Genomic DNA, 54708 nt, shown 5'->3' with positions numbered 1-54708 from the left:
GCTTTCTGTCGTCGCGATCGTCAACCGTTCCAAAGGTTGGTACGAGCGCGGCACCGGCGAGGCGCGTGCAAGCGAAGGCGAAACCGCGGGTTGATCAGGCGCGGCGCCCGCTCAGCACCGCGAAGCGCCAGGACGTGAAGCTGCAATCGACATCGCTCAGTCCCGCATCGCGCATCCAGACGAGTTGCGCCTCGACCGTGGCGCAGCGGTCGAAGGCCATGCGCTCTGCCGCCCGCGCGATCTCTGCCTCAGGCACGCCGAGCGCACGGATGTCCTCGTGCCAGAAGCGGACATAGCGCGCTTCCGCCGCGGCTGTCGGTCCCAGAACCTGCTCGGCATTGACAAACAGGCCGCCCGGCCGCAGGGCGGCGGCGATGCGGGCGAAGAGATCCTGCTTGGCGCGATCTTCCAGATGGTGGATGGCCAGCGCCGAGACGATGAGATCCCACGGGCCGCCGAGGTCGGCGCCCGCCATATCCGCCATGCCATAGGTGATGGATGGATTACCTTGAAAACGCTCCCTCGCCTGATCGAGCATGCCGATGGAGGCGTCGATCAGGTGGATTTCGGCTTTCGGGAAGCGCTCGAGGATCATGGCGGAGAACAGCCCGGTGCCGGCGCCGAGATCGAGCATGCGAAAAGCGTGCGCGCTCATCCATTCCTCGATGAGGCGAAGGCCGGCCCCGTAGAACGCGTTGAAGCAGGGGATGAGGCGGCGGCGCATCGCGTCGTAGCCTTGCGCATATTGGGTTAAAACCGTAGCGGAGGGGGCGGATGTCTTCATGAGGCAAGCATCATCTGTCGTCTTGCACCTTGAGCGCTGCGGCGCGCACGTCGCTCGGTGTCGTTCCGTAGCGGCGCCTGAAGGTGCGGTTGAAGTAAGACAGATCGTTGAATCCGGCCTCGAATGCAAGTGCTGTAATGCTTTGGCCGGAGCGGCGCGGATCGTTCAGCATGCGATGGGCGCGGGCAAGGCGCTGCGACAGCATATAGTCGGAGAGCGATGTGCCCTCGCTCTCGAACAGTTTACGCACATAGCGCGGCGACAGCCCATGGCGGGTCGCGATCTCATCGGCGCTGAGCTGTGGAGCGTTCGCCACGATGTCGGCCTTGATGGCGCGCAGCCGCGCCACGCGAACGCCCCGACCTCTGGCGATCTCACCCGCATCACGCGTCGCGCCCATGGCGAGCGCCATGAGATCGAAGATATGTGTCGCCGCCAGGCTGTTGAGTTCGGGAGGCTCATCGGTATTGAGATCCTGCACCGCCCTCACATAGTCGATCAGCAGCCGCATGGCGCCGCCACCGGTCGGTAAGGGGCGCATGAACGCGGCGTCCGCGTTGCCGACCAGCGGCGTCAGGCGACGCATCGAGAAGCTCATATTGACGAAGCGCAGGCCACCTGGCCGGATCTGGCTGATGCCCACCTCGCCGCCCCTCATCAGCAGTGCCTGACACCCGTCGACCGTTTCTTCCGAACCGCGATGTTTCATGACACTGCCGCCCGCGAGTGCCACCAGCAGGATAGCGTCGTCAGTGTCGATCAGGGAGGCTGACCGATGGGCGCGCAATTGCGACGTTTCACCGATGGCGATGCCGATGCCGGGCAGGCCGCGCAGTGTCATGTCGACATTGATTGGCGCCTGCGGGTCGACATCGATTTTGAGCACCGTCCTGCCATAGACCTCGCGCATGATCTCGATACGGTCTTTCTCCGGAAGCGCATCGGTCCGCAAGCGCAGCGCGGCGGACGGACTAGGTATGCTCATGCATTCTCCCTGCGTGCCGACGCGATCATCGCGTCACGCCGTGGGAGTCTCGATACAGGGCCATTAGGGCCAATTTATGGGCCGCCTTGTCCAAGCCGCTCAGCGAAGTCGTCCCTAGTTTCCGGCGCTCTTCAGATGCGCAACCGAATCCCAAGGACGAGCATATGTTTCATCCCCATTTCTGGAAGATGCTGAAAGAAGTGGCCGCAGCCGGCTGCAATGCGCGTGTATTCATGCTGACCTTTATGGTTGGCCGGAACAGGAGCGCCAGCGAGGCGGACGCTGCGAAGCCAGCACTGCGGGCTGAGGAGGACAGGTGAAGCAACCGCACCGCATCTCGCCGATGCCGCATCTGCGCCGCGAATAAGCCTCATCGCGCGACGCACTTGTCGGCGGACGGTGGCTTGCACCCAATCATTATATATTATATAGAAGTGTATATTGTTATTGGAGATATTTGATGCCACCTGTGAAAATCACCGAACAGCTATCTATCGGCGGACAGCCGGATGAGTCGGCGTTCGCCGCTTTCAGGGCAGACGGCTATGCCGGGGTGATCAATCTGCGCCCCGATGGGGAAGAGCCCGGCCAGCCCGGCAACGAGGCCGAGAGCCGCGCCGCAAAGGCAGCCGGCCTCGACTACGATTTCATTCCCGTGACGGGGCCGACGATCACCGAGGCCGATATCCGCGCCTTCCAGGAGGCCGTGGCCGACACAAAAGGCCCCGTCTTTGCCCATTGCCGGAGCGGGACGCGCGCGCTGACGCTGCATGTGCTCGGCGAAGTGCTGGACGGCCGCATGAAACGCGACAATGTCGTGGCGCTCGGCCGCGCGCATGGCTTCGATCTCGCCGGCGCGGCCGTGTGGCTGGACCGGCAGGCCACCCGCACGCCGATCGTGACGGGGTTCTTCGAGGCGCGGACATCGAGCATCCAATATGTCGTCACCGATCCGGCGACGAAGCGCTGCGCCATCATCGATCCGGTGCTCGACTTCGACGAGCGATCGGGCGCTACCGGGACCATGAGCGCCGACGCCGTTCTGGCCCATGTCGAAAAGGAGGGGCTCACCGTCGAATGGATTCTCGACACCCATCCGCATGCGGACCATTTCTCCGCCGCTCACTATCTGAAGGAGAAGACGGGAGCGCCGACGGCGATCGGCTCACATGTCATCGACATGCAGAGATTATGGCGCGACCTCTATAACCTTCCGGCTCTGGCGACCGACGGCTCGCAGTGGGACCGGCTGTTCGCCGAAGGCGACAGCTTCAAACTGGGCTCGCTCGCGGGCCGCGTGATGTTCTCGCCCGGCCATACGATGGCCTCCATCACCTATCTCCTCGGCGATGCGGCCTTCGTCCACGACACGCTGTTCATGCCCGATTCCGGAACCGCCCGGGCGGACTTTCCAGGCGGCAGCGCAACGGCGCTGTGGCATTCGATCCAGGCGATCCTGGCGCTTCCCGAGGACGCGCGGCTCTTCACCGGCCACGACTATCAGCCGGGCGGTCGCCATCCACGCTGGGAAAGCACGGTGGCCGAGCAGAAGCGGCGCAATTCGCATATCGTGGACATGGACGAGCAGGGCTTTGTCGCCATGCGCGAGGCGCGCGATCGCACCTTGCCGATGCCGCGCCTCATCCTGCACGCGCTGCAGGTGAACATGCGCGGCGGCCGCTTGCCGGAGCCGGAGGCGAATGGCCGGCGCTATCTCAAATTCCCTCTCGACGCGCTCACGGGGGCGGCATGGTGAGGCCGTCATCGGTCGAGAAGCATCCGCGCCTGGCGCGCGCCGATATGGAACGGCGCGCGGAGGAAGTGGCGGGCCTCCTCAAGACGCTGTCGCATCCGGTGCGGCTGATGCTGGTCTGCACGCTCGTCGAAGGTGAATATTCCGTCGGCGAGTTGGAAGAGCAGATCGGGGTCGGCCAGCCGACCCTGTCGCAACAGCTGGGCGTCCTGCGCGATGCCGAGATCGTCGGGACGCGGCGCGATGCCAAACAGATATTCTATCGGCTGGCCGATGCGAAGGCGGCGGAGCTGATCGCGTCTCTCTATGCGATCTTCTGCGCCGGGGAGGGGCGGCGATGAGCGCGTACTGGCCTTCGCTCGTCGGCGGCATGCTGCTCGGGCTCGCCGCCATGCTGCTGCTCCTCGTCAATGGCCGCGTCGCCGGTATCAGCGGCATCGTCGGCCGGCTGCTGCAGCGAGAAGGGCCGGCGCACAACGCGGCCTTCGTGATCGGCCTCATTCTCGGGCCATGGGCCTATGGCGCGATGTTCGGCGCGTTTCCCGCGGTCACGATAGTGGCCGGATGGCCCGTCATCATCGTTGCCGGCCTCCTTGTCGGCTTTGGCACCCGCATGGGGTCGGGCTGCACGTCGGGGCACGGTATCGTCGGGCTGGCCCGTCTTTCGCCGCGCTCCATCGCTGCGACGGCGAGTTTCCTCATCGCTGGGGTACTGGCGGCCACGCTTTTGGGAGCTTTCCGATGAACCGCCTTGTCCTTCTTCGTCTGCTTGTGACGCTGGCGAGCGGCCTAATCTTCGGCTTCGGCCTGTCGCTTTCCGGCATGATCGATCCCGCCCGCGTGCTGGGCTTCCTCGATATCGCCAGCGGGAATTGGGATCCGAGCCTGGCTTTCGTGCTCGGCGGCGCCGTCGCCGTGGCGCTGCCCGGCATGATGCTGCAGCGCCGGCTCGCCCGGCCGCTCCTCGAAGAGCGTTTTCACCTTGCCGAAAAGACGCGGATCGATCGACGCCTTGTGCTCGGTTCGGCGATCTTCGGGGGAGGCTGGGGGCTGGCCGGTTTCTGTCCAGGCCCGGCCGTCACCGGCCTTGGCATGGGTATTGCGCCGATCGCGCTCTTCGTCGTGGCAATGGCCGCCGGAATGATTGCGTATGACCGGCTTCTTGGGCGAGGGCCTGAGGGCGGGATCAGCGCAACCGGACTTGAGCGTGGGTCAGGCGCTTGAGATCCTCGCGATAACGCGCCAACCGCTCTGGCTACCACTTCAACGCCAATCAAGGCGCATCCGGCATGGAAAGGTCCGCCGGGATGAGCCGGCGGACGAGGTGTGGGAGGATAAAATCAGATGCATGTAACCAACACCGTCGCCCCCGAGAAGTTCCGCATCGTGCGCGTGTGCGTTTCCACCGGCTTCGCGGGGGCAGGGAACCTTTATCCCGGCTGATCGTTTAACCGAACGTTTCATGAGGCTCGATTAATGTTTGGACGCACCAAATGCTGAAATGGGCAGTAATATTCTTCCTGATTTCGATCGTCGCGGGGGCCTTGGGCTTTTCGGGCGTCGCCAGAGGCGCGGCCGGCATTGGGAAAGTACTTTTCGTGCTGTTCCTCATCCTGGCTGTCATCGTCCTTGCTCTGATCTTCGCGGGTGTCGCCGTCGTGACCTGAACGTGGTTTGCGCCGTCATCATCGTCCTGTTTTCGACGAGGCTAAGCTCTGATCGAAACCCTGTCGCCAATGAACTCCCCATCCTCCACCGAGCGATTGCAAAAGGCGTTGAGTGACGCCGCTCCAGCCGCTTGGGATTTTGATACGGCGTCGAACATGCTCTTCATGACGGATGCCGCGCGTGCGATCTATGGATTTGATCGGCAGCAGAGTGTCGCGGTCGGCGACTTCATGGCGGCGATAATTCCGGATGATCGCGACAAGGTCATCGAGGGCACGTCTCGATTCCTCACCGGTCAGAATATCCGCTATCGCATACATCACTCTGGCAGGGGCGTGAGATGGATCAAGGCGCGGGTCAATGCGCATGCCGATCCGGACAATGCAGCTAGGATCGCCGGCTATACGGGCACGATCGAGGATGTGACCGACGAAATGGATGCGGCCCATGCCTTGATTGAAAGCGAAGAGCGCCTGCGCTTTGCCGTCGAGGCAGGGAAGATGGCGATCTGGGAAATCGACCTCGAAACCGGCGTGGTGACGATCACGCCGGAACTGAACGCGATGTTCGGCTTCCCGCGCGACTACAAGCCGTCGCTCGCCGAGCTTCGATCCCGCTATGCGCCGGGCGAGCTCGAAAAAGTTGGCCGCCTGGGCGCCAGCTGGGAGGTGGTCAAAGACCTGGTCGCGAGCGGACAAATGGCCCCTCGATCCATCGGGGAGATGCCCAAGGATGACGACCGCACGCAGGTGAGCGCCGAGTTGTCGATCATCGTGCCGCCGAACAGGACCAAGCATCTTCTGTACCGGGCCCAATATATCTATTCCCTGCACGGGCGACCGAAGATCACGGGCTTTCTGGTCGACATAACGGACAAGCGCTATGCCGAGGATCAGCTGGGCGTCGTCGCGCGCGAGTTACGCCACCGCGTGAAGAACTCCTTCACCGTGATGCAAGCTCTGGCCCGGCAGATCTTCAACCAGGACATCGACAAGCGCACGGCTCTGGAGAGCTATCTTGGACGCCTGCAGGCCCTCTCGCTCGCCAACGACATCGTTCTCGATACCGAAGTTGATGCGGCGAATATTCAGGAGATAACGGAACGTCTCACCGCGCCTTATCGCGAGGTGCGGCAGGATCTCGATTGTCCTGAACGGGCCGCCGACCGGGATCTCTGGCCCCGGTGTCACCGGCTTGAGCATGGTCCTCCACGAGTTGTGCACCAATGCGCTCAAATACGGCGCCTTGTCTCGGGCGGAGGGACAAGTTTTCCTGAACTGGGCGGAAACCGGCAATGGCGGGATCAATCTTGAATGGCTGGAACAGGGCGGACCTGAAATAGGTGACTCCATTCGCGAAGGATTTGGCACAAGGCTCTTGACCCGTATGGTGCGCGATACACTTTCGGGCTCAATCGACTTGCAGTACCGGCCCGGCGGGCTGTGCTGCCTGATCTCCACTGGCGCGCTGAACCGGCCTTGATCCGCGCCGGTCTATCCCTGTTCGTGCTTATCACCGGAATACCGATCGGCGGCCACCGTCCAGAACTCATGCTGGAGTATTGTCGCGAGCGGGGTGGGAATTCGCGGTGGCCGCCCGGTTGGGCTTAATCCGCCGCTCACGCATGGCCGTACGCCACTCGCTCTCAGCAGCTGCAATGGGACTGGCTGTCAATGAATTTTGATGCAAACGCGAAGCTCTGGGAATAGCGGAGGTGCAACCTGTCCCAGCGTTATGGAGTAGCGTTTAGGCGATAGTTGCGGCAACCCGCTAGTGAGTTTAAAGTTCCACGCAAGATTCGTGCCTAAGCGACATTGACACTCATGCCTGATCCCGATATGCGGGTTTGAGCCTCAGATATTCGCTTGAGGGGGGATTCCAATATGCACATAAGTCGCTCAATAGCGACAGTGCGCGAAAATGCCTTCGGCGACGTCCGTGTCGCGACGAAGTTGGCGATAGGTGCGATCGAGCTTGTCGATTTTCGCGGACTCATTTCCCAACACTGGTTGTGTCGAATAGCGGAGTTCAATCCTGGCGACGTCGTCGATAGGCAGGTCGAACTTTTGCATTATCATCTCGCTGCATGGCGGAGCGCTCAATCAGGCCCATATAGCAATTGTCAGCGCCAAATTCACGATGCGTGTCCGGCGCCGCGGGCCAGCCCTTCAATGAACCATAAAACGACGAAACCACCCAGGACGAAAGTGAATTGACGGTATGATGTTGAGCAAATTCATTGAGCCGTTTGGCTACCGACTCACGAAAGCGCAAAAAAAGGGCAACGGCGCAAGCGTCCTTGTCGTCACGATGCCGAAATCCGGCTCATTGTTTCTCGCTAAGACCTTGAAGAGAACGCTAGATCTGAAGCGGATACACGTTTCGCCAGGCTACTTTCCGATCGACCACGCCGACATCAGGTCGATGGCTCAGCTTTCAATGGGCGGTTTCGTGGCGCAATCCCATCTGAGTGCCTGTGAAATTAATCTCAACATTCTCTCTCACTACTGCGACAAATGGATCTTACATTTGAGAGACCCCCGCGCCGCGCTTCTGAGCTGGACACATCACAAGGAGCGGACAGATGTCAGTGGCCAGCCTGAAACTAACCTCAGAACGGTACCGCTCGAGCCCCCGGTATACTTTTCAATGAGCTTCAGCGAGAAGATCGATTGGCAAATCGATCATCACGTGCCCAATCTCATTCGGTGGATCGAGACATGGTGCAAGGCCCTAGATAGCATTACCTATAGGGACCGCATCATCGTTTCCAAATACGAGGACATGGTCGGTCGAGACGAGGCGTTCATGCACGAACTTCTCATAGACCTTGGCCGCGAGATACCCGCATCGATCGAGTTGGCCCAAAAGGACATGAGAAGTCATTTCCGGAATGGGGCAGTTGATGAGTGGAGAGCCGCATTCACGCCTGTTCAGATCGAGCGGGTGGCAGAGATGATTCCGCACCATCTGATGGAACGATTCGGATGGGATAAGGTCTAGGCGGGTAAGCCGGCCGTGATCATGGCTGACCGAGAGCAGTAGACGGTGCGACTTTTCCAGAGGCTGCGCCGGCGAGTTACGGGCTGCGAAACGCATCGCTTCGTGAGGGGGACTACTGGACGGCAGCCTCATCAACTGAAGAACCAAGGCAAAGCTCCATGCGCGCACCAAAGACCGCCTGACCTGGTGACCACCGGTTCCCTTGCCGGCAGGACCAAAGCCAAGCCACGTAAAATCGCCGTTGCGGCGCACGCCCAGCCTAAAGGTCTACCCACCTCATCGGATATGTCGGCCTCGGCGGCCAAGTGATGCTGTTTGGCTTTGGTCCGACTGGAAGCGGCAGTGCCGGGCGCCAGGCCGGACAATCCTTTGTTCGCTCGAACAAGCGAAACGCGACTTCCTTGAGTTCGGCCGCACTGGTCTTGCGGATTTTGTATCGACTGTCGCGCTTCATCAGATCTCGGAGCAGAAAGCTATCCATAAGGCCGGCATCAACCAGGGATTGGTTGCGCAAGATCCGGCCGTCGCTTGTCGTGAGCTCCTGGGTCAGGAGATCCGTAACTGTTCCCCAGACGCCACCGCGGTCGAGAGAATCGACAATTGTGGCCGGCGTACCGAAACCCATCGAAAGAGAGACGGGCCCCGAGGGACCCAAGATCGCAAACCGCGCCAGGCTCACGGCCGCGGCCTGAAGCATGAAGCTATCAGGCCTTCTAGCGAGATCAATGAAGCCTTCGCGCTTTTTGAAGGGCGCCATGCCGGTATGCCCAAGCCTGACCACCTGGCCACCGAGGCTGATGATGAAATCGACGAGCTCGTCGAAGGCCTCCGGTGTGTTGTCGCGCTCGCCACTGTGCGGCCGGAACTTGTAGCTGCTCTCGCGATGGTGGATCGTCGCGTGCCATTGGTCGGGCCTGAGGCCGAGCGTGACGAGCTGCTCCTTGAGGCGTGGGGATTGGTCATCCGGAAGCGCGAGCGGCACCGGATCGGGAAAGGTATGAATGGTCATCGATCGCGCCATTTGATTGGTGACGACCATGTCATAGTAGGTGGCGCGGCCGCCATTGAGGCGACCGACGTCAGGGTATCGACGGGGCTCGATATCGGGCTTGAAACGCCGCAGGATTTTCGGCCACTCGCCAGGGAGGGGCTCGGCCAGGTCGATCAGCGGGGAGAGCGACATCACGTCCCGGGAATAGGGGCGGACGTCGCGATATTTGATATGCAGCCTGGCGTAATCGAATTGATGGGCGAGTGTCGAAAGGAACACGACATTGGCGAGCAGATCGCCGAGCGTGACTTCGGTCGTGATGCCGAGGATTTGAAACGGCCGCTCAGGCTTGAGGCCTACATTGTCCGTCTTGTTTCCCGCTGGCATATCGCGCTTTTGCAGTAGTCTAGCCATGAATGCTCTATAATAGGCGCCCTGACGTCAAGAGAAGCGTCGTCGTTCTCTCGTGGCGCGAGCGCCCATATCACCACAAACATCGCCTGGGTAGGTAGTCTCTTGCAGCACGCCTCAGGATGTGAATGCCACGGCTGGAAGAATGTCATGAATTTGTCGCCGTGTCATTGCAGGCCGAGCGCCTATTGGATTTGGCCCTTCAGCCAAATATCCCGCAAGTCCTACCGCTTGCTCTCGAAATTGAATGAGAGGTTTTCTGCAGCACGTACCTAGTTACTCCTTCCTCAGCGTGCCCAGGTGAAGCGTCTCTATTAGGCGACGAAATAGTCGCCGTCCCATGCGCCGGTCAGGGATGTCAATTTTGATTACCTAGCGGCAGCGCCGCAAGGCGCGGGTCTTCCGGCACAAACTCACGCCGCAAACCAATTTGGATGCTTGCTGGGCCATCTTACGGAGGCCCGTCAACCGGTCCGCATGGCCGGATGCGCACGCCGCCGCTCCCGCCAGCTTTGTGTCTGGTCCGGCGCTTCAGAGCGCCGCTCCGCCCTCGCGGCCGACGATCCGGCGCAAGTCAGGCCCGGAAGCGTGTGCAGGAGGGACGATGCAGGGTCTCCGGCAATCGGTCTCGGTCCCGGCCAATCTCCGTTTCTTCATCGTTCAATATCAAGGCGTCGTCACTCGCGATGCCGCCGCGGACGCCGATGCTGTCAAATTCCTGTGTTTACCGGAAAGCATCGCATCCGGTAGCTTTTGCCTCCATTGTTTCTGGCAAGTGACAGGTCAAACCTATTCGTTTACAGCCGGGCAGCCGATGGATAATTTGCGAGAAAAACTATACTGGAGAATCTCTGCAACAGTGGCACGCACTTTGGAAGACCTGATGGGGAGTAGGAATGGTTTCTGGAATGATCGCAAGATTCTGGTAACTGGACATACCGGGTTCAAAGGCAGCTGGATGGTGACCATGCTGTCTGCGCTCGGCTGTCGGGTGACTGGCTACGCGTTGGCGCCAAACACAAACCCGAATCTATTCGACCTTCTGGCCATCGACCGGCTGCTTGCCCGCAACGAATTTGCCAACATCCGCGACAGCGAGCGCCTGAAGACTGTGGTCTGCGAAAGTGAGCCGGAGTTGATCGTACATATGGCCGCGCAACCGCTCGTGCGGTTCGGTTATGCCGACCCCCATACGACCTGGGATACCAATGTCATGGGTACCGTCAACCTGCTCGAGGCCGCCCGGGCATGTGCATCGGTGCGCGCCGTGGTGGTCGTGACGACCGACAAATGTTATGAAAATAACGGCTCGCTGTGGGGTTACCGTGAGATCGACCGCCTCGGCGGCCATGACCCCTATAGTGCCTCCAAAGCCGCCAGTGAACTCGTCGTTGACAGCTACCGTCGCTCCTATTTTTCACATGCTGGCGTGCTGGTGGCGAGCGCCCGCGGCGGCAATGTCATCGGCGGCGGTGATTGGAGCAGTGACCGCCTGATTCCCGACGCGGCGCGCGCGGTAGCGCAAGGCGAGAGCCTGCAAGTGCGCAATCCCGGGTCGACGCGACCCTGGCAGCATGTGCTCGATTGTGTCGATGGTTATCTCACTCTTGCCCGGCGCCTGCTGGATGGCGAAACGAAGTGTGCGACGGGATACAATTTCGGACCGGAGCCGTCGTCGAACATTACCGTCGCCGAACTTCTCGCCCGGGTGAAAAAAGCCTGGCCGGAGCTGGACTGGAGGGCGGATGTCTCCTCGGCTGGCGCACTGCATGAGGCTGCTTTCCTGTATCTCGATTCCAACAAGGCGCGCCGGGAATTGAACTGGGTGCCCAAATGGAGCATAGACGCGACCGTTGACGCCACAGCCGAATGGTATCGGGCCGTTCAAGCTGATCCGCAATCCGCTGCTTCCGTTACGGAGCGGCAGTTACAGGCATTCCTGAGCCATGGATAGAATTCGCTGTCGTTCCTGTGGCTCTGTGCTGCGCTATCCAGTCTGCGACCTGGGGCTGTCGCCGATCTCCAACGCCTTCATTCAGCCAGATGACGCCGCCAAGGGCGAGGTCTTTTATCCCTTGCGTGTGGCGGCGTGCGAGAAATGCTGGCTTGTTCAACTCGACGGCAATTTGGACCGCTGCGTTCACTTCCATGGCGATTACGTCTATTTCTCGTCATTTTCCGCGAGTTGGCTGGAGCATGCTCGATGCTATGTCGAGAAGATGATTCCGAGGTTTGGCCTGAGTTCCGGTAGCCGCGTCATGGAACTGGCCAGCAACGATGGATATCTGCTGCAGTATTTCGTGGGCAAGGGCATTGCCAGCCTGGGCATCGAGCCGACGGCGAATACGGCGGCCGCGGCGCGCGAGAAGGGCGTTGAGACGCGTGAAATATTCTTCGGCAGAAAAACCGCCGGTGACCTGGCGGCCGAGGGCTGGCGGGTCGATCTTCTCCTTGGCAACAATGTTCTGGCGCATGTGCCGGAGATCAACGATTTTGTCGGCGGCATGCCGGCCGTATTGAAGCCGGAAGGCGTCATTACCCTGGAATTTCCACACCTGCTGACCATGCTCGCGGACTGTCAGTTTGATACGATCTATCACGAACACTACAGCTATCTCTCACTGATGGCGCTGGAGCCGGTATTCCAGCGTGCCGGCCTTCGCATCTTCGACGTGGAGCAGATCCCGACCCATGGCGGCAGCCTGCGACTCTATGCCTGCCATGACGACGCTGGCCACGCACGCAGCCAAGCGGTCACCAATGTGCTCGAGCAGGAAGCAGCCGCCGGGCTGAACTCGGCGTCGGCTTATGCCGCCTTCGCGGAACGGATCCGGCAGGTGAAGAAGTCTCTTGTGACGTTTCTAGTCGACGCAAAGAGCCAGGGAAAGCGCGTGGCCGCCTATGGCGCTGCCGCGAAAGGCAATTCGCTGCTCAATTATTGTGGCGTCGGCGCCGATCTCATCGATTTTGTGGCCGACAAAAATCCCGCGAAACAGAACCGATTGCTTCCAGGCTCGCGTATTCCGGTTCTAGACCCTCAGGAGATTTTCCGGCGCCAGCCGGACTATCTGCTGATCCTTCCGTGGAATATCAGGGACGAAATCACGCGGCAGATGGCCGCCATTCGCGATTGGGGCGGGCGTTTCGTGGTGGCAATTCCAACGCTGGATATCGACTGATGCGGTTCAGCCAGTCGTCATTGCCCGGCGCCTTCATCGTGTCGCTTGAGCCACATGCGGATGTCCGTGGTCTGTTCGCGAGGACTGTGTGTGAGGAGGAATTCGCGCGGGCAGGGCTGAACGGACGTTTCGTGCAGCAGAGTCTGTCCTGGAATCCTCGCGCCGGCACGCTTCGGGGCATGCATTTCCAGAAGCCGCCGCACGCAGAAGACAAACTCGTGCGCGTGACGCGCGGCGCGGTCTTCGATGTGATCGTCGACCTTCGCCCCGGATCGGAGACCGAACGCAAATGGTTCGGTCTCGAATTGTCGGCCGATAATCGCCTGCAGCTTTACATACCCAAGGGCTTCGCCCATGGTTTCCAGACATTGGCGGCGGACACCGAAGTTCTCTACCAGATGACCGAACCGTTTCACGCGGGCGCGGCGAGCGGCTTCAGATGGGATGATGCCTCGGTTGCGGTAGAGTGGCCTCAGGCACAATCACGCCTGATCGGGGAGCGAGACCTCGCATTACCCTTTTTAGCCGAAGCGAGTTAGATGCATGAACCGTATCGCCTATACGAAACCTTCGATCACCGAGCTTGAAGTGCGCTATGCAACGGATGCCGTAACTACCGGATGGGGCGAGCGCTGCTACGAATATATCGGCAAATTCGAGCACGCCTTTCGCTCGCATCTCGGTGTCAAGCATGCAATCGCCACTTCGAGCTGTACAGGCGCCTTGCATATGGGGCTCTCGGCACTGGGCATCGGCAGGGGTGATGAGGTAATCCTGGCCGACATCAACTGGATCGCGTCGGTGGCACCGGTTACCTATCTCGGTGCAACACCGGTATTTGCCGATATTCTGCCCGACAGCTGGTGCCTTGATCCTGAGAAAGTGGAAGCCGCAATCACGCCCAGGACAAAAGCCATCATAGCCGTTCACCTGTATGGCAATCTCTGCGACATGGATGCGCTTCTGGAGATCGGCGAACGACACGGAATTCCCGTCATCGAAGACGCCGCCGAAGCAATCGGTTCGTCATGGGGATCGGTAAGAGCTGGCTCGCGCGGCGCCTTTGCGGCCTTCTCGTTCCATGGCACGAAAACCGTCACGACCGGTGAAGGCGGGATGTTCGTCACCAATGACGACACCCTCTACGAGACCGTCCTCACACTATCTAACCACGGACGCTCGCGTCAGCAGACAAAACAGTTTTGGCCGGACATGATCGGCTACAAGTACAAGATGTCGAATGTCCAGGCAGCCATCGGCCTGGCGCAGATGGAGCGCATTCAGGATTTGATTGACGGCAAACGCCGGGTGTTCAACCTCTATTCCAGGCATCTGGGCGGCTTGCCTGTGGCGATGAATCCGGAACCGCCGGGAACCACCAACGGTTACTGGATGCCCACCATTATCGTCGATGATAGCGTTGGCTTCGATCGCGATAAGTTGCTTACCGATTTCAAAGCGAACGCCATCGACGGCCGAATCTACTTCTGGCCGCTCAGCATGTTGCCCCATTTTCCAAGCACGCAGAACAATGTGGCTCGCCGCCTCTATGCGCGGGGAGTGAATCTGCCGACCTATCACGACCTGACTGATGATGACGTGATCCGCGTGACCAACATCGTCAAGGCGCATCTAACGAGAGAATCTGGAGCATGACTGATATATCGGAGCTTTTCAGGGAGCATTTCGCGCGTAGGCTTGCGGAGCATGGACCGACTGCGGCAGGGGTAGATTGGATGCGGGAGGAAATGGCACACCTCAGCTATGACTATGCGCTCCAGCTCGTTCGTCGCGAACATCATGGTACGCGGCCGACGTTGCTAGATGTTGGGTGCGGGTATGGCGCTTTGCTTTCGTACGCCCAAGACAAGGGTATTGATCTCGATTATACAGGCATCGATATCGTGCCTGAGATGATCGGGTATGCTCGCAGTCTTCACAAAAATGGAAATTTTATTTGCGGCGATTTCCTGCTGATGAACGAAATGCGCAGGTATGATTATGTGGTCTGTAATGGGATTTTGACAATTAAACTGAGGGCGACCACACTAGATATGGATAGATACTTTAATGCGCTTGTAAAAAAGCTATATGATTGTTGCAATATTGGTACATGTTTCAATTTGATGACCAATAAAGTCAATTTTCAGGTTGAAAACTCTTACTATCGCAGCCCCGTAGAAACATTGGCGTTCTGTATGTCCGAGCTTTCAAGCAAAGTGGTTTTGAACCACGATCATCCAAGGTATCAATTCTGGACATATGTCTACCGTAATGACTAATATCTGAACTTGGTTTAGCCTTTTCTGAGAACACAGCTGTTTGGAGCGCGTGGGCGACACTAAATGGATTCCGAGAAAGTGACTCCAGCAGAGCTGTATGATGTAGTGGTGATTGGATCCAGTCCACTCAGTCTTCTGGAGGCCGTGATCGGTGCGGAGAGCGGTCTCCGGGTCTGCGTGGTTGAGCGCGCTGAGCGTCTTGGCGGGGCATGGATGACCGAGGATTGTCTGGGCCTCACCGGCATCGAGACGAGCCCGCATGTATTCATGCCGCACCGAGCGGCCTATGATTTGGCGGATGCCAAGCTGGCCGGCAACTTCCGGACCGTCCCGATCCAGCCCGTACTGCATGTCCGCCGCAACGGAGCGTTGTTCCGAGATTCCACAATCCCAATCACAAAGCAAATGCGCTATGAATTGGCGATGGCCACCGTCTACCACTGGGATGCTGGCACTGGTCTCTGGCAGGCCGCTCGCTATCTGTTGTCGAGACTTGCCCAGATGTCGGGTAATCGCAACCCGGGCGAGGCGAAATATCCTGGAGGCGGCCTGACCCGCTGGTTCGATCGAATCCAAATCATACTGAGGAGGATTGGCGTCGAGGCGCGGCTCGGGACGTCGGTTGATGTCATCCAGATTACTGGTGAGCGCGTCGTCGTGACCACTGCCGATGGCGGCGAAATCCGTTGTCGTCAAGTTGTGCTCAATAATCACATTTCTCTTAGGGCCATGAACGTCGACCAGACGCCGGTCCAGCTGAAACTCAAACAGAGTATTTCCGATCACTACACCTATGTTGTCAGGGGCACGGCACCGCGGGGATTTGTGCAATTCGCCGGCGAGGTGCCGCTTGTCCTGGCCAATGACGTTAGCGACTACATCCCTGATTTGGATCAGGTCTATCCTGGCGCTCGAGTGATTACGGCGCGTGCGAAGAACGGTGTTCCACGGTCGGAAGCCATTGCGACAGCGTTTTTCGATGCCTTGCGGTCGGTGGATTATGTTTCGAAGAACGCTGAGATTGTCGCCGCACACCACCGGGAACTCGCGACAAGCAAGATGTCGCGCGGCACCATTCGGAAAATTACTAAGGCCGCAGGGCGAAGAGTGAAAATTTTGACCGCTGATGAGCTTGGAATTACCTATTCCATGGCGCGACGATGATCAGAACGGCAAGCACTCGCGACCCCTACATGTATATCACGGTGATTGGTTCGGACGACGCTCGCGGTCACCTCTGGTGATATGACCCTACTTTCGAGACCTCTGCGATGTAGGGTTTTTATACACGTACATTGTGAAATCGAAATAGTCGTATGCGTGATCGATGATCCATTTGGGCGATAGTTCTGTTGCGCAGAACGAAACCATTTCTGCTGGATTTTGGTAATACAGATTGGTCGCCGTAAAGTTAACATGGGATGTCATCATGTTAAAGGCGATGCCGTGCTCGGCCAGTTCGTACATCCGTCGTATGACCCTACGGGAGAAAGCTCCGAATTCTCGGATCGACAAGTCGAGCTTCTCCGTGAGCACGCCGTTCGCCAAGACGTAATCGAAGGACCGTTCGGGCTGAAACGCAAATATATCTGAACGCACGAACGTCGCGCCCGGATAGTTCGAGTTGCCGTGATCGATCATGGCCTGCACTAGGTCGAGGCCCGTGTATTCCAAGTCGATGTTGCTTTCGCGCGCATGCGATAGAAGGCCACCATATCCGCAACCGACATCGAGAACGGATACCTTCCGCCCGACAAATGGTTGGTCGATCACCGCCAGTATTTTGTCGTAGTGAAAGCTCAGGCTTTCAGAGTCATGCCAGTCAACGCCGCGAGGGCTAGGGCCATGCTCCTCAAAAGTGCGAGTGTAGTAGCGCTCGAAGGTTTCGTCGATGCCCAAGTTATCCTCCAATGGTCCGCTTTATTACATCCGCCGCGCTACGGATGCGATTTTGGTCATAGGTATCTGTTAGCCACAGAGTAACGACGGTTTGGCCCCACGCATCGCCTCGGGTGTCTCTTTGGTCGCCAACGAGGGTTGGCGCCACATCCCATAGAGGCGGATAATTCGTCCCGGCGTCGTGGCCCGCTTCGCGCATTGCGATGACAATACGATCACGCAGTTCCTCATTTTGAACGCGGAATAACCCGCGCCACGCGGCGGAGATGGGGACCGGCGGCGCGCTTATGGCGTGAGACACGTCGGCGAGTACCTCGTTCCACATCGCCAGGCGCGCAAGGCGACGAGCATTTGATTCTGGAAAACGGTGAAGCGCGGCAAGGATGGGCTCTGCCAAATTTGGGTCGAAGGAATGGCGACACTGCGCCACTTCGACTGCGAATAGCGGCTCGGAGGCCCATGCCAAGCCAATTGCCGACAGATGTCGTCGAGCAAGTACAATGTGATCTTCGGTCTGGTCGGCTGCGTGATCAAAAACGGGCCAAGCAGAAGCGCGAGTGGATAGCGTATCGGCAAGACGCGCGTCGTTGGTTAGAATTGCGCCACCACCTCCACCGTCGACAGTCTTGCCACTGCCGAAACTGAGTAGCCTGGTCGTGCGTGGCGCACATTCGCGGGGGGACCCGGCCGTAGCAGCAAGGCTGTCATTTTCCAGTAGGACCCAGCCTCTTTGATCCGCCATCGCGCGAGCTCCTGGATAATCAGCCAGCTTGCCGTAAAGGTGTGTCAGTACCAGAAGTCCCGGCTGACTGCGGTTCGCATCGATCGCCGAGGCCAGCGTGGCGTCATCTGGGAGACCGGTATCTGCAGAGACCGAGGCCAGTACCGGTCGGCGGTTCGATGCCAACACGGCGGCCAGCAGTGCCGAGCAAGTATTAGAGGGGGATGATCACCGGCGCGCCGGGATAAGTCATCTCCTCGATGGCGGCAACCAGTGCCGCGCGGCCACGGCCGAATAATGCGCCGTGCTCAAGCCCGAAAGTTTGGGAAAGCTGACTGCGAAGAGCCTTCATGGCCCTATTCAACAAGAGGGACGTCCATGCTGACAATGCTCTCTTTGCCTAACGGATGCATCTGACGTATCCACCAGGAGAACAAGAGAAAACGAGCTTGCCGTTCAACGCCTCATCAACCTCGAAGCGGTTTGTTTCAGAGAGGTAGGCATTGAGAGCTGACAAAGGCTCATTCCCGGGCTCCCATATATGAGATCGCTTTGTGGGGGTTTGCGACACATCGATCATCCCGAGGAGGGTGTCTGCTACAACGAGATACTGACCGGATGTGACGAGTGGTGCATAGGCGCGAAGCTCCGCCAGCACATGGTCTCGACTGTGATTGCTGTCGAGGACGACCATAACGGACGCGCCGGGTGGAATTGAGGCTGTGACCTTCGCTATCGTCAGTGGAGCAACCGACGATCCCTCGATCAAATCAATTCGAGAGGCCATCGGATGGCTTTCAATTGTTTCCCTATTATGCTTACGGATATCGATGTCTACGCCGACAACCTTCCCCTTTCCAATCAGTTGCAGCAAAGCCGCCATAAAGATGACGGAACCGCCGCGAGCGACGCCAGTCTCTATGATGACATCAGGTTTGTTTGCCCATACAACTTCCTGTGTCGCCATAACATCGGCAGGCATTTGAATGATAGGGACGCCCAGGAAGCTCCATAGATAGGCATAGTCGTAGGTGTCCACGGCGTGGATTGCGTCGGTCGATTTCGCAAACGCGTCCCTGTCTTTGCCAAGAGCAATGCTCATCTGTCGCTTGTGAGCCTCGAACTCGGTCCGGTCGTCCTTAGTCATTTGTATCTGCCGTTCGTTGCTTCTTCGGATGGAAGGTTGAAGTTGCCGAATACTCTTCGAGACGTCCTATCGCGAGCTTGAATCACGCCAAGCTGCTAGGCGCGAGAATCCACAAAATCGCGCCAAGGTACGGTATTCGAGCATATGTACCTTTCTCCCGAAGCACCACAATTGGCAACCAGGTCGAGCCCACTTACGAATGGCGTAAACTCGCCATGCAGTTGTGGATAGATCTCCTTCCGGTAGTCCATGTATCCTACGGAAACCCCATGTCGCTCAAACAATGGATGATCCAGATAGTCCTTTGCGCCATGCCCCGTTATATATTCATCGCCCCCTAAACTGAGAACAATATCAAGGACGCGTTGGGTACTCCGCCCGGAAATGCCGAGAGAAGAGGATCTGATAATTCTCTTATGCTCCGAGATATTGAAGTACTCCAATAATACATCAATGGACCTGATCGTTATATCTGAAAGCGTCTCCGTCTGCATGGATGCAACGGCTTCAAACACAGAAATCATATCGTCGAAGAAGGGAGCCTTATTATAGGCATCCGTGAGTATATTTCTTTGCCGTGTCCGCCAATCGACCCTGCAGTCGACCACGGCGTTGTTGATGAGCGTCTCTTTCAGGCGTCCCTTGCTCATCGGAAGGGTGAGCCACTGTGTTCCATTTCGCGTTTTAACCTGTACACGATTGTGGAATGCGCCGGTCGATAGCTGGACGTCATCATAAAAAACAAAGACATCCGCCAAACGAATCTGTTCCAGCAGTCCCACCCAAGGGAAATACATCGGTTGTGAAATTACAACGCGCAACTCGATATCCTCTGATTAGGCGTGTCCGTCGAGCGCAGCCAAGTGTGAAATGCGGACCCGCAGTTCTTCCTGGTGTCCGAGTATCATGCAATCACTCCAACAATGCGTATTCGCCATGTCGGGTGTGTTTCCGATATCGAGTTACTTCATGCAGACACGGCCCTCACTTTCCGAGATAACCAGGACTCTTCCAACGGAAGCATGCGTCGGCACAGGTTGAGACTACCAGACTTTCCACGGTGGATTCGTTCCACTCCACAGGCTCTCCAGTTGGTTCTTCTCTCGCAACGTGTCCATTGGCTGCCAAAATCCGGTATGCACGAAGGCTCTCAGTTCTCCCGCGGCGGCAATCATTTCGAGAGGAGGACCTTCCCAAGAGGTATCATCGCCCGAAACATAATCGATGGCGTGTGGCGAGAGCACAAAATAGCCGCCATTGATAAGGCCGCCATCGCCAGGCGGCTTCTCCTGGAAGCCCTTTACCTCCGCATCCTCCATGATAAGTGCGCCATAACGCCCAGGCGGGCGCACCGCCGTCACCGTGGCGAGTTTCCCATGCTGGCGATGAAACGCTATCGACGCCGAGATATCAACATCGGACAATCCGTCCCCATAGGTGAAGCAGAAACAATCCTCGTCCTGCAAATAGTCTCTCACACGCTTGAGCCGGCCCCCTGTCAGAGTGTTCTCTCCGGTGTCCACGAGGGTAATGCGCCAGGGCTCGACTTTTCGTTGATGAACATGCATCTCGTTGTGCTGAAGATCGAAGGTGACATCCGACATATGCAATGCGTAATTGGCGAAATACTCCTTGATCACATAGCCTTTGTAACCGCAGCAAATAATGAAATCCGAGACCCCATGGGCGGAATAGCACTTCATGATGTGCCAGAGGATGGGCTTGTGGCCGATTTCGATCATCGGCTTCGGCTTCAGGGAGGTCTCTTCGGAGAGGCGGGTCCCCAGGCCGCCGGCAAGAATCACAGCTTTCATAGTCGCCCGAATTGTTCCCAAAGTTTCCGATAAATGCGGTTTTTAACGGTAGCAAGGCAGTGTTTCAACTCTGCCATTGCACTAGATCGGCTGGATTATTTGGAAGCCGCCTCCAACCTCCTGCGCTTGCGCCAGCGAATACGAGATTTGTTGAGAATGCGGTATCCTGCCAGGGGCGCAAATAGGGGGACAAGGCAGGCGGCGAACAGGAGAGGAAAGGCGAGTTGAACAACGCGGCAGATGGAGGCGAAGAACTGCTCCTGGGGATATCGGTACGCGCATCTCGCAAAGAGCTTTATCAGCCCAAGCTGCAGGGGGAGCACATTGATCCCGAGAGAAATCAGCGCCTGATTGTTCTTCTCGAGAAACTGTTGACGGGTCGCTGCTTGGGTGAAATGACGATACCTGCGAAGGTGTTCAGTGTCATAATGATTGTCATGAGGGAAGTCTTCGATGAGCTGCTGGCGAATCATGCCGAATGCCGGCTTCTGCATCAGAACCTCAAGGCCGGTTTGATGCTCGCTGGATTCGCTATTATATACGTGCTCAAGATTGGCATAGGTCAGCAGATCGGAGACCATAAGCGTATGATATGATACTCCGATGTCGGGCAATGTGAAGAATGCATCCCGTAACATCCGATACGCGTCAAGGCGGTCATGGGAGTTTGGCACGCTTTCGGAAACGTACTCGGGAAATTTAATCTTCTGTGGGCTGCGCTTCCCACTGGCAACATCGACCATGCATGCGTCGGCCGCCACGGCGCATAGAGACGCATCAGAGCGCAAGACGGCAACCATGAGCTCGATGGCCCTCTCGTTCAGGCCGCAGTCGCTCGACAGAACGATATGGTAGACCCCGGCACGCTGTATCCATGCTTTCTGATGGTTTATGATGATGAGGTCACGAATATTGGACGTATTGCGTGTATATACTATTCGATCATCAGCTATCTCCGTGACGCAATTCTGCACGGCATCCGTATTGGAATTGTCGAAAACGTAGATCTCCAGGTTGCGGTATGATTGCCGGCAAACTGAGGCCAAACACAAGTGAAACAGGTCGGCGCGCTCATATGCAGTGATTGCGACCGTAACAAGTGACGTAGGCGGTGTCGGTATAGAGTTTTCGCCTTCAACCGATGGCAGAGGATCACAACGTGGATGGCTCATAGGATCCGAATGTTTTCCTTTGAACTTGATGAGGCTTTTGCCTTTCCTGGACGGTGGAACTGGTAACCGACAAATGCCTGCCGCTCAAGCGCTTTCCTGATGGACGTTTCAAGTGTGCGTCCGCAACAGAAATTCCCAAACGGGGGGCGTACCCTGCGGGTCAATGAGATGGCCGATCGGGGCGCTGTGTCTGTGGAGGTGAAACCGGACTTTTTCCGGCGGACCAGTAGTTCTTTGACAATTGTTCAAATCGACGCGGTGTTGCAGCTGCGATTTAGCGCGCATCCCGGCGGAGTGGAATCACTTGGCCGAAAAAGGATTCGCCCCAAATTGACATCTGGGAGGAGAATCCTTGTGGCCGAAGTCTTCAACTTTGGGCCGGCAAGTGCCGGCCGCGGCGGCGATGACCGCTTAACCGGCAAGGAGGCGCCACTGCACGCGGTGGCCTAACTTTTTTGCATAAGCGGCCTCAGGACTGGATTACACTATGTCCCATCTCTGCTAGCCATGAATCGTGCAGCGATTTCTCGGTGCCGCGATGGCCGGGAAGGTGATCCACACGACGTCGCGCTCGAACACCATGACCTTGCGGTCGCTTCCGACGATGACCCACAGCCAGCGGTGTTGCGCATCTTCACCTTCATGTCGGTATCACCTTGCCGACGCGGCGACGGGCGCTTGACATCGTGGGCCAGACGGCAGGATTGGGAAATATCAAGTTGAGGGGTTGCGTTCGGACTTCAACTCGTGAGTCTGACCGGACAAGGCTTTGGTCTCCATCCGAACACCGATAAAAGGATCAACCGAATGGTTCTCGGCCTCCGAATAATCCACGAAATCCTGCAAGCTTTGCTGCGCGTCTGGAACGAGAAGGATGAGGGTAATCTCCTCGAGAATGCCGCACAAACCAGCACGGCATCCGGCGATGAAGCTGCGAGTCAATCGCCCGAGACTCCATCAGGGCCGGCGAATGTACAGACCAGGACACATCAACGCCCCGAGAATACAAACCAGGAATTGAGTGATCCCGGAGTTCACATCGATGCCTTACGCCGACGGTCATGGGGGTATGGCGGAACTGCAAAGACCACCCCGCCCGGACAGGGCGCAGCCATTTTTCGTCTGGCCCAGGAAAGCTCCGCAGCAGGAGAGAAGAAGTTGCCGGAAATTCGCAGCAAAAGGTCCGGCGAAGCCAATTGGCAAAGTCGGCCAGCAACAAGTCCGCTGGTACGTGTCGCCACGTAAACTGCGCAAGGTGGGCAGGTTGTCCGGATGCGAAAAAGAGCCGAGGGGCCGCGCGCCACCGTAGAAAGGACATGAAGCCGAACAGCACGGTGACGGCGGCGGCCTAGGCCGCAAACAATGCCGGGATCGCCATCGAGTGGTTTCCGTGTCCGGGAGGATTTGCCGCGCGCAGAGGACCCCGAACCGGTTCGGAGCCCTCCACGGCCACGAGCCGCTGAGTCGAGAGGAGGGCACGTGAGCCGTCTGAATTGAAATCTTCGACGCTGGCGAGGCAAGTGACATTTTCTAAAGCGACGATTTAGGCGACCTGGGCTGAGCTGGATCAATGCGGAGTGCTCGGGCACGCAAGACTTCGAAGAGCGCCTCCAAGGACGTGGAGAGGGCGATGCACAAGCGCAAGAAGGGCACGCTCAAGAGTGGCCGAAGCGGCACGACAGTAACGAGCAGAAAGCAAGCCATCACCATCGGCCTGTCGGAAGCGCGTCGCGAGGGCAAGAAGGTTGCTCCCAAGAAGGCCTCCAGAAAGAAGAGTTAGCGGAAGCAGTCACTGGACCGCTTGTATATCTGCGCGGATAAATGCGGGAATGAAACAGGAGATGGCCGTCTTCCGTACGGCCGCTTTGTTGGAGATGTCCTTCAGCCTCCCCCAGGGTCCTGATCCGTGGCGTCGGTTGTCCTTTGATACGGTCTGCCGGCTTGCCGGGCTGAAACCTCGATCGAAAGATATATTGCCGCGCTGCTGGCTTGCTGGTTGAATGCGGCCCGCGCTCAGTGGGAAACAGCGATGGCAACGCGTGTTCAGCTAACTGGCGACGGTCCGTTCGTGATGCCTGCTGTTGTAAGTTATTTGGGCATAGCCCTTCCCGCAGGCCGACGAACAACTCAAATCCGTTTTATCCTGGAGGACGGATCAGAACTCCATTTGCCGATTGCGGGAGTTGCTTACAACAAGCTCCTTGCTCAGTTCGCCATGCTATACGCCGAAAGGGGTTCTGGTCCGAGCCGGATCGAAGAACCGCGAAGCTGCGGCAGTGAACAAGATTGAGAAGATGCGACACTGCCTGGCCGCCAACGCTGTTGATGACAGGACTTCCAGCGCGACCTTGCGACCGGCACGGGCCTCAGGGATCAAGCATAGCAACGAAGTGCTTCGCTTTTTGGCGTCAAATCGCAAGTAATTGGCAGCCAGACCCAAGTTGGTCGTGGTTCGGCACCTTACCTGAACGGCACGTGGTTCGGTGAGATAACCGTCATGAAAAATCTAGTTAAAGCCATCCGCGCTACCCTGGTGCCCATCGCGACTGCGAGCGCTGGGGAGTGGCGCAGGACCAGAGCGCCCTCAGCCGCCAAAATAGCACAGCTGCGTTGTGAGGCCGCCGCGATCGGAATCGACTCAGCGCTCGTGGCCGTTGGATCGCGCGGCTCCATCGCCAGCGCCTTGATCGGCTATGGCATGACCAACGCTATGGATCGGTGGATCTTCGTCAACCGGTGCCTGAAGGCTCAGGGCTATGACTATGTGAAATCGCCCGCTCGGAAGAAGCGATAGGGGGCATCGTTCCCCGGGAAGTCGTGTTCGCCCCGAAAACCTTTCGAAATTCACAAATCGCTGCCGAAGTGCCAGCTCAAGCCGACGCGCACGGCGTGGAAGGCATTGTCAAATTTGATGTCGCCCACGGCGTCGTTGTTGTCCAGGAAGATCTGGGTGTCGCCAAGATCGGTATAGCGGTATTCGATATTGGCGCTCACCTCGTCGGTGAAGGCATATTCGAATCCGCCGCCGAGCGTCCAGCCCCAGCGCGTTTCAGTGTCGTCCGCATCGCCACCGCCGCCCACTGCGGGGTCGATCCTGATCTTCATGTCCACGCCACCGACAGCCGCGCCGCCCGTCACATAGATCAGGGCACGATCCATCGCATAGCCTAGACGCAATCTCAGGGATCCCAGCCAATCGATATCCTGCTTGATCTGGCCAAGCTCACTCGTGGGTGAGAACAAGATGTTCGTGTCACCCGAAAGATCCGAAAACTCGATGTCGCCTTCCGCGCCGAGCACAAAGCTATCGACCTGCCAGTTGTATCCGGCATGGGCACCGCCGAGCCAGCCGTCGATGCCGATCTTGCCGTCCCGGTTGGGTTCGATGACCACGTCGTCGCTGCTTGTATCGAAGATACCTGAACTCGCCGTCGCGACCGCTTGGAGCTGGTTATCGTACTTTACATCGTTCTGGCCCCATCCATATCCGCCTTGCAGCCCAATATAAGGGCCGGTCCAGTCATACAGAGGTTCGACGATATCCGCAGCCTGTGCCCCGCTCACCATCAGCGCTGAAACGGTGCCCGCCAAAAGTATCTTGCTCAGCATGTTGCTTCCCCATGATGTGCAACCACAGGTATAAGAAACGGGATAAGCCTCCAGATCAATAATTACTCTCAGTGATTTCAAGAATACGGCCTGCTGTGGCAAAAAGGTCACAAAAGGCAGTTTCTCCATCGGATTTCATGGCGGGAATGGAGAGAGGGTGTTTCAACCTGAGACTGTTGCGATCGCGCGCACCGTCACGACCAACGCCGCCCGCGTTCCCGTTTGGCAACTTCCGCCGCTTGTGGCGATGTTCTAATCTGGAACCTCGTTCCAGGTCTTGTCGGGATTGAAGCGCCTGATCTTCTCGACGATCGTCGCAGTGCCGGGGCCCAGGTCCTTCTCATAAACCCCACCGTGATGGCTGATGAGAAACGTCTTGATACCCGTTTCGCCATATCGCGCCGGCCAGGCAATCAGCGCATAACCCGCAATCATGTTGCCATTGATCACATAGTCATATCGGCCGCCGGCAACGTTATCGCCCTGTCCCCTGAGAATGCGGAAGCGATATCCGAAATAGCCCTGATCAGGGGGAGCGCCGGTTTGCCCGATTTTCGCCTCGACCACAAAGGGACCGGCGGGGCTTTCTCCGTCGTCATCAGCGGGCCAAAAAAGCCCATCATGAGTTCCTGCGGTGCTCATGAGTTTCTGCGCGAATTCGAGCACATTGTCGTCGTCACGATCCTCGCTCGCGTAATCTTGTTGCGCCAATAAGTAGTTTCGGGAAGTCTCGATCGTTTCGAGCTCGTTTTCGCCAATGCGGCGGGCCAGTATTTCCTCAAGGCCTTCCTCGGTGTTGAACTGCCAGCCCTTCTCGCCCTTCACCAGCGGGAAGGGAAAGGGCCACAACAGGTTGCCCAGCAGAATTTCGCGACGATCCGGTTTCGTCTCCTTGACTTCGACCTTTTCCTTTGTGGCCATCTGCAACTCCGTCAATCGTTTGTCGAAATCTTCGGTCTTGGCGATCGCTTCCGCATTGAGGCCGATGATCTGTGCCAGACCAGGCACGTCCTTCGCGATCATCTTTGCCTTAAATGCGTCAATGGCCGCGGAAGGTTCCGTGAAGGTCTGCGGTTGGGCGCCGAAGAACCTGTCGAGCGATGGCGCGGCGTTGGCGAGGGGAATGCCGGCGGTTCCGCAGAGCAACGCTGCCACGAAGAGTAAGATGAGTGTCTTGCGATACATGGTCAGTCTCCCAGAAGCAGTATGTATCAGGACGTGAGGCTCAGCGGCGTCCGCCACGGCCGCCACCGCCTCGGCCGCCACCGCCTCTGCCGCGCCCACCGCTGGGTCGCCTTATCTTCTGGCCGCCGCCATAGCCTCCTCTGCCGCCACGACTGGCTTGCCCCCGCTTGGAATACTGCTTGGTCGCGCGTCCCCGGTCATAGTCACCCAGACCGGACATCTGCTTGGGACGCCTGTCGACCTTGGAGGCGGGGCGCTGCGCGGCCCGGTTGCCGGCGCCGCCGCCCTTGTTTCTCTGCGCAGCCTTCGCACCCTGGCTGGGCCTGGTGGAAGGACGATTGGCACCTTGCCCCGGCTTGCGGTTTCCCGCATTTGCAGGTCTTTGCTGAGCCTGCTTCTTCAAGCCCTGCTGCACATCACGTCTTACATCGTTGCCCGAGATCCTGTTGCCGCCGGCGGGCAAATTTTGAACACGATTGCCGCGGTCACCCTTGCGATCGAGCCGATCGCGATTGTTTTCCCTCAGGCGATTGTTGATCGTGTCCCGGTCGAAGTTGAACTTGTTTCTGTCCCAGTTGATGTTGTTGAGGTTGTTCCTGTCCCAGTGCTCGACGCGGTCGCGCATATTGTTGATGTCGATATCGATGTCGACATCGCCGCCCCAGGAATGCCAGTCGTCCCAGTCGATCGCCGCGCCCCAGAACATGCCGGTGAAAAATCCAGGCCAATAGGGCGCGTAGGGATAATAGTAGGAGGGGTAGGGGTCGCCATAATAGACGGGCGGGGGAGCGCCTTCCTCATAAACATAAGTCGGGCTTAGAATGGCCGGGTCATATTGCGGCACATACGTCGCTTCCTTCTTCGCCGGTGTGATGATCACATTGTCATTCTGCTCCTGAATGGTAACCTTGCTGTCTGACTTCAGGACGCCGCTCGCCACGGCCCGGTCGCGCAGTTCCTGGACGGCCACCAGAAGGTCTTTCTGCTGGCTGACCACCGCGTCGCCCAGCTGCTCGGTCCATTTGAGATCGTCATTCATCATCTTGATGATGTCCGGGTAGTTGAGCAGCGCGATAACGCTGCCGTCCCAATCCGGGTCCGGTTTGAGGTCCGGCTTGGTCTTGACGTCGGAGAGGTAGCGATTGGCCTGAACGAGCTGTAGGGGGTAAAGGGAGGAGGCCATGACAAGCGCCACCAGATCATCCGGGTAAAGCGCAATGCGCGCGACGAGGGTTTCAAGCTGGTCGGCTGAGAGGGCCTGCGACTCGCTGGCCTGGGCCGCGGCCGGCGTCGGTCCAAACTCCTGCGCCCATGGGATGGCGGGATCCTGGGCCATGAAGATCGTGATCGTGGCAACGGTCAGGCCAATTGACTTGATGTGGCTGATCAGTGACATGCTTCGACCCTCCGAACGAATTGGCGGCAACGCGGCGGCCGACAGAACCAGGACTTATCAAAATGCCCGGTATTCGGCGGCCTTAAACCAAAAAGTCTCATCGACAACAAATGATAGTGGTTTCCGCATTTGCATATGCAAAAGGGGAACCTGCGCTCGTGTCATGATAGGGGCTGTCAGCGTCATCAAAACACTCATGATCGCAACCTACCCGGCGAAACGTCTGATGCCCCCGGGTTTTTTATAACACGGTACCGAGGGATATGCGAGACCTGGTAATTCCGCGGGGGCTCGTCACGAATTACACCTGTCGCGCCTCTGCGCGGAGCGCCTGGGGGTGTAGCCCGCAGGCAAGGCCGTCGCATAAATTCGGTCGAAGTGATCAGTGTGGGGCAGGAGGAGGAGACTTGGGCGCACCGCCAGGGTCAATCAGAGACGCCGACGAAGACCTTCTGCGCGGTGTTTTCATCTAGGTCTGTCTTGATGGAGGATCGGGCAAGGGCATCCAATGAGTAGCTTCTATTAATGTGTCGTGATTTTCAAAGATCGGGTCCCCATCTTCGTAGTATTTTCCGGTGAACCATCCGATGGTCGGTCCGGATTCGCGGTAGGTCGATGCCGTGATATTGCAGATCAGAATGCGTTCGTCCCTTATCAAGGGGGCGGTCTCGATTGGCTTCCACGTTCCCATATGTGTCCTCTTGCCGTGGGCCAGGAGTCACTAGCCTGCACTCCCGGCTGAGCGCCGCTTAGCGTAACAGATCGCTCGCCGGTCATGAGCAAATGATATTGCTGCTCACGCGAAGAATTTTTTGTTTGACCCGATGACGCGATGCTGCCCGACAATAGCAACAATGCATTCGACCTGATGCATCAGGGCAGGTCGATCAGTCCGCTGAGGCGGCGAGGGCAATGAAGGAAGATTTGCGCGCACCGGCAAAATCACCTCAGACAAGTGCCGATTTCAAGAAGGTGAGTGTGCGTGACCAGGCGAGCCTCGCTGCGTCAGCCGAATAATTCGTTGGGGCGCTATCGTCATCAAATCCTCGCACCGTGCCTTCGTAAGTATACAGCTCGAATTTCACCCCGGTCTTCTTCATCGCTTCAACGAAGCCCGGGATCTCCGGGTCGACAAATTGATCCTTGCCGGCAAGATTGATCAGGAGTGGCGCCTTGAGGCGGCCAATGTCCGCCAGAGGCGTTGGATGTCCATAATAGAGCGTAACAGCCATCAGATCGGGCAATCTCGCAGCCGCATAACCGACGGCTGTTCCGCCTAATCCGTATCCAACCGCACCAAGTTTCTTTGCCCCGATCTCATTTAGCTGGAGCATCGCCGTCTGTGTATCGGTGGTCATGTCGGGTGACGTTGTCATCCCGACAATTTCCAAAGCCGGTCCGGGCTCGCTTGGTGTGCCCCCAAAGCGCGAGGCATAGTCGGGGGCTATCGCGACAAATCCCTCGAGAGCAAATCGGCGGGCCATATCCTCAAAGTGAGGCGTCAGCCCGAGCTTGTCGTGAGCGACAATTATGCCGGGCAGAGCCCCGACATCTCCGCTTGGGCGGGCGAGATAGCAATCGAGCTTCCCCCATTTTTCTTGTATCGACAGCCTTTCGGTTCTGACGCGCGGATCATCGGGGGCGACTTGAGCGGCTATCGCATCGGAGAGCAGCATCCCCGGCAAAGTGGCCAGAACAGGGAGCGTTCCGATGGTTTTTGTGGCCTGGGCGAGGAACCTTCTACGGCTCATCTCTGCATGCGGCTGTATATCGGCCAAAAGATCGAGAGTTGTCCGATTTCCAATACTGAACATCGGAGCCTCCTCAAGCTGCGTCGAGTAGCTTACGCGCTTTTAGAAATGCGGTCCAACACCGATGCGGGGTCTTTTGCCGCCTCCCGGGCTTGCCATTGCCGCGAACTTGAGTTCGACAAGCGCACCAAGGCTAAGGAACTGAAGCCGTAAAGTGAGATCGTGGTTGAGGAAGTGCCGCCGCTGATCGACCGGGAAACTTTCGACACGGTTCAGCGCGGCTCAAGGCGTGCTTTCCCAAGGTGTCGCCTGCGCGCGTGGTCAGCGACCCCACACTCCTGACCGGCATCTGCTATTGCGCCAAAAGATTCGCAACGCCCGCCCGCAATCGGAGGCGGATAATCGGCGGCTTTCGGCGTGCCCAGTTCTGTACTGAAGTGGCGGAGAGGGAGGGATTCGAACCCCCGGAGGGCGTGAACCCTCAACGGTTTTCAAGACCGCCGCAATCGACCGCTCTGCCACCTCTCCGTCGCGCCGACACATAGCATTGCTGGCCTGGGGCGCAAGGGGCCTCCGGCCGCCGGGTCTGCCCAAAATCGGACACGATCTTGCCACGCAGCCGGCTAAACTGACATGCATGCCCTTGTGACAAGCCAGGGGGACCGGCATATTGTCCCCAACTCAGCACAACGACCTGGAGATCGACCATGAGAACCATCAGCCTCGCCGTTCTCGGACTGTTGGCCACAACCGGCTTTGCCCTGGCGGCAGATCCGTCAGGCACATGGCGTCTGGACAACGGCAAAGTGACCGTGAAAGTCCGCCAGTGCGGCGCCGAAGTCTGCGCCAATATCGTCGGCCTTAAGGAGCCCACCTACAAGGACGGCAAGCCGAAGATCGACAAGTACAACAAGAATCCCGCCTTGCGTGACCGCCCGCTGATGGGGCTCGCGGTGCTCAGCAACATGAAGCCGACCGGCGACAACACCTGGGCCGGCAATATTTACAATGCCGATGACGGCCGCACCTACAGCGCCACCATGACGCTCAACGGCAACACCATGAAGCTGAAGGGCTGCGTCGCCGGCATCTTCTGCAAGACCAACACGTTCAGGAAGCTCAACTGAGCGACACCGCTTCGGGGCGCCCGCGATCCGGCATCCGCGCGCGCCACTGATCCGAGGATCAGGCGCCAGCCAGAGTGCTGACACATTTCTTACCCAGACTCAGGGTCTGCTTAGATTTCGAGACTGGGAGTTCGTGCATGAAACGAAAGTTGGGTCTTGCTCTTGCCGGCATGAGCTTCGCCGTCGTGGCGTCGCTGAGCGCTTTCGCCCAGACGCTCGACACCCTTCCGTTCAGTAAGAAGATGGCGCTCGCCAAGGCTGGCGACGAAGAGGCGCAGATCGCCGTGGCCCAGGCCTATGAGAAGGGCGAAGGTGCCAAGGAAAGCAAGCTCGAGGCGTCGAAATGGTATGGCAAGGCCGCCGATCAGGGAAATGTCGATGCCCAGTACAGGCTGGCGACGCTGTTCCATGAAGGGGCGACCGGCCTCAAGAAGAACCCCGAGCGCGCCTTCAAGCTCTATCAGGCCGCCGCCAAGAAAGGTCATGTCGAGGCGCAGAACTGGCTCGGCTACTGCTATCAGCACGGGCTCGGCGTGAAGCAGGATGAGAAGGCCGCTGTCGAATGGTACCAGAAGGCCGCCGACAGCAAGCTCGCCATCGCCGAGAACAATCTCGGCCTCATGTATCTGGGCGGAAAGGGTGTCGAGCAGGACTACGGCAAAGCCTTCGAGCTGTTCGAGCGTTCGTCCAACCAGGGCTATGACTGGGGCATGAACAATCTGGGCGGCCTCTATGAGAAGGGCTGGGGCACCGAGCAGGATCTGCCCAAGGCGCTCTTCCTCTACAAGCAGGCCGCGGCCAAGGGCAACGAAGCCGCCGCCAAAAGCGAAAAGCGCCTCGAGCCGCAGGTCATCCAATCGGGCGGCGCGCCGGCCGTCGAGCCCGCGGCCGCCAAGCCCGATCAGCTTGGCGTGACGACGCCAGCCGCCGCGCCTGAAGAGCAGCCCGCCGCCCAGACGGACGATAGCCCGCCGCCGCTCAGCGCCGCCAATCCGCTCGACGCCAAGCCTCCTGAGGCGAAGCCCGAGGAGCCGGCGGCCGCGCCGATTCCCACCCCGCAGAAAAAGGTCCAGTCCGACTCATCCGGCGGCTAACCCCGGCGCGGGATACAAAAAACTGGGCCCTGGATCATATCGGACCGAGAAGCGCGAAGCGGTTCGCGGATATTCCGATGCGCACATCAAAGAGCTGGAGCGGATATTGAGGTAGACAGAGTTTCGAAAAGGAGCGCTTTTCGCATTTTACCCTGTTTCTACCCTGTATCCGATAAAACCTGCTTCGTGAGAGTGCGGGGTGGCGCAGATGGACGGGAGCGTCGTGGTCCAACATCTCGGTGCGGCCCGGCCGAGGAAGCCGAAATTCGGCATTTTCGTCATTCGTTAACCATGTCTGTGAACGCCGCCTTTACGGGCGGGACAGCAAAACTTCCTACGCGCGTGGAGCGCATCGGGCCGGGGGGCCCGCGAGTGGGGAAGTGTCTATATGCGTCGGCTGCTTCAATCTTCGGCTGCAATCATCGCCATTGGCCTGATCGTGGCCGGATGCTCATCGGCAAAGAAGGATCCGTTCGCCGGCGTCGGCAGCCCCTATTATGCGAAGTCCGGCCCTCTGCCGAAGGGGGGAGGGCGTTATCATGTCGGCAAGCCCTATGAAGTGGCCGGCAATTGGTTCACGCCAAAGGAACAGCCCAGCTACGACAAGACCGGCGTCGCCTCCTGGTACGGACCGCAGTTCCATCGCCGCATGACGTCGAACGGCGAATGGTTCGACATGAACGAACTGACCGCGGCGCATGCGACCCTGCCGCTGCCGAGCTATGCCAAGGTCACCAACCTCCAGAATGGCCGCAATGTCGTCGTGCGCATCAACGATCGTGGGCCCTTCGTCGGCACCCGTATCATCGATATGTCGCGCCGCTCGGCCGAGGTCCTGGGCTTCAAGCCGCAAGGCAAGGCGCAAGTACGCGTCCAATATATCGGACCGGCGCCGCTCAATGATCAGGGCCAGCATCTCGCCGCGATGAATCGCGAACTGCAAAACGGCACGCCCTTGCGACAGATGATGGCGGCGGCCAATGGCGACATCGGTGGCGGCGGCGGAATCCAGGTCGCCTCGACGGCGCCATCCTTCACCCCTGCGCCGGTCTATCAGGGTCCTAAGGCGACCATCGCCTCGGCGACGAACGACTATCAATCGCCCGAGTATTTCGTGCAGGTCGGCTCGTTCGCCGATCCTTATAACGCGCAGCGCGCCCGTGAGGAGCTCGAGAACTCGGGACCGGTCCAGGTCCAGGAACTCATGGGCTCGGCCGGGCCGCTCTATCGCGTCCGCATCGGGCCGATAACCAATGAGGGCCAGGCGCAGGTCGCGCTGCGGCAGGCCGTCGACCTCGGTCATCCCGATGCGCGGCTCATCATGGCGAATGCCTCCTTGTAGTCTCCACAAGCACTTAAACTGCCGTGACAGTTGATTTCGGCTGGGGAGGCTCCTAGCTTCCCCTTCCATGATCACTCATCGCCTGCTTGCCATTCTCTGCGGCATACTGCTCATCGTCACCGGTACCGTTGCGCAGACGCCGCCGCCGCTGCCGCCGCCGCTCGACACGACGGTGCCGACGGCCATCCTCGTCGATGCGCGCACCGGCAATGTCTTCTTTGAAAAGAACGCCGATCAGCTGATCGCGCCGGCCAGCACGAGCAAGCTCATGACGGCGATCCTGATCTTCGACGCGCTGAAGGCAGGCAAGCTCACCATGGATCAGGAGTTCCTGATCAGCGAGGATGCCTGGCGCCGGGGCGGGGCGCCGTCCGGTGGCTCGACCATGTATGCGGCGCTTAATTCGCGGGTGAAGCTGTCGGATCTCATCCAGGGCATCATCGTGCAGTCGGCCAATGACGGCTGCATCGCGGTCGCCGAAGGCATGGCTGGATCGGAGCAAGCCTTCGCCGAGCAGATGACGCGGCGCGCCCGCGAGCTTGGGCTCACCAAATCGGTCTTCCGCAATTCAACGGGGTTGCCGGACCCTGAGCATCTCATGACGGCGCGCGAGCTCGCGATCCTGGCGCAGTACATCGTCAAGGCTTATCCCGAATATTATCACTACTATAGCCAGCCTTCCTTCACCTGGAACAAGATCATGCAGAAGAATCGCAATCCTCTGCTGGTCGACTACCCAGGCGCCGACGGCATGAAGACCGGTTATACCAAGGAGGCGGGCTACAATCTGGTCGGCTCGGCGATGCGCGACGGGCGCCGGCTCGTTCTGGTGGTCGCCGGCGCCGCGACGCTCGAGGAGCGCCGGCGCGAGGCGCAGAAGATCCTCGATTGGGGCTTCAAGCAGTTCCGTCCCATCGAGGTCTACAGCGCCAATGACAGGGTCGGACGGGCCCGTGTGTGGGGCGGCGAGACACGCTGGGTGGATCTCGTGACGCGCAAGGATATTTGGCTGATGCTTTCCTCGGTCGAACAGCAGAAGGTCACGGTCGATCTACGCTATGACGGCCCCCTGATGGCGCCGGTGAAGCCAGGCACGAAAGCAGGCACGATCGAATTCAATCTCGACGGCCGCACCCTGGCCGAGTTTCCGCTCGAGACCGCGGCCGAGATCGGCGCGGTCAACTCCATGTGGCTGAAAGCCTGGGACAGCATGGTCTACATGGTCTTCGGCGGCTGATATGTCGGGCATCTTTATCACCTTCGAGGGCGGCGAGGGCACCGGCAAGAGTTCACATGCCCGGAACCTGGCCGAAAGCCTGCGCAAGAGCGGCAGGAGCGTCGTCCTGACGCGCGAGCCTGGCGGCTCGCCCGGCGCTGAAGAGGTGCGGGCGCTGCTCGTCACCGGAGAGGTCGGGCGCTGGTCTGCCGATGCCGAGGCGCTCCTCAATTACGCGGCGCGCGATTCGCATCTGCGCGAGACGATCCGTCCGGCCTTGACGCGCGGCGATCTCGTTCTGTGCGACCGTTTCATGGACTCGAGCCGGGCCTATCAGGGCCATGCCGGCGGCGGCGACATGGCGCTGATCGACATGCTGGAGCGCAGCATAGTTGGCCGCACGCGCCCGCAGCTCACGATCATACTCGATGTCGATCCGGAAATCGGGCTGAGGCGCGCCAGGGGTCGTGGTGCCAGCGACGAGGACCGCTTCGAGAAGAAAGGGCTCGATTTCCACCGCAAGCTGCGTGAAGCGTTTATTCAGATCGCCGCGAAGGAGCCCGCGCGCTGCCGCGTCATCGATTCGAGCCGCCCTTATGAAGCGGTGGCCGAAGACATCCGGCGCGCCGTGGCAGAGGTCCCGGGGGCGGCATGAGCGACGACGCCGAAGATCCGCGCGAAGGTCCGCTCCATCCGCGCCGGCGCACCGATCTCAAGGGCCATCAGGCGGCGGAAGAGACGCTGCTGCGGCAATACCGGTCGGGCCGGATGCATCATGGCTGGCTCTTCGCCGGACCGCGCGGCATCGGCAAGGCGACCTTGGCCTACCGCCTGGCGCGCTTTCTGCTCTCCTTTCCCGATCCGCGTCTGACGGGCGAGCGGACGAGCCTTTACATTCCGGCCGAGGCGCCGGTCGCGCATCGGATTGCCTCGCGCGGCCATGCCGACCTGATTTCCCTTGAGCGCGCCTATGACGCGAAAGCCGAGCGGCTCAAGAGTGAGATCGCGGTCGACGACGTACGCAAGGCGTCCGCCTTCTTTGGGCGCACCGCAGGCGAGGGGGGCTGGCGCATCTGCATCGTTGACGCTGCGGAGGATCTCAATACTGAATCCGCCAATGCGCTCCTCAAGATCCTCGAAGAGCCGCCGGCGCGGTCGCTGTTCATCCTGGTGAGCCACCAGGCGGGCCGGCTCCTGCCCACCATCCGCTCGCGCTGCCTGCGCCTCGATCTCAGCCCGTTGAGGGAGGCCGAGACGATCGCCGTGCTGGAGACGATGGGCGAGCACAAGCCCGAGGACCTGAACCGCGCCGCGCAGCTGTCAAAAGGCAGTCCGGGACGGGCGCTCGAGCTTCTCACCTCGCAAGGGGCGAAATATTTCGACCTCTTCCGCCAGATGATGTCTCGTGCGCAGAGGATTGATCTTGCTGCAAAAATATCCATCGCGGATGGGCTTCAGGGGCGCGACATGGCGGAGGATTATGCAATCTTCTGCGAGCTGTTGCTCACCCATGTTGCCGACCTGGCGCGGCGGTCGGCGCTTGCCGGAGAGGGGGCGGCTTTCGCCCGCGCGCATGAGGAGATCGGCCATTCCATTCGCTTGGCAAATGCCCTAAACCTCGACCGCCGCCAGACGATCCTTGATGCGCTCACCGTTCTCGGATCCGCTAAGGCCGCATAATTATTCGAGATTTTCGCGTGAAAGAGAAGTTCTACATTACCACCGCCATTTCCTATCCGAATGGCGCTCCCCATATCGGCCACGCCTATGAGGTTCTGGCCACGGATGCGCTTGCGCGCTTCAAGCGGCTCGACGGCTATGATGTGATGTTCCTGACCGGCACTGACGAGCACGGCCAGAAAATCGAACAGACGGCGGGAAAGCAGGGCCGCAGCGCCGCCGAGTTCGTCGACGAGATGGCGCAGCTCTTCAAGGACATGGTGGCTGAGCTCGGCTGCTCGAATGACGATTTCATCCGCACCACCGAGGCGCGGCACAAGAAGACCGTCACCGCGTTGTGGAAGCGTCTCGAGGAAGCGGGCGACATCTATCTGTCGAAATACGCCGGCTGGTACTCGGTGCGCGACGAGGCCTTTTACGGCGAGGATGAGATCGAGGATCGCGGCGGCAAGAAGTTCTCGACCAAGACCGACACGCCGGTCGAGTGGGTGGAGGAGGAGAGCTATTTCTTCAGATTGTCCGCCTATCAGGACAAGCTCCTCAAGCTCTATGCCGATCAACCGGATTTCATCGGGCCTTCCGAGCGGCGCAACGAGGTGATGAGCTTTGTCAAAGGTGGCCTGCAGGACCTCTCCGTTTCGCGCACGACCTTCGGCTGGGGAATCCCGGTGCCGGGTGCCAAAGGCCACATCATTTATGTGTGGCTCGACGCGCTGATAAACTATCTCTCGGCCACCGGCTGGCCCGACAAGGGCCCGCGCAACCATTATTGGCCCGCCGACATCCACATCATCGGCAAGGACATCGTGCGCTTCCACGCGGTCTACTGGCCCGCCTTCCTGATGTCGGCCGGCTTGACCTTGCCCAAGCGCGTCTTCGGCCATGGCTTCCTGTTCAACCGCGGCGAGAAGATGTCGAAATCGGTCGGCAACGTCATCTCGCCGGCTGAGCTCGTCGGACGTTACGGCGTCGACCAGGTGCGCTATTTCTTCCTGCGCGAAGTGCCCTTCGGCCAGGACGGCAATTACAGCCACGAGGCGATCATCGCCCGCATCAATGCCGATCTCTCCAATGATCTCGGCAATCTGGCGCAGCGGTCGCTGTCGATGATCGGCAAGAACTGCGCCGGCAAGGTGCCGGTAATGGGACCGCTCAGCGCCGAGGATCAGGCGATCCTCGCGGCGACGGATGCCCTTCTGGCCGAGTGTCGGACCCAGCATGACGTCCAGGCGATCAACAAGGCGCTCGATGCGATCTGGAAGGTCGTGGCGGACGCCAACCGCTATTTCGCGAGCCAGGAACCCTGGGCGCTGAAGAAGACCGATCCTGAGCGCATGGGCACGGTCCTCTATGTGACGGCGGAAATCATTCGCCAGGTCGGCATCCTGGTGCAGCCCTATATGCCGGCCTCGGCGGCGCGGCTGCTCGATCTCCTGGCGGTTCCGGCCGACAGGCGCGACTTCAGCGCGCTGGGGAGCCAAGGCAGGCTCGCGTCGGGCACGGCGCTGCCCGCACCCCAGGGCGTCTTTCCGCGCTATGTGGAAGAGGCCGAGAGCTCCGCCTCGGCATGATCGTCGTCGACAGCCATTGCCATCTCGACTATCCGGGCCTCACCGAGGACCTTTCCGGCGTCTTGGGGCGTGCCGAGGAGGCGGGCGTCAGGCTGATGCTCTCGATCGGCACCCGGGTGCGGAAATTCGAGCAGATCCTCGCGCTCGCGGAGCGCAACGAGAATGTCTACTGCACCATCGGCACGCATCCCCATAATGCCGCCGAGGAGCCGGATGTGACGGCTGAGGAACTGGTCGACATCGCGCGTCATCCCAAGGTCGTCGGCATCGGCGAGGCGGGGCTCGATTATCATTACGACCATAGCCCGCGCGATGCACAGGCGATGAGCTTCCGCGTCCATTCCGAGGCGGCGCGCGAGACCGGTCTGCCGCTCGTCATCCACAGCCGCTCGGCCGAGGCCGATACCGCTGCGATCCTCGAGGAGGAGATGAGCAAGGGCGCCTTCAAGCCGCTGCTCCATTGCTTCTCGTCCAAGGTGGAGCTGGCGCGGCGCGGCCTGGCGCTCGGCGCCTATGTCTCCTTCTCCGGCATCCTCACCTACAAGAACGCCGAGGACATTCGCGACACCGCGCGCGAGGTGCCGATGGACAAACTGCTGGTCGAGACGGACGCGCCCTATCTGGCGCCGGTGCCCTATCGCGGCAAGACGAACGAGCCGGCCTTCGTCGTGAAGACGCTCGAGAAACTTGCGGAAGTCAAAGGCGTCACGACGGCGGAGTTGGCGAGGATCACCAGCGGCAACTTCTTCGCGCTGTTCGGCAAGGTGCCGAAGCCGAGCTGGGCTCCGTAAGTCGGTGAATGGCGCCATCACCATACTGGGCTGCGGCTCATCGGGTGGTGTGCCGCGCATCGGCAATAACTGGGGCACGTGTGATCCGGCCAACCCTAAAAGCCGGCGGCGGCGCTGCTCGATCCTGGTCAGCCGTGAGGACGAGGCGGGCCTCACGCGCGTCCTCATCGACACCTCGCCCGATCTGCGCGATCAGGTGCTGACCACCGGCACGGATGCGATCGACGCCGTGCTCTTCACCCATGAGCATGCCGATCACACCCATGGCATCGACGAGTTGCGCGCTTTCTATCTGAGGCAGCGCCATCTGATCCCGATATGGGCGGATGAGAAGACGGCCAATCTCCTGGTCAGCCGCTTCGGCTATTGCTTCGTCAACGCGCCCGGCAGCGACTATCCGCCCATCCTCCGGCTGAACCGGATCACGGCGGGCGAAACCGTCACCATCGCGGGGAAGGGGGGGCAGATCAGCGCTCTGCCCTTCGTCGTCCATCACGGCAATATCGACGCCCTCGGCTTCCGCTTCGGCGGCGTCGCCTACACGCCCGACCTGAACGGTATTCCCGATGCCAGTCTCGAAGCGCTTAAGGATCTCGATCTGTGGATCGTCGACGCCTTGCGCCCGGTTCCGCATCCGAGCCATTTCAGCCTGCCGGAAACTCTCTCCTGGATCGAGCGGTTGAAACCTAAGCGCGCCGTCCTCACCAACATGCATATCGATCTCGATTACGCCACGTTGACGCGTATGCTTCCCCCGAATGTCGAACCGGCGTATGACGGTATGATTCTGCCGCTGTCATAAAAGAGCCTGCAACGGAGTGAGCCATGTCCCGCCGGATTGTTTCTCTGATCGCCTTGTTGGCCTTCAGCTCCACGCCCTTGCTCGCCCAGCAGGCCTGTCCCGACGGCTCGCCGCGCGATCCGGCAAAAATATCGGAAGCCGTCGACCGCTATGCGCGTGAGCCGTTTTCAGCCCGCACCTACCGCGTGCTGAAGGGGCTCGGCGATCCGATGATCGATGCCAGTTACGGGGGGTACTCGTCCTGGGAGAATGCCGACAAGCTGAAGAAGCTCATCGCCGAGATCGCGCCCGACGCGAAGCAGCCCAATTACTACGGCTATGAGTGCCGCCTCGGCTATCCGCTCGAAGTGCTCGAAAAGCGCATCGCTGATCTCGGAAAGACAAGTCCCTATGTCAGGCAGTGGCTCACCGTGCAGCTGGCGGTGTTGGCCGCCTGCGACGGGGAGAAGATCGCCGAGCTGCCGGGTCCCATGACCGACCAGCAGTCTCCGGTCAAGGAGCTGCAGGAGGCCGACCGGGCCTATCAACAGGCTTCGCTCGCCTTCTATACCGACCGTACCAAGGCGCTCGATCTCTACAAGGCGATCGGCGCCTCTGGCTCGCCGCACAAGGGAGCGGCGCGCTACATGGTCGCCAATATCCTCGCCAATGGAAAGCAGCTCGCCGAGGCGCGCGCCGAGGCCAAGGCGATCCTCGCCGATCCCTCGCTCGCCGGCGTGCACGGCATCACCAAGGAGCTCCTCGGCTATATCTCCAATCTCGAGGACACCGCACCCGGCTGGACCGAGCTGATCAACAGCACCATCGCTGCCCTCGACAAGCCGACAAAGGACATTCAGGCCTCGCCGCAGCTCGCCAGCGACTATGGCCGCGCCCTCTATGACATCGAGTTCGGGGGCATCCGCGGCAAGGCCGACGACTGGTGGCTCGACGGCACGCTGCCGGAAAATCCAACCATCTCGAAGGCGATCGTCGATGCCACGCGCCAGTATCCGATCGCGGCGTGGATAATCGGCGGACAGAGCACGCAGGAATATTATGAGCGCGCACCCTGGCAGGTTATCGGGCCCAAATGGGAAGCACGCACGCAATCGCTGGTCGACCGCTCGCTGGCGCTCGTGGCGGGCATGCCACCGCTCGCCAAGGATGTGATCGAGGCGCTGAAGGCCAAGTCCGACGATGCCAGCCGCAAGGCTCTGTGGGACAAGGCCGTGGCCGCGGCGCGCGCGGCCAACGACAGCTGCGGCACGGCGCCCGAAACCGCGGCCGCCGGCACGCTCCTCACCCATGCGGTACGCGTATCGGCGCTCGCCGGCAAGTTCGACGAAGCCTATGACGGGCTCGCCAGCTATCCGGTCAAGGGCTCTGTGGCGTATATGCAGAATGCGATCGTGCCGCTCGGCCAATATATTCTGGGGCAGGGCATGGTCGAGGAGGCGCGCAAATTCCGCGACCGGCTGCTGACCGACGATTTGTGGGCGTCGCTCGACAAGGATGAGGGCAGCCGCAATGTGCTGGCCCAGATCGCCATGTGGGCGGCGGAGGATCGCGCCCAATGGAACAAGGCGCTGGCGCATGACTCGGTGAAGACCGGCCTGTCGCTTTTGAACTTTTTGCCGGCCAAGGATCTGCGGGCGATGGCCAAGGACGAGGCCTTGTTCACGCCCGAGGAGCGAGCACTCCTGATCCGCACCGCCTGGACCAGGCTCTATGCCAGGGGCCGCGTGCCGGAGAAGTCTTTCACCGAAGAGCTCTATGCGCTCAATCCGGACGTGAAGGCCGTGGCCGATCAGGTCAAGGTCGACTATCCCAAGGCCAAGGAGGCGAACCAGCGGCTGTTAACCATACTGCGTACGCCGCGCATGGGGATATTGGTGAATGCACCCGGCATCTGGGAGCCGATCACGATGACCGGCGGCGGCGATGTCACGGCGCTCGATTCCTTCGATCACAATGACAAGAACTGGTGGTGTCCGTTCGAGCCGGACCGTCAGCTGGGTGGTCTGCGCGGCGAGTTCGACAGTCTCACCGACACCGCACGCATATCCTGGTCCGCCAAGCGGCTCGAGCCCGTGATCGAGGCCGACGCGCTGGCATCGCTGGCCGAGAAGCGCGATGGCGTCCTCAAAGACCATCCGGTGGTCAAGAGCGTCAGCTGGAACGAGATCAAGGCGCTGAGCGCCATGCCGAGCGCGCCCAAGCTGCTGGCGACGGCGGCGACCAAATGGGGCAAGGCGGCGCCCAGGAACGATGCCCGCAACGGCGCGGCGGAGGCCTTGGCTCTGGCGGTCAAGGCGACGCGCTATGGCTGCAACTGGCATGGCGGGCATGGCAAGTATTCGCGCGCGGCCTATGAGGTGTTGCAGGAGCGCTATGGCACGACGCCGTGGGCGACGCAGACGCCATACTGGTTCGATTGCGTGAACTTCTACGACCAGACGAACACGACGGGGGGCACATGCCCGAGCCCGTCCTGGCCGAAGCAGGAGGTTCCGCGCTAACTTACCCAGCGTCTTGCATCGATACGGAAAACGCCCTATATAATGCCCCATACATAGGACTTTTCAAATGGCAAAGAACGCGCTGCCGCAGGACTATAATCAAGACGACGCACCGCTGCTCATGGGTTTCATGGACAGTGCCGGCGAAATCTCGATCGCCGATGTGGCCGACAGTTTTGGCATGTCGAAGACCCAGCTGGCTGAAACAGCGGGATTGGCGAAGGAGTCGCTGTTCAAGGCGGCGCGCAGCCAGGCGCCCAGAACGCAGTCGCGCATCCGGGAAATGCTCGAGATCATCAGCCGCGTGAGTGACTGGGCCGGCGGCAAGAACCAGGCCATGGCCTGGTACCGGGCTCAGCCCATACCGGCCTTTGGCGGGCGGACGGCGGAAGCTTTAGTCAAGGAAGGCAAGGCCGGCGCGGTGCGCGATTATCTCGATCATCTGGCGCTTGGCGGCTTTGCTTGAGATTTGCCGGCATCTGCTACCGGGCTCAGAATCCCGTGTGGTCCTTCAAGCCGACCTCGGGTGATGGCGCGGCTCTGCGGGGCGCCAGATTCAATCCCAAAGGCGTGCCGTCGCTTTATCTGGCGCTCACGATCATCGGCGCGGTCAAGGAAGCCAATCAGGGCCTGGCGCACCGGATCGATCCCTGTGTGCTGTGCGCCTATGACGTGGACTGTGTGGACATAGCCGATCTGCGGACGGAAGCTGGCCGGGATGCCGCCGGCATTCGTTTCGAGGATATGAGCTGCGGCTGGATGGATTTCCTGGCGCGTGGCGAACGGCCGCCGTCCTGGAGCATCTATGATCGACTGTGCGAGGCGAGTGCCGGAATTCTGGTGCCGAGCTTCGCGCCGGGGGCCGTTGCAAGCGATTTTAATCTCGTGCTGTGGCGCTGGGGCGATGCTCCGCACAAGGTCGAGGTGATCGATCCCGAAGGCCGCTTGCCGAGAAGCCAGGCATCGTGGGCTGGACGGCCATAACTTTGATATCCCGGCCATTTTGGCATTTTCAGCTATCCAGAAATATTCCATAATATACATTATGCGAATGAAGGATGTGGCGCCCAGTGGGTATGCCCTGCGCCGCCGTTTCACTCCGGGAGACCGGCCTTGCGGTAGCCCTCAACGAAATGCTCAAGCGTCGCAGCGTCGCGAAATGGCTCGGTCGTGGCCCAGTGCCGGGTGGTGAAATGCGGATTACCGACGAGGAACAGTTCGACCTCGGCGCGCGCCTCGTCGAGCCGGCCCAGCTGGGCAAGGCTTGCCGCCAGGAAACGGCGTGAGCTTGTACGATAAACCTCGTCCCTGCGCAGTGTCTCGACAGCGGCTTCGTACTCGCCGGCCGCATATTGGGCCTGGCCGAGCACCAGATAGTACCAGCTTGCCGGAAACGGGTTCAGCCGGAACGCCTTGCGAATATGCTCAAGGCCCTCCTCGACCCGCCCGGCTAGGATCGCGATGTCGGACAATGCCACCCAGATGTCGGCCTCGTTCGGGTCGAGCTCGATCGCTTTGGCGAATTCCGCATCCGCCTCGGCAAAGCTGCGCTCATAGGCAAGCAGGTAAGCCAGGACCCAGCGGCAGCCGGCATCGTTGGGGTCGATCGCCACGGCTTTGCGCGCCAGTTCCAGAGCGACGCTACGGGCGGATTCAGTTGGTCCGCCCCAATGCACCCATCCCATCCAATGGTTCATGGCAAGCCAGCGATAGGGCTCGGCGTATCCCGGATCGAGCGAGACTGCGCGCGTGAGCATCAGATGCGCTTCCCGCGCCATCTGCGGTGAATCATCGATCAGCTTGCGCGCCCGCACGCAGAGATCATAGGCCTCGAGATTTTTGGGCCGATTGCGCGGCGGCGGTTCGCGCAGCCGGCCGAGCAACGCCTCCACGATCTTGGCCGTCACCTCGTCCTGAACGGCAAAGATATCCTCCAGGCTGCGATCGAAGCGTTCCGCCCACAGATGATCGCTGCTGACCGCATCGACCAGCTGGGCGTTGATGCGCACGCGCCCTGCGGCATGTCTGGCACTTCCCTCCAGCAGGTAGCGTACGCCAAGGTCCTGGGCGATCCCGCGCACGTCCATCGCCTTTCCCTTGTAGGCAAAGGCCGAATTGCGTGCGATGACGAACAGGCCGGAGATCCTGGACAGATCGGTGATGAGGTCTTCGGTCAACCCATCCACGAAGGAATCCTGCTCGGGATCGTTGCTGACATTGACGAAGGGCAGCACGGCTATCGATGGTTTACCGGGCAGCGGCAAGGGTTTTCGCTTCGCGTCGCTGAGCGGCTCGCTGGCCGCCGTGAAGCGGTAGCCGACGCGCGGAATCGTGGCGATCCATTCACCGCCATCGGCGGCCGGACCAAGCAGCTTCCGCAGCAGCGAGATCTGGACGGTGAGGTTGCCTTCCTCGACGGCCGTGCCCGGCCACCCCGCGTCCATCAACTCGGCCTTGCCCAGGATTTCGCCGGGCCGTCCGACGAGCGCCGCCAGGAGCTTCAGCCCGCGGTAGCCAATGGCAACGGGGACATCGTTCCGCAGGAGCGTTCCCGCGCCCGGATCAAGCACGAACGGACCAAAGGCAAAGCGCGATCCTTGCATGGGCGCATCTATAGCCCGTTTGGAAGTTTTTGGAACTATTCGGGAGCGCTTAATTACGACGCTGTTCTTATCCCGCAGAACTGATCCTCTTTCAGGTCGAGGGCCTCCGGACCCTCAAACCAAATGGAGGTTGCCATGAACGATACTCCCCCGGTGGGTCCGGCGGAGATGTCGCGTCGGCGCTACAATCTGGCGGCCCTGCGAAGCCTTGTCGCGGCCTGGGGCAAACGGAAACGCTTTCGCGCGGAACTTGAAAAAATGTCGAAGGCCGCTCCCCATTTGATCGACGATATCGGTCTGACGAAACGGGAGGTCGAGGTGGAGATCGCCAAGCCCTTCTGGCGTGCCGGAAATTGCCGGTCGACATCACCGGGAGAGGATCGGATCCCATGGGCCGCGATGGCGGGCATCATCGCGACCGTCACGGTGTTCGCCGTGGCGCAGGGGCTGACCTATCCGCTGCTCAGCTTCATCTTGGAGCGGCTGGGGACGACGCCCGGCCTGATCGGTTTGTCGGCGGCGATGACGCCCTTGGGTTTCATTGTATCGGCGCCCTTCATTCCGGCGCTGGTGCGGCGCGTGGGCGGGGCGCGGCTTGCGCTCCTGTGTTCGCTCCTGGCCGCGCTCACCCTGCTCGCGATTGCCGGGACGCAGGACGTCTGGGCCTGGATGCCGCTGCGCTTCCTGCTCGGCTTCTTCGCCAATCCGCTTTACGTGATCAGCGAAACCTGGCTGATCTCGATCACGCCCGCGTCACGACGGGGCCGCATCATGGGCCTCTATTCGTCGATCGTTTCGGGCGGCTTCGCCATCGGCCCGCTGTCGCTCGGCCTGGTCGGCACGCAAGGTTGGCCGCCCTTCATGATCGGCATCGCGGCCTTGATTCTCTGCGGCCTGATCGTGCTTGCGGTCGTGCCGCGCCTGCCAAAGATGCCGCATGATGGCGAGGCTACATCGGTCGGCGGCTTCTTCGCACTGGCTCCGCTCCTGTTATTCGCGGTTTTCGCCGCAGCCGCCTTCGAGCAGGTCCTTATTTCCCTGTTCGCGGTCTATGGCGCGGCACTCGGCAGCACCGAGCAGCGCATCGCCTCGCTCATCACCTGTTTCGTCGCAGGCAATGCCGTGCTGCAGATCTTGCTCGGACGGGTGGCCGAACAAGTGGGCTCGACGCGGACCATGTTCTTCTGTGTCCTGGTTTCGCTGGCCGGCTGCCTGTTGCTGGCGACGGCCTTCAACGCGTGGCTTATCTGGCCACTCGTTTTCGTCTGGGGCGGGGTCTCGTTCGGGATCTACACCATGTCGCTGATCCAACTCGGCGAGCGTTTCAGCGGCCAAGCGCTGATCGCCGGTAACGCGGCCTTCGCGTTCGTATGGGGCATCGGCGGCATTGTGGGCTCGCCCGCGACAGGACTGGCGATGCAACTGATCGGACATCAGGGGCTGCCATTAGTCCTTGGCCTGCTCTGCTGTGTCCTGGCGGTGTTTCTGATGGCGGAGAGACGGCGGGTCTGAGGCGAGATCTCAGCCCGCCCACACGCGAAGACCGCCCAGCGGCTTCAGGCCGAGTTCTTCGAGGCCGGCTTCCCTTTCCGCGCTCCAGAATACGATAGGCAGACCGGGATAGGCGTCAGCGATGGCGTCGGTCAAACCGAGCGTGAAGACCGTTTCATCGCCTCCGGAAAACCAGTTTGAAAGGCCTATGGCACTGCCTGAGGCGTAAGAGATTCCTCCGGCCGCGATCTGACCGCCCCGGCAAAACCGCCAGAAGCGTATGCGTTCATCGGCCAGTAGAGTGTTCTTGAAGGGATGGCTGGCGACGCCCTCGCCCCAGGCCCCAGCCCAGCGCGCCAAGTCCCGCAGCGTGTTTATACACTCCCACGGGCGCTCCTTCGTCGAACCTCGCCAAATGGGATGCCCGCCATACCATTGCGCTTCGATCACCGGCGCAAACCCCAGAGATGCCAGATCGAGATCGCGGAAGCTGTCCTTGATGCTCCACTCTCCCACCTCCGGCCTCTGTCTCAGCGCGTGCACGATCTTCGTCACGGCCGCCTGGGCCTTCGGCAGTCGCGTGATCACATTCGGGTAAAAGCGTGGTGACGGCGCGCGATTGACCCAGGCATACGAATTATCGATCTCGTTCGAGCCATGCGCCGCGCAGACAGCGCTGCACCAGCCGATATTGTCCCCGATCGCCGCTTGTCGAAGCACCTCCCGCTTCATCTCTATTTCGCCGGTCCGGCTGGCTCCCAGAGCTCGATCGGGTTGCCTTCCGGATCATGGATGCGGCAGAAGCGCCCCACTTCGGAATCCCATTCGGCACGCGTCTCGATAGCGATGCCGGCCGCCTTGAGCTGAGCCATCATGCGATCGAGATCATCGACGCGGAAGTTGACCATCCATTGCTGTTTGGGCCTGCCAAAATAAGTGGTGTCGGCGGCAAATGGCCCGAAGATGGTGGTGCCCGCCTCCTGTCGCCACACCGTCGTCTGGATGTTGCCGATGCCGAGATGTGTTTCATACCAGGCCGCCAGCGCCGTCGGATCGCGCGCCCGGAAGAACAGCCCCCCAATACCCGTCACCTTGGCCATGTGCGTGCCTCCCCCTTGTTGCAATCCCGCATGATGCGGCAGGACAATCCGTCTGTCATCCTGTTTATCGGGAGAACCAGGCGGTGGCGAGCTCGCGATCGCCATCGGTCAACTCATGGCCCGCTTCGATGATCCGCGCCTCCAGATCGGCACCGCCTCCCCGCAAGGCCTGCTCCAAGGGGGGCGCCAGAGCGCGATAGGGATCGGCGCTTCCCGAAACCATCAGTGTACGGAGTTGCGAGAGATCGGCCCGGGGGGCCTGGTCGAGTACCATGACCGGGCGCAGCAATATCGCGCGCTTCACCTGTCCGGGATGCAGCAGCATCATGGCCGCCAGGAGATTGGCGCCATTGGAATAACCAAGGAAAGTCAGCTTGTCCGCCGCCAGGCCATAGGCCTTGACCGCTTCGTCGATGAAGACCGCAAAGGCTGCGGCCTCGAAGCGGATGTCGGCCTGATCGAATGAAGTGGGCGTAAGCCGCCGGAACCAGCGCAAAATGCCCTCCTCCGTGCTGCGGCCCCGCACCCCCAGCAGCGTCGCTTGCGGGGCGATGCGGCGGGCCAGCGGCATCAGATCGGCTTCGTTGCCGCCCGTACCATGCAGCAGCACTATCGTGCTTCCGTCGGGAGCCTCGGGGGCGCTGAAGCGATGGATGAACGGCAGATCGCGATAGATTACCCGTGCTTCTCCCGGGAGCGAAAATTGCGGCAGCATGGTTTCGAGGTCGCGGGCCCGCTCCCTCTCCTGTGGCGGCAAGAAGAGCCGCTCTCCCAGGTTTTCGACCGGCTCGTCGATGGTGAAGCCCGGTCCGTCGGTCGCGAGTTCGAGCAAGGTGCCGGCGGGCTCGCGCACATAGAGCGAGATGAAATAATTGCGGTCATGCACTGTGGTCGGGCTGGAATTGAGCCGGGCAAGGCCCTGCTCCACCTGGCGCAGGCTCGCCACATCGGGACTGCGCAAGGCAACGTGATCGGCGATGCCGGTTCCCGGCAGGCCCGGCCAGAAGCCATGCGCGTCGCGGATGTCGATCACATCGTCCGCTTGCGAGATGAGGCGTTCGACAGCACCGTCGCGGGCCTGGCGGCGCCATCCGAAATGGCGACTGATGAAGGAGGCGGTCTCTTCGGGCGCCTCCGACAGGATCGTGGCGCCTCTGATGCGACGGATCGCATGCTCGGCCGGAATGTCCGGCGTTGCCCATGGATCGTTCGCCGACAGAGCAGCGCCGACCAGTTTCACCGTGACGCCGTCGGGATCGCGCAGGCGTAAGCTCGTCTCGCCGAATTCCGTTGTCGGTCCCGACGCCGTGACATGGAAGCGCAAGGCGCGCTCGAGCCAGAAGCCGAGGCTCATAGGATCGATCGCCAGAGCCACCTCGCCGACCTGGCCATGGCCGGCCCGGCCCTGGGCGCCATCCTCCCAGACCAGGAAGGTGATCAGCGAGCCGGGCGAGCCTGAGCGGTCGCCATAAAAGAGGTGAAGCTGGGTCGCATCCTCATAACCGCCGGTGCGCTTGACGAGCCGCATCCCCAGGAAGCCGACATAAAAATCGACATTGGCCTGCACCTTGCGGGTGATGAGCGTGATGTGGTGGAGTCCGGTGGTCACGGGCTCAGCTCCATATGAACGATCTCGATGGGATCGCAGCCGAGCCCGTGGGAGAAATAGCCGCGTTCAATCGTACGGAAGCCGTGGCGCCGGTAGAAGCCTTCCGCATTGATGGTGGATTCGACCTTGATCGGCCCCGTATGTCCCTTGCGGGCATTTTCGATACCGATATCGAGCAGCCGCGCGCCAAGCCCCGAACCGGCCACGCCCGGCAGCAGAAACAGGCGGGTTACCTCGCCGGGCTCGGAATCGACAAAGCCCATGATCTTTCCCTTGTACTCGGCCACGACAACCTGTCCGCGCGATATCAGGTCTTCGTAGTAAGCCGGGCTGCGATCACCCATCCAGCTGGCGATCTGTTCCGGCGAATAGTGATCCCGGGCCAGCGCCGCGACGGAGCGCCGCGTGATATCGAACAGCGCTTCGCCATCTCCTTGCCGTGCCGGACGCAAACTTACCGTGTCCATGCTTCATATACTCCCGGCAACTGACGGCAACTCTGCGGCGATGCTCATGACGCGAGCCCCAGCCATGACAGTGCCGCATGCTCGCCCGGCAAGACCGATTGAATGATAGGCGGAACGAGGCTCAATCCATTGTCTCCATTCATGAACATCACGAACGCGCTTCGTCGTGCCGGTATTCCCATGGCGAATGCCCTGGCGCCGGGGTTAGCACCCCAATGAAAGAAGCCGCCGGCCTGTGTATCAAGGCCCCACCCTAAGCCCCAGGCCACGCCCTCCTCGAGCGTCTGCATCTCCCTTTCCAAGGCTTCCGTACGTTTCAGGGGGACTTGCGGCCCCGGCGTCATCCATTGACGCGCCATCCCTTGTGTCAACAAGCTGCCGTGGAGGCTGGCGGCGAGGAACCTTCCGTAATCCGGGGCAGTCGTCAGCAGCGAATAGGCCGCATTCGCCTCACGCGGCATGAACCGGTCCAGGACCGTCTCCGCCTCATGTGCGTCAGCCACGCGCGCTGCAAAATCCGGGCGCCAGACGAAGCTGGACTGGCGCATGTCAAGAGGATCGAAAACGAGTCGCCTGACGAGAGTATTGAGCGGTTCTCGCGTCAGGTGCTCGAGCGCGCTCTGGAGATACACGAAGCCCTCGCCGGAATAGCTGAAGCGGGATCCGGGTGGGAAATAGCTGCGCAAGGGACATTCGTCGCACCGCCAATTGGGCAGGCCCGTGCAATGTGACAAGATGTGGCGCGCGGTGATCGCAGCGCCAAGCGGATCGCCAGGGACCATAGGCGCAACGATATGCGAGAGCGGTTTGTCGAGATCGAGCACACCGCTGTCTGCCAGCTGAAGCGCAGCAAGGGCGACGACCGGTTTGCTGAGCGAGGCTGCCTGGAACAGTGTTTGCGATGTGACGGGCTCGGCGGTCGACATGCTCGCCACGCCGGAGGTGACGACATCCTCTCTTCCTTCGGTCAGGACGAGCATGGAGAATCCCGGCACTCCTGCCGCGCTCATCAGCGCCTCGATTTCATCTTTCATGATCATCCCAGAATTCAGATCGGCAGCAGCGCGTCGGGCTTGACGTCGGCGACAGAGGTATAGGTGTGGGTTTCCCTCACCCCTGGCAGGGGAAGAATGACACGCTGCAGGAAATCCTGGAACACCGCCATGTCGGCGATCCGCGCTTTGACGAGGTAGTCGAAGCCGCCGACGACCATGTGGCATTCGAGGACCTCAGGCGCGTTGGCCACGGCCTCGGCAAATTTGTCGAAGACATGCGGCGCCGTCTGGTCGAGCCTGACCTGGATGAAGACGATGGTTCCACGTCCGATCTTGCGGGGGTCGAGCACGGCCCTCACCGCGGTTATGAAACCGTCGCGGAACAACCGCTTGACCCGCTGACTCGTGCCAGTCGGCGACAGGCCGACGCGCGCGGCGAGATCGAGCGTCGTACGCCGCCCATCCTCCTGAAGCAAACGCAAGAGATTGCGGTCTATCGTGTCGAGATCGGCCATGTGAAATCCGCGGTAACCAGGGGTAGCTTGCGTGACAATCACGCACTTTGGAGCAAAACAGCGTATTTAATCGCGCCCTTCGCCGCAATAGCCTGCGCCATGCAATCGAGTCAGGTGGCGCAGGCGCCGAATATTCGACTGGCCCTCCTCGCGGGGCTTACGATGATCATCATCACCGCGGTGCAATTCGTCGCCGCGCGCTTCAGCCTGCGCGCCCATCTGACGGCCATCGACATCGCCAGCCTGCGCTTCGCCGGCGCCGGCGCCGTCTTCCTGCCGATTGTCTGGTGGATCGGAATAGCGCGGCTCAGGGCGCTCGGCTGGCGTCGTGCGCTTGCCCTCGCTCTCCTGGTCGGGCTTCCCTATCCGATGATCATCAATTGGGGGTTGACCTATGCGCCGGCCACGCATGCCGCGGCCCTGTGTCCGGCCTCGATCGTGTTCTTCTCCTTCCTCTTCGCGCGCGTCGCCTTCAACGAGAGGATCACGCGTGGCCGAGCAATCGGCACCGCCTTGATCATCGGCGGCCTCCTCCTGTTCATCCTGCCTTCCATATCAGGAATGCCGGACGTGCTGTTCGGCGATCTCCTATTCGCAGGCTCGGGGATCATGTTCTCCGCCTATGCCATCCTGGTGCGGCGGTGGGGCGTCGATTCCGTCACCGCCACGGCGGCCATCGCGTTGCTGTCCTGCCTGCCGTTGCCTGTGCTCCACATCCTGGTGCCGAACGGGTTCGCCTTGGCGTCCAACGTCGAGATCGTCACGCAAATCGTCATCCAGGGTTTCCTCGCCGGCGCGGCAGCCATCTTTCTCTATACCTATGCCGTGCGCCAGCTCGGGCCGCAGATCGCGTCGCTCTTCCTGCCCTGCGTACCGGTCGCGACGGCCTTTACCGGCATGATCGTGCTCGGCGAAGTGCCGAGCCTGCTGCAATTCCTGGCGATGCTGATCATGACGGCGGGCATGGTGCTCCCGGTCTTGCTCAAGCGCAACGGCGGAAGTTAGCGGCTGCGCGTCCCGGGTTTCCTGGCCGCCTTTTTTGTTTTCTCAGCCTTGGGCGGCAAGGTGCCGACGAAAACAACGGCGAGACGAAGTGCGGCCTGGACGGCCTTCCTGTCCAGCGCATTGGGATCGATATAGACATATCCTTCCATCAGCCGGCCCCCCATCTCCATTTGTCGCGCGCCCGTGACCTGCAAAGCCTGCGCCAGACGGTCCGGGCCGACACGCAGGAGAAGTCCCTTCTTGAACGTGCCGGCGACCATGTTGCCATCGAGCATGAAGCCGGTGCCACCGAACATCCTGACTTCGCGGATCTTGCCGGCCTTCGGCAGTGTCGCGCGCAGATCTGCAATGACATCGTCTTCGGTCATTGGGGGGCACCTCGGTGCTATCACGTGAGACCCACGCTAGCGAAAGCAGGATCAATTGCCAATCGGCGATGGAAATCCTGTCAGCGCGCCACTATTATCGTCTCATGCAACTTGTTTTCATCTACGGACAACCGGCATCGGGAAAATTGACGGTGGGGCGGGCGCTCGCCGAGCGCACCGGTTTCGCGGTCTTCCACAATCATCTGATCGTCGATGCCGTGGGCGCAGTCTTTCCTTTCGGTTCGCCGGAATTCGTGCGCCTACGGGAAAGCATGTGGCTCGATGTCATGCGGGCCGCGGCGCGCACTGGGCGCTCTTTGATATTCACCTTTGCTCCGGAAGCGACCGTCGCCGTGGACTTTCCGCAACGTGTACGGGCCGAGATCGAGGCTCTGGGCGGAAGAGTGATCTTCGTGGCGCTCGTTTTGCCCGAAACCGAGCAGGAACGTCGGATCGACACGCCCGACCGCTCCCGCTTCGACAAGATGCGTTCGCTTGAAATGCTGCACCAATACAGGGATGTCTTCGTCTCCTCCATGGCGCGCATGCCCGAGCCCGCCATCACCATCGACACGGCCACGCGGACGCCCGACGAGGCGGCTGCCGAAATCGTCGGCGCGCTCACGACAGACTGATGAAGCCTGTTCCCGCGACGGCCAGCATCGCGCCGATCCAGGCGGTGGCCGGCGGCGCGACGCGTGTCCGGGCCCACACCATGGGCAGGATCACCACCGGCGTCATGGAGGATAAGGTCGAGACGATGCCGACATTGCCATAGGCGAGCGCCGCCATCAGCAATGACATTCCGAGGAATGTGCCGAAAAACGCGGATCCGATCCCGAGGCTTAGATCACGATAGGAGAGCTGATGGGGACGAATGATGGCCGTGAAGGGCAGGACTGTGAGGGCGACGAACACCAATGCGGCCAGACCCGAGCGCACCGCCATGGCGGTGAAAGGCTCGACGCCGGCGGCCATGGCCGGGCGCGCCAGCAAGCTGCCCATGGCCTGCCCCAGGGCCGTGACGACGCCGAGCGCGATGCCTGCCCAGGGCACGTGCGCGGATGGCACGCGCGCCGTCCCCCGCCCCGGCGAGCCGATCGCCATAACGATGCCGGCCAGCACCAGAGCGACGCCCAGTCCCTGCAGTCTCGAAATCGTTTCGCCGAGAAAAACATAACCGAGCGTCAAGGCGAAAGGCGAGGTCAGCGAGAACAGCAGCGCCGTGTTGCGCGGGCCCGCCTTGTAGATGGCGGCGAAATAGGTGGTGCTCGCGATGATGATGCCGAACAGGCTCGATGCCGCCAGCAGGCCCAGTTGCGGCAGGCCGAGTGTTCGCCACCCACCCAGGAAAAGGGAGACCGCGCCCGTCATGATGAGCGCGGCCAGCATCTGCCAGCGCGCCAGGCGGAAGACGCCAACACGTCCCTTCAGCTCCGCGATCAGCATGCCGCTGACCGCGATGCAGAAGGCCGCCCCAATCGCCAATGTCTCGGAAATCAGCAAGAAATCACCCGCTCGATCGAGGCGCTATAGCAGGCGGACGATAGTTGAGAAACCGCTTGAGGATGCGACGGGACCTTCCTACTTTGCGGCGATCCCCCTTTGCGCCATCAGAGCAGTCGTTTCCGCATGACCAATCCCGCCGATCTCGATCCCCGCCAGCTCGCCACGCTCCGCGCCATCATGAAGGCGCTGCGCACGCCCGGTACCGGCTGTCCGTGGGATCTCGAACAGGATTTCTCCACGATCGCGCCTTACACGATCGAAGAGGCCTATGAGGTTGCCGATGCCATAACGCGTGGCGACAAGGCCGATCTCTGCGAGGAGCTCGGCGATCTCCTGCTGCAGGTCGTCTATCATGCCCAGCTCGCCGCCGAGGAAAAGAGCTTCAGCTTCGACGATGTCGTCGAGGCGATCTGCCGCAAAATGATCCGTCGCCATCCGCATGTCTTCGGTGACGAGGAAGCGCGCTCGGCGAAACTGGCCAAGGGGTTTTGGGAGGAGATGAAGGCGCGCGAGAAAACGGCCGGCGGCCCAAAGGGCGTGCTGGACGGCGTGCCGGTGGGCCTGCCCGCCATGACGCGCGCGGTGAAGCTGCAAGCCAAGGCGGCCAAGGTCGGGTTCGACTGGCCCTCGATCGACTTCGTCTATGACAAGATGAACGAGGAGATCGCCGAGCTCAAGCAGGAGACGGCGCGCGACGCCCAGGAGGCGGAATATGGTGACCTGCTCTTCGCCATGGCCAATCTGGGCCGCCATCTCGACATCGATCCGGAGGCCGCCTTGCGCGCCGCCAATGAGAAGTTTCTCCGCCGCTTCCGCCATATCGAGCAGGAACTGGCCGGGCGCGGCTCCTCGCCCGGGCAGTCGACCCTCGAGGAGATGGATGCGCTGTGGGATGACGCCAAGCGGATCGAGCGCGAGCGCGATCACTCGGCCGCGTGATCGAGCCGGCTGGTATTGCGCAGGCGGTATTTGAAGCGGTTGGCGGCGATCTCGGCTTTGTCCGTGCTAAGACGAACGGTGAGGACGACGCTGCCGTCCTCCAGTTGCTCGCGGCCCAGAACCTCGCCCTTGTCGTAGAACCAGGCCTGGCCCTGACCGTCGGCGGGATCGAGGACCGCCTCATAGAGGCTGAGATCCTTGCCGAGCTTCATTTCGATGAGCGCGCGCAGTTC

General features: G+C 60.5%; 60 protein-coding genes, 1 tRNA gene and 1 pseudogene (2 of these 62 running past the window's edge). 35 read left to right on the top strand and 27 right to left on the bottom strand.

Annotated features, from left to right (window positions below):
• On the top strand, positions 1-94 hold the final stretch of the coding sequence (gene arsB / locus G5V57_RS28825; RefSeq protein WP_165171823.1) for an ACR3 family arsenite efflux transporter. The gene continues 968 nt to the left of window position 1, outside the view; 94 of the gene's 1062 nt are visible here — the last part of the coding sequence; its start codon lies beyond the left edge, outside the window; it ends in the stop codon at positions 92-94.
• Here arsB and G5V57_RS28820 read toward each other — a convergent pair whose 3' ends face one another.
• Positions 95-784, bottom strand: coding sequence for a trans-aconitate 2-methyltransferase (locus G5V57_RS28820; RefSeq protein WP_165171821.1), 690 nt, complete (start codon positions 782-784; stop codon positions 95-97). It abuts the gene before it with no gap.
• Positions 785-794: 10 nt separating this feature from the next.
• Positions 795-1769: a helix-turn-helix transcriptional regulator gene (locus G5V57_RS28815; RefSeq protein WP_165171819.1), complete on the bottom strand. Its 975-nt coding sequence runs from the start codon at positions 1767-1769 to the stop codon at positions 795-797.
• Between the two features lie 86 nt (positions 1770-1855).
• Here G5V57_RS28815 and G5V57_RS28810 point away from each other — a divergent pair, with 86 nt between their 5' ends.
• The 8 genes and pseudogenes from G5V57_RS28810 to G5V57_RS28780 all read left to right on the top strand — a co-directional run bounded on the left by G5V57_RS28810 (position 1856) and on the right by G5V57_RS28780 (position 6503).
• Entirely contained in the window at positions 1856-2089 is a 234-nt protein-coding gene (locus tag G5V57_RS28810) for a hypothetical protein (RefSeq protein WP_165171817.1), read from the top strand.
• A gap of 140 nt (positions 2090-2229) precedes the next feature.
• The gene (gene blh, locus G5V57_RS28805; protein WP_165171815.1) at positions 2230-3525 is read left to right on the top strand and encodes a bifunctional sulfur transferase/dioxygenase Blh; all 1296 of its coding nucleotides are present in this window, start codon (positions 2230-2232) and stop codon (positions 3523-3525) included.
• The gene (gene bigR / locus G5V57_RS28800; protein WP_165171803.1) at positions 3519-3863 is read left to right on the top strand and encodes a sulfite-sensing transcriptional repressor BigR; all 345 of its coding nucleotides are present in this window, start codon (positions 3519-3521) and stop codon (positions 3861-3863) included. Before blh ends, bigR begins: the two co-directional genes overlap by 7 nt.
• On the top strand, positions 3860-4267 hold the full coding sequence (locus G5V57_RS28795) for a YeeE/YedE family protein (protein ID WP_165171801.1): 408 nt from the start codon (positions 3860-3862) through the stop codon (positions 4265-4267). Before bigR ends, G5V57_RS28795 begins: the two co-directional genes overlap by 4 nt.
• Positions 4264-4746, top strand: coding sequence for a YeeE/YedE family protein (locus G5V57_RS28790; RefSeq protein WP_165171799.1), 483 nt, complete (start codon positions 4264-4266; stop codon positions 4744-4746). Before G5V57_RS28795 ends, G5V57_RS28790 begins: the two co-directional genes overlap by 4 nt.
• Positions 4747-5015: 269 nt before the next feature.
• A complete protein-coding gene (locus G5V57_RS28785; protein ID WP_165171797.1) occupies positions 5016-5189 on the top strand; it encodes a DUF1328 domain-containing protein in 174 nt (57 codons plus the stop codon).
• Positions 5190-5258: 69 nt separating this feature from the next.
• Positions 5259-5582: pseudogene (locus tag G5V57_RS35450) on the top strand (PAS domain-containing protein); the annotation flags it as partial.
• A 30-nt stretch (positions 5583-5612) separates the two neighbouring features.
• The gene (locus G5V57_RS28780; RefSeq protein WP_246737414.1) at positions 5613-6503 is read left to right on the top strand and encodes an HWE histidine kinase domain-containing protein; all 891 of its coding nucleotides are present in this window, start codon (positions 5613-5615) and stop codon (positions 6501-6503) included.
• Between the two features lie 585 nt (positions 6504-7088).
• Here G5V57_RS28780 and G5V57_RS28775 read toward each other — a convergent pair.
• On the bottom strand, positions 7089-7262 hold the full coding sequence (locus G5V57_RS28775; RefSeq protein WP_165171793.1) for a hypothetical protein: 174 nt from the start codon (positions 7260-7262) through the stop codon (positions 7089-7091).
• Positions 7263-7410: 148 nt separating this feature from the next.
• Here G5V57_RS28775 and G5V57_RS28770 point away from each other — a divergent pair, with 148 nt between their 5' ends.
• Positions 7411-8193, top strand: a complete 783-nt coding sequence (locus G5V57_RS28770; protein ID WP_165171791.1) for a sulfotransferase domain-containing protein — start codon at positions 7411-7413, stop codon at positions 8191-8193.
• Positions 8194-8452: 259 nt separating this feature from the next.
• Here G5V57_RS28770 and G5V57_RS28765 read toward each other — a convergent pair whose 3' ends face one another.
• Positions 8453-9598 (bottom strand): TIGR04372 family glycosyltransferase, encoded by a 1146-nt coding sequence (locus G5V57_RS28765; protein ID WP_165171789.1) that lies wholly within the window; start codon positions 9596-9598, stop codon positions 8453-8455.
• 601 nt (positions 9599-10199) lie between these two features.
• On the opposite strand from G5V57_RS28765, the gene rfbG reads away from it, so the two are divergent.
• The 6 genes from rfbG to G5V57_RS28735 all read left to right on the top strand — a co-directional run bounded on the left by rfbG (position 10200) and on the right by G5V57_RS28735 (position 16220).
• Positions 10200-11549, top strand: a complete 1350-nt coding sequence (gene rfbG / locus G5V57_RS28760) for a CDP-glucose 4,6-dehydratase (protein WP_246737413.1) — start codon at positions 10200-10202, stop codon at positions 11547-11549.
• Positions 11542-12774 carry a class I SAM-dependent methyltransferase gene (locus G5V57_RS28755; protein ID WP_165171787.1) on the top strand — a complete coding sequence of 411 codons (1233 nt, stop codon included), beginning with the start codon at positions 11542-11544 and terminating at the stop codon, positions 12772-12774. The genes rfbG and G5V57_RS28755 overlap by 8 nt, the downstream gene beginning before the upstream one ends.
• Entirely contained in the window at positions 12774-13313 is a 540-nt protein-coding gene (gene rfbC, locus G5V57_RS28750; protein ID WP_165171785.1) for a dTDP-4-dehydrorhamnose 3,5-epimerase, read from the top strand. Before G5V57_RS28755 ends, rfbC begins: the two co-directional genes overlap by 1 nt.
• A gap of 4 nt (positions 13314-13317) precedes the next feature.
• A complete protein-coding gene (locus tag G5V57_RS28745; protein WP_165171783.1) occupies positions 13318-14430 on the top strand; it encodes a DegT/DnrJ/EryC1/StrS aminotransferase family protein in 1113 nt (370 codons plus the stop codon).
• The gene (locus tag G5V57_RS28740; protein ID WP_165171781.1) at positions 14427-15056 is read left to right on the top strand and encodes a bifunctional 2-polyprenyl-6-hydroxyphenol methylase/3-demethylubiquinol 3-O-methyltransferase UbiG; all 630 of its coding nucleotides are present in this window, start codon (positions 14427-14429) and stop codon (positions 15054-15056) included. The genes G5V57_RS28745 and G5V57_RS28740 overlap by 4 nt, the downstream gene beginning before the upstream one ends.
• 63 nt (positions 15057-15119) lie before the next feature.
• Complete coding sequence (locus G5V57_RS28735) at positions 15120-16220, top strand: hypothetical protein (protein ID WP_165171779.1); 1101 nt, start codon at positions 15120-15122, stop codon at positions 16218-16220.
• Positions 16221-16307: 87 nt separating this feature from the next.
• On the opposite strand, the gene G5V57_RS28730 is transcribed toward G5V57_RS28735, so the two are convergent.
• The 7 genes from G5V57_RS28730 to G5V57_RS28700 form a co-directional block, all read right to left on the bottom strand.
• Positions 16308-16955, bottom strand: a complete 648-nt coding sequence (locus tag G5V57_RS28730) for a class I SAM-dependent methyltransferase (protein ID WP_165171777.1) — start codon at positions 16953-16955, stop codon at positions 16308-16310.
• Position 16956: 1 nt separating this feature from the next.
• Positions 16957-17862 carry a DegT/DnrJ/EryC1/StrS family aminotransferase gene (locus G5V57_RS28725; protein ID WP_165171775.1) on the bottom strand — a complete coding sequence of 302 codons (906 nt, stop codon included), beginning with the start codon at positions 17860-17862 and terminating at the stop codon, positions 16957-16959.
• A 28-nt stretch (positions 17863-17890) separates the two neighbouring features.
• Positions 17891-18028, bottom strand: a complete 138-nt coding sequence (locus G5V57_RS28720; RefSeq protein ID WP_165171773.1) for a hypothetical protein — start codon at positions 18026-18028, stop codon at positions 17891-17893.
• Between the two features lie 48 nt (positions 18029-18076).
• Complete coding sequence (locus G5V57_RS28715) at positions 18077-18823, bottom strand: cephalosporin hydroxylase family protein (protein ID WP_165171771.1); 747 nt, start codon at positions 18821-18823, stop codon at positions 18077-18079.
• A gap of 95 nt (positions 18824-18918) precedes the next feature.
• Positions 18919-19644, bottom strand: a complete 726-nt coding sequence (locus tag G5V57_RS28710; protein ID WP_246737412.1) for a WbqC family protein — start codon at positions 19642-19644, stop codon at positions 18919-18921.
• A 222-nt stretch (positions 19645-19866) separates the two neighbouring features.
• The gene (gene rfbF, locus G5V57_RS28705; RefSeq protein WP_165171769.1) at positions 19867-20637 is read right to left on the bottom strand and encodes a glucose-1-phosphate cytidylyltransferase; all 771 of its coding nucleotides are present in this window, start codon (positions 20635-20637) and stop codon (positions 19867-19869) included.
• Between the two features lie 95 nt (positions 20638-20732).
• The gene (locus G5V57_RS28700) at positions 20733-21809 is read right to left on the bottom strand and encodes a glycosyltransferase family 2 protein (protein ID WP_165171767.1); all 1077 of its coding nucleotides are present in this window, start codon (positions 21807-21809) and stop codon (positions 20733-20735) included.
• An 807-nt stretch (positions 21810-22616) separates the two neighbouring features.
• Here G5V57_RS28700 and G5V57_RS28695 point away from each other — a divergent pair.
• The 3 genes from G5V57_RS28695 to G5V57_RS28685 all read left to right on the top strand — a co-directional run bounded on the left by G5V57_RS28695 (position 22617) and on the right by G5V57_RS28685 (position 24099).
• Positions 22617-23054 carry a hypothetical protein gene (locus tag G5V57_RS28695; RefSeq protein WP_165171765.1) on the top strand — a complete coding sequence of 146 codons (438 nt, stop codon included), beginning with the start codon at positions 22617-22619 and terminating at the stop codon, positions 23052-23054.
• A 325-nt stretch (positions 23055-23379) separates the two neighbouring features.
• Complete coding sequence (locus G5V57_RS28690) at positions 23380-23589, top strand: DUF6496 domain-containing protein (RefSeq protein ID WP_165171763.1); 210 nt, start codon at positions 23380-23382, stop codon at positions 23587-23589.
• A gap of 249 nt (positions 23590-23838) precedes the next feature.
• Positions 23839-24099 (top strand): hypothetical protein, encoded by a 261-nt coding sequence (locus G5V57_RS28685; RefSeq protein WP_165171761.1) that lies wholly within the window; start codon positions 23839-23841, stop codon positions 24097-24099.
• Positions 24100-24653: 554 nt separating this feature from the next.
• Here G5V57_RS28685 and G5V57_RS28680 read toward each other — a convergent pair.
• The 6 genes from G5V57_RS28680 to G5V57_RS28655 form a co-directional block, all read right to left on the bottom strand.
• Entirely contained in the window at positions 24654-25547 is an 894-nt protein-coding gene (locus G5V57_RS28680; protein WP_165171759.1) for an outer membrane protein, read from the bottom strand.
• Between the two features lie 123 nt (positions 25548-25670).
• Entirely contained in the window at positions 25671-26702 is a 1032-nt protein-coding gene (locus G5V57_RS28675; RefSeq protein ID WP_246737411.1) for a DUF2950 domain-containing protein, read from the bottom strand.
• Positions 26644-27999 carry a DUF3300 domain-containing protein gene (locus G5V57_RS28670; RefSeq protein ID WP_165171757.1) on the bottom strand — a complete coding sequence of 452 codons (1356 nt, stop codon included), beginning with the start codon at positions 27997-27999 and terminating at the stop codon, positions 26644-26646. The genes G5V57_RS28675 and G5V57_RS28670 overlap by 59 nt, the downstream gene beginning before the upstream one ends.
• 469 nt (positions 28000-28468) lie before the next feature.
• Positions 28469-28690, bottom strand: a complete 222-nt coding sequence (locus G5V57_RS35445; protein WP_165171755.1) for a DUF551 domain-containing protein — start codon at positions 28688-28690, stop codon at positions 28469-28471.
• Between the two features lie 256 nt (positions 28691-28946).
• Positions 28947-29813 carry a dienelactone hydrolase family protein gene (locus G5V57_RS28660; RefSeq protein ID WP_246737410.1) on the bottom strand — a complete coding sequence of 289 codons (867 nt, stop codon included), beginning with the start codon at positions 29811-29813 and terminating at the stop codon, positions 28947-28949.
• 375 nt (positions 29814-30188) lie between these two features.
• Positions 30189-30278, bottom strand: a tRNA-Ser gene (locus G5V57_RS28655).
• Between the two features lie 179 nt (positions 30279-30457).
• Between G5V57_RS28655 and G5V57_RS28650 the strand changes: the two genes are divergently transcribed.
• The 12 genes from G5V57_RS28650 (at position 30458) to G5V57_RS28595 (ending at position 42858) form a co-directional block, all read left to right on the top strand.
• Positions 30458-30877: a DUF2147 domain-containing protein gene (locus tag G5V57_RS28650; RefSeq protein WP_165171753.1), complete on the top strand. Its 420-nt coding sequence runs from the start codon at positions 30458-30460 to the stop codon at positions 30875-30877.
• 137 nt (positions 30878-31014) lie between these two features.
• A complete protein-coding gene (locus G5V57_RS28645; RefSeq protein ID WP_165171751.1) occupies positions 31015-31971 on the top strand; it encodes a tetratricopeptide repeat protein in 957 nt (318 codons plus the stop codon).
• A gap of 388 nt (positions 31972-32359) precedes the next feature.
• Positions 32360-33313 (top strand): septal ring lytic transglycosylase RlpA family protein, encoded by a 954-nt coding sequence (locus G5V57_RS28640; protein WP_165171749.1) that lies wholly within the window; start codon positions 32360-32362, stop codon positions 33311-33313.
• Between the two features lie 67 nt (positions 33314-33380).
• Positions 33381-34550: a D-alanyl-D-alanine carboxypeptidase family protein gene (locus tag G5V57_RS28635; protein ID WP_165171747.1), complete on the top strand. Its 1170-nt coding sequence runs from the start codon at positions 33381-33383 to the stop codon at positions 34548-34550.
• A 1-nt stretch (position 34551) separates the two neighbouring features.
• Entirely contained in the window at positions 34552-35184 is a 633-nt protein-coding gene (gene tmk / locus G5V57_RS28630) for a dTMP kinase (protein ID WP_165171745.1), read from the top strand.
• On the top strand, positions 35181-36209 hold the full coding sequence (locus G5V57_RS28625; protein WP_165171743.1) for a DNA polymerase III subunit delta': 1029 nt from the start codon (positions 35181-35183) through the stop codon (positions 36207-36209). The genes tmk and G5V57_RS28625 overlap by 4 nt, the downstream gene beginning before the upstream one ends.
• A gap of 17 nt (positions 36210-36226) precedes the next feature.
• Positions 36227-37780 (top strand): methionine--tRNA ligase, encoded by a 1554-nt coding sequence (metG, locus tag G5V57_RS28620; protein ID WP_165171741.1) that lies wholly within the window; start codon positions 36227-36229, stop codon positions 37778-37780.
• Positions 37780-38571, top strand: coding sequence for a TatD family hydrolase (locus G5V57_RS28615; RefSeq protein WP_165174311.1), 792 nt, complete (start codon positions 37780-37782; stop codon positions 38569-38571). The genes metG and G5V57_RS28615 overlap by 1 nt, the downstream gene beginning before the upstream one ends.
• A 4-nt stretch (positions 38572-38575) precedes the next feature.
• Positions 38576-39373: an MBL fold metallo-hydrolase gene (locus G5V57_RS28610; RefSeq protein ID WP_165171739.1), complete on the top strand. Its 798-nt coding sequence runs from the start codon at positions 38576-38578 to the stop codon at positions 39371-39373.
• A 23-nt stretch (positions 39374-39396) separates the two neighbouring features.
• Positions 39397-41874, top strand: coding sequence for a hypothetical protein (locus G5V57_RS28605; RefSeq protein ID WP_165171737.1), 2478 nt, complete (start codon positions 39397-39399; stop codon positions 41872-41874).
• A 67-nt stretch (positions 41875-41941) separates the two neighbouring features.
• A complete protein-coding gene (locus G5V57_RS28600) occupies positions 41942-42340 on the top strand; it encodes an antitoxin Xre/MbcA/ParS toxin-binding domain-containing protein (protein WP_246737409.1) in 399 nt (132 codons plus the stop codon).
• The gene (locus G5V57_RS28595; RefSeq protein WP_165171735.1) at positions 42337-42858 is read left to right on the top strand and encodes an RES family NAD+ phosphorylase; all 522 of its coding nucleotides are present in this window, start codon (positions 42337-42339) and stop codon (positions 42856-42858) included. Before G5V57_RS28600 ends, G5V57_RS28595 begins: the two co-directional genes overlap by 4 nt.
• 110 nt (positions 42859-42968) lie before the next feature.
• On the opposite strand, the gene G5V57_RS28590 is transcribed toward G5V57_RS28595, so the two are convergent.
• Positions 42969-44477, bottom strand: coding sequence for a winged helix-turn-helix domain-containing tetratricopeptide repeat protein (locus G5V57_RS28590; RefSeq protein ID WP_165171733.1), 1509 nt, complete (start codon positions 44475-44477; stop codon positions 42969-42971).
• A gap of 399 nt (positions 44478-44876) precedes the next feature.
• Between G5V57_RS28590 and G5V57_RS28585 the strand changes: the two genes are divergently transcribed.
• Entirely contained in the window at positions 44877-45989 is a 1113-nt protein-coding gene (locus G5V57_RS28585; RefSeq protein WP_246737744.1) for an MFS transporter, read from the top strand.
• Positions 45990-45998: 9 nt separating this feature from the next.
• Here G5V57_RS28585 and G5V57_RS28580 read toward each other — a convergent pair whose 3' ends face one another.
• The 6 genes from G5V57_RS28580 to G5V57_RS28555 form a co-directional block, all read right to left on the bottom strand.
• The gene (locus tag G5V57_RS28580) at positions 45999-46700 is read right to left on the bottom strand and encodes a hypothetical protein (protein ID WP_165171731.1); all 702 of its coding nucleotides are present in this window, start codon (positions 46698-46700) and stop codon (positions 45999-46001) included.
• Between the two features lie 2 nt (positions 46701-46702).
• Positions 46703-47068, bottom strand: a complete 366-nt coding sequence (locus G5V57_RS28575) for a VOC family protein (protein WP_165171729.1) — start codon at positions 47066-47068, stop codon at positions 46703-46705.
• Positions 47069-47132: 64 nt separating this feature from the next.
• Positions 47133-48677: a VOC family protein gene (locus tag G5V57_RS28570; protein ID WP_165171727.1), complete on the bottom strand. Its 1545-nt coding sequence runs from the start codon at positions 48675-48677 to the stop codon at positions 47133-47135.
• Entirely contained in the window at positions 48674-49144 is a 471-nt protein-coding gene (locus G5V57_RS28565; protein WP_165171725.1) for a GNAT family N-acetyltransferase, read from the bottom strand. The genes G5V57_RS28570 and G5V57_RS28565 overlap by 4 nt, the downstream gene beginning before the upstream one ends.
• A 44-nt stretch (positions 49145-49188) precedes the next feature.
• Positions 49189-50178, bottom strand: a complete 990-nt coding sequence (locus G5V57_RS28560; protein ID WP_165171723.1) for a serine hydrolase — start codon at positions 50176-50178, stop codon at positions 49189-49191.
• A gap of 14 nt (positions 50179-50192) precedes the next feature.
• On the bottom strand, positions 50193-50654 hold the full coding sequence (locus G5V57_RS28555; RefSeq protein ID WP_165171721.1) for an Lrp/AsnC family transcriptional regulator: 462 nt from the start codon (positions 50652-50654) through the stop codon (positions 50193-50195).
• A 99-nt stretch (positions 50655-50753) separates the two neighbouring features.
• On the opposite strand from G5V57_RS28555, the gene G5V57_RS28550 reads away from it, so the two are divergent.
• Entirely contained in the window at positions 50754-51659 is a 906-nt protein-coding gene (locus G5V57_RS28550; RefSeq protein WP_165171719.1) for a DMT family transporter, read from the top strand.
• On the opposite strand, the gene G5V57_RS28545 is transcribed toward G5V57_RS28550, so the two are convergent.
• Positions 51656-52027, bottom strand: a complete 372-nt coding sequence (locus G5V57_RS28545; protein WP_165171717.1) for a TfoX/Sxy family protein — start codon at positions 52025-52027, stop codon at positions 51656-51658. The two genes, G5V57_RS28550 and G5V57_RS28545, sit on opposite strands and share 4 nt — an antisense overlap.
• A 104-nt stretch (positions 52028-52131) precedes the next feature.
• On the opposite strand from G5V57_RS28545, the gene G5V57_RS28540 reads away from it, so the two are divergent.
• Positions 52132-52662, top strand: coding sequence for a shikimate kinase (locus G5V57_RS28540; RefSeq protein WP_165171715.1), 531 nt, complete (start codon positions 52132-52134; stop codon positions 52660-52662).
• On the opposite strand, the gene G5V57_RS28535 is transcribed toward G5V57_RS28540, so the two are convergent.
• Positions 52649-53533, bottom strand: a complete 885-nt coding sequence (locus tag G5V57_RS28535) for a DMT family transporter (protein WP_165171713.1) — start codon at positions 53531-53533, stop codon at positions 52649-52651. The genes G5V57_RS28540 and G5V57_RS28535 overlap by 14 nt on opposite strands.
• Positions 53534-53659: 126 nt before the next feature.
• On the opposite strand from G5V57_RS28535, the gene mazG reads away from it, so the two are divergent.
• Positions 53660-54475, top strand: a complete 816-nt coding sequence (gene mazG / locus G5V57_RS28530) for a nucleoside triphosphate pyrophosphohydrolase (protein ID WP_165171711.1) — start codon at positions 53660-53662, stop codon at positions 54473-54475.
• On the opposite strand, the gene hflX is transcribed toward mazG, so the two are convergent.
• Positions 54460-54708: the end of a GTPase HflX gene (hflX, locus tag G5V57_RS28525; RefSeq protein WP_246737743.1), read on the bottom strand. The gene runs 1059 nt beyond the window's last position; only the last 249 of its 1308 coding nucleotides appear in the window; its start codon lies beyond the right edge, outside the window — the gene reads right to left on this strand; the stop codon is at positions 54460-54462. The genes mazG and hflX overlap by 16 nt on opposite strands.

This window comes from Nordella sp. HKS 07 (assembly GCF_011046735.1).
Lineage (GTDB): Bacteria > Pseudomonadota > Alphaproteobacteria > Rhizobiales > Aestuariivirgaceae > Taklimakanibacter.
The sequence above is the reverse complement of the archived record's forward strand: the minus strand, read 5'-3'. Positions and strand labels throughout refer to the sequence as shown.

Excerpts from the sequence above, each read along its gene's own strand:
- G5V57_RS28555 (WP_165171721.1), bottom strand. The coding sequence starts at position 50,654 with ATGGCCGATCTCGACACGATAGACCGCAATCTCTTGCGTTTGCTTCAG.
- G5V57_RS28670 (WP_165171757.1), bottom strand. The coding sequence starts at position 27,999 with ATGTCACTGATCAGCCACATCAAGTCAATTGGCCTGACCGTTGCCACG.
- blh (WP_165171815.1), top strand. The coding sequence starts at position 2,230 with ATGCCACCTGTGAAAATCACCGAACAGCTATCTATCGGCGGACAGCCG.
- G5V57_RS28815 (WP_165171819.1), bottom strand. The coding sequence starts at position 1,769 with ATGAGCATACCTAGTCCGTCCGCCGCGCTGCGCTTGCGGACCGATGCG.
- G5V57_RS28765 (WP_165171789.1), bottom strand. The coding sequence starts at position 9,598 with ATGGCTAGACTACTGCAAAAGCGCGATATGCCAGCGGGAAACAAGACG.
- G5V57_RS28735 (WP_165171779.1), top strand. The coding sequence starts at position 15,120 with ATGGATTCCGAGAAAGTGACTCCAGCAGAGCTGTATGATGTAGTGGTG.
- tmk (WP_165171745.1), top strand. The coding sequence starts at position 34,552 with ATGTCGGGCATCTTTATCACCTTCGAGGGCGGCGAGGGCACCGGCAAG.
- G5V57_RS28795 (WP_165171801.1), top strand. The coding sequence starts at position 3,860 with ATGAGCGCGTACTGGCCTTCGCTCGTCGGCGGCATGCTGCTCGGGCTC.
- G5V57_RS28635 (WP_165171747.1), top strand. The coding sequence starts at position 33,381 with ATGATCACTCATCGCCTGCTTGCCATTCTCTGCGGCATACTGCTCATC.
- G5V57_RS28755 (WP_165171787.1), top strand. The coding sequence starts at position 11,542 with ATGGATAGAATTCGCTGTCGTTCCTGTGGCTCTGTGCTGCGCTATCCA.
- G5V57_RS28820 (WP_165171821.1), bottom strand. The coding sequence starts at position 784 with ATGAAGACATCCGCCCCCTCCGCTACGGTTTTAACCCAATATGCGCAA.
- G5V57_RS28585 (WP_246737744.1), top strand. The coding sequence starts at position 44,877 with ATGGCGGGCATCATCGCGACCGTCACGGTGTTCGCCGTGGCGCAGGGG.
- G5V57_RS28540 (WP_165171715.1), top strand. The coding sequence starts at position 52,132 with ATGCAACTTGTTTTCATCTACGGACAACCGGCATCGGGAAAATTGACG.
- G5V57_RS28690 (WP_165171763.1), top strand. The coding sequence starts at position 23,380 with ATGCGGAGTGCTCGGGCACGCAAGACTTCGAAGAGCGCCTCCAAGGAC.
- G5V57_RS28625 (WP_165171743.1), top strand. The coding sequence starts at position 35,181 with ATGAGCGACGACGCCGAAGATCCGCGCGAAGGTCCGCTCCATCCGCGC.
- G5V57_RS28700 (WP_165171767.1), bottom strand. The coding sequence starts at position 21,809 with ATGAGCCATCCACGTTGTGATCCTCTGCCATCGGTTGAAGGCGAAAAC.
- G5V57_RS28790 (WP_165171799.1), top strand. The coding sequence starts at position 4,264 with ATGAACCGCCTTGTCCTTCTTCGTCTGCTTGTGACGCTGGCGAGCGGC.
- rfbC (WP_165171785.1), top strand. The coding sequence starts at position 12,774 with ATGCGGTTCAGCCAGTCGTCATTGCCCGGCGCCTTCATCGTGTCGCTT.
- bigR (WP_165171803.1), top strand. The coding sequence starts at position 3,519 with ATGGTGAGGCCGTCATCGGTCGAGAAGCATCCGCGCCTGGCGCGCGCC.
- G5V57_RS28650 (WP_165171753.1), top strand. The coding sequence starts at position 30,458 with ATGAGAACCATCAGCCTCGCCGTTCTCGGACTGTTGGCCACAACCGGC.
- mazG (WP_165171711.1), top strand. The coding sequence starts at position 53,660 with ATGACCAATCCCGCCGATCTCGATCCCCGCCAGCTCGCCACGCTCCGC.
- G5V57_RS28685 (WP_165171761.1), top strand. The coding sequence starts at position 23,839 with ATGGCAACGCGTGTTCAGCTAACTGGCGACGGTCCGTTCGTGATGCCT.
- G5V57_RS28605 (WP_165171737.1), top strand. The coding sequence starts at position 39,397 with ATGTCCCGCCGGATTGTTTCTCTGATCGCCTTGTTGGCCTTCAGCTCC.
- G5V57_RS28770 (WP_165171791.1), top strand. The coding sequence starts at position 7,411 with ATGATGTTGAGCAAATTCATTGAGCCGTTTGGCTACCGACTCACGAAA.
- G5V57_RS28745 (WP_165171783.1), top strand. The coding sequence starts at position 13,318 with ATGAACCGTATCGCCTATACGAAACCTTCGATCACCGAGCTTGAAGTG.
- G5V57_RS28600 (WP_246737409.1), top strand. The coding sequence starts at position 41,942 with ATGGCAAAGAACGCGCTGCCGCAGGACTATAATCAAGACGACGCACCG.
- G5V57_RS28575 (WP_165171729.1), bottom strand. The coding sequence starts at position 47,068 with ATGGCCAAGGTGACGGGTATTGGGGGGCTGTTCTTCCGGGCGCGCGAT.
- G5V57_RS28680 (WP_165171759.1), bottom strand. The coding sequence starts at position 25,547 with ATGGAGAAACTGCCTTTTGTGACCTTTTTGCCACAGCAGGCCGTATTC.
- G5V57_RS28645 (WP_165171751.1), top strand. The coding sequence starts at position 31,015 with ATGAAACGAAAGTTGGGTCTTGCTCTTGCCGGCATGAGCTTCGCCGTC.
- G5V57_RS28660 (WP_246737410.1), bottom strand. The coding sequence starts at position 29,813 with ATGTTCAGTATTGGAAATCGGACAACTCTCGATCTTTTGGCCGATATA.
- G5V57_RS28565 (WP_165171725.1), bottom strand. The coding sequence starts at position 49,144 with ATGGACACGGTAAGTTTGCGTCCGGCACGGCAAGGAGATGGCGAAGCG.
- G5V57_RS28740 (WP_165171781.1), top strand. The coding sequence starts at position 14,427 with ATGACTGATATATCGGAGCTTTTCAGGGAGCATTTCGCGCGTAGGCTT.
- G5V57_RS28775 (WP_165171793.1), bottom strand. The coding sequence starts at position 7,262 with ATGCAAAAGTTCGACCTGCCTATCGACGACGTCGCCAGGATTGAACTC.
- G5V57_RS28590 (WP_165171733.1), bottom strand. The coding sequence starts at position 44,477 with ATGCAAGGATCGCGCTTTGCCTTTGGTCCGTTCGTGCTTGATCCGGGC.
- rfbF (WP_165171769.1), bottom strand. The coding sequence starts at position 20,637 with ATGAAAGCTGTGATTCTTGCCGGCGGCCTGGGGACCCGCCTCTCCGAA.
- G5V57_RS28550 (WP_165171719.1), top strand. The coding sequence starts at position 50,754 with ATGCAATCGAGTCAGGTGGCGCAGGCGCCGAATATTCGACTGGCCCTC.
- G5V57_RS28580 (WP_165171731.1), bottom strand. The coding sequence starts at position 46,700 with ATGAAGCGGGAGGTGCTTCGACAAGCGGCGATCGGGGACAATATCGGC.
- G5V57_RS28720 (WP_165171773.1), bottom strand. The coding sequence starts at position 18,028 with ATGAAGGCTCTTCGCAGTCAGCTTTCCCAAACTTTCGGGCTTGAGCAC.
- rfbG (WP_246737413.1), top strand. The coding sequence starts at position 10,200 with ATGCAGGGTCTCCGGCAATCGGTCTCGGTCCCGGCCAATCTCCGTTTC.
- G5V57_RS28560 (WP_165171723.1), bottom strand. The coding sequence starts at position 50,178 with ATGAAAGATGAAATCGAGGCGCTGATGAGCGCGGCAGGAGTGCCGGGA.
- G5V57_RS28715 (WP_165171771.1), bottom strand. The coding sequence starts at position 18,823 with ATGACTAAGGACGACCGGACCGAGTTCGAGGCTCACAAGCGACAGATG.
- G5V57_RS28785 (WP_165171797.1), top strand. The coding sequence starts at position 5,016 with ATGCTGAAATGGGCAGTAATATTCTTCCTGATTTCGATCGTCGCGGGG.
- G5V57_RS28545 (WP_165171717.1), bottom strand. The coding sequence starts at position 52,027 with ATGACCGAAGACGATGTCATTGCAGATCTGCGCGCGACACTGCCGAAG.
- G5V57_RS28695 (WP_165171765.1), top strand. The coding sequence starts at position 22,617 with ATGGTTCTCGGCCTCCGAATAATCCACGAAATCCTGCAAGCTTTGCTG.
- G5V57_RS35445 (WP_165171755.1), bottom strand. The coding sequence starts at position 28,690 with ATGGGAACGTGGAAGCCAATCGAGACCGCCCCCTTGATAAGGGACGAA.
- G5V57_RS28640 (WP_165171749.1), top strand. The coding sequence starts at position 32,360 with ATGCGTCGGCTGCTTCAATCTTCGGCTGCAATCATCGCCATTGGCCTG.